General features: G+C 65.5%; 54 protein-coding genes and 2 pseudogenes (1 of these 56 running past the window's edge). 20 read left to right on the top strand and 36 right to left on the bottom strand.

What is annotated here, in order from left to right; translation table 11 throughout:
- Positions 1–65 precede the first annotated feature (65 nt).
- The 4 genes from AUL34_RS01545 to AUL34_RS01530 all read left to right on the top strand — a co-directional run bounded on the left by AUL34_RS01545 (position 66) and on the right by AUL34_RS01530 (position 2,392).
- On the top strand, positions 66–479 hold the full coding sequence (locus AUL34_RS01545) for a helix-turn-helix domain-containing protein (RefSeq protein ID WP_244492408.1): 414 nt from the start codon (positions 66–68) through the stop codon (positions 477–479).
- A gap of 195 nt (positions 480–674) precedes the next feature.
- On the top strand, positions 675–1,577 hold the full coding sequence (locus tag AUL34_RS01540) for a hypothetical protein (RefSeq protein ID WP_061930080.1): 903 nt from the start codon (positions 675–677) through the stop codon (positions 1,575–1,577).
- Complete coding sequence (locus AUL34_RS01535; protein WP_061930077.1) at positions 1,574–2,053, top strand: hypothetical protein; 480 nt, start codon at positions 1,574–1,576, stop codon at positions 2,051–2,053. Before AUL34_RS01540 ends, AUL34_RS01535 begins: the two co-directional genes overlap by 4 nt.
- A 6-nt stretch (positions 2,054–2,059) precedes the next feature.
- Positions 2,060–2,392 carry a hypothetical protein gene (locus tag AUL34_RS01530; protein WP_061930074.1) on the top strand — a complete coding sequence of 111 codons (333 nt, stop codon included), beginning with the start codon at positions 2,060–2,062 and terminating at the stop codon, positions 2,390–2,392.
- Between the two features lie 12 nt (positions 2,393–2,404).
- Here AUL34_RS01530 and AUL34_RS21755 read toward each other — a convergent pair whose 3' ends face one another.
- From AUL34_RS21755 to AUL34_RS01435, 20 genes and pseudogenes are all read right to left on the bottom strand, one after another.
- A complete protein-coding gene (locus AUL34_RS21755; protein WP_082653073.1) occupies positions 2,405–3,967 on the bottom strand; it encodes an ATP-binding protein in 1,563 nt (520 codons plus the stop codon).
- A gap of 190 nt (positions 3,968–4,157) precedes the next feature.
- Positions 4,158–5,465, bottom strand: a complete 1,308-nt coding sequence (locus tag AUL34_RS01525; protein WP_061930072.1) for a site-specific integrase — start codon at positions 5,463–5,465, stop codon at positions 4,158–4,160.
- Positions 5,466–6,164: 699 nt separating this feature from the next.
- Positions 6,165–7,010 (bottom strand): MurR/RpiR family transcriptional regulator, encoded by an 846-nt coding sequence (locus tag AUL34_RS01520; RefSeq protein WP_061930069.1) that lies wholly within the window; start codon positions 7,008–7,010, stop codon positions 6,165–6,167.
- Between the two features lie 16 nt (positions 7,011–7,026).
- Positions 7,027–7,701 (bottom strand): DUF1989 domain-containing protein, encoded by a 675-nt coding sequence (locus tag AUL34_RS01515; RefSeq protein ID WP_061930066.1) that lies wholly within the window; start codon positions 7,699–7,701, stop codon positions 7,027–7,029.
- 38 nt (positions 7,702–7,739) lie between these two features.
- Positions 7,740–8,534 (bottom strand): amino acid ABC transporter ATP-binding protein, encoded by a 795-nt coding sequence (locus AUL34_RS01510; protein WP_061930063.1) that lies wholly within the window; start codon positions 8,532–8,534, stop codon positions 7,740–7,742.
- On the bottom strand, positions 8,531–9,223 hold the full coding sequence (locus AUL34_RS01505) for an amino acid ABC transporter permease (RefSeq protein WP_061930060.1): 693 nt from the start codon (positions 9,221–9,223) through the stop codon (positions 8,531–8,533). The genes AUL34_RS01510 and AUL34_RS01505 overlap by 4 nt, the downstream gene beginning before the upstream one ends.
- Before the next feature lie 8 nt (positions 9,224–9,231).
- On the bottom strand, positions 9,232–9,882 hold the full coding sequence (locus AUL34_RS01500) for an amino acid ABC transporter permease (RefSeq protein ID WP_061930057.1): 651 nt from the start codon (positions 9,880–9,882) through the stop codon (positions 9,232–9,234).
- A gap of 2 nt (positions 9,883–9,884) precedes the next feature.
- Positions 9,885–10,520, bottom strand: coding sequence for an urea carboxylase-associated family protein (locus tag AUL34_RS01495; protein ID WP_061930056.1), 636 nt, complete (start codon positions 10,518–10,520; stop codon positions 9,885–9,887).
- The gene (locus AUL34_RS01490) at positions 10,511–11,173 is read right to left on the bottom strand and encodes a DUF1989 domain-containing protein (RefSeq protein WP_156420726.1); all 663 of its coding nucleotides are present in this window, start codon (positions 11,171–11,173) and stop codon (positions 10,511–10,513) included. The genes AUL34_RS01495 and AUL34_RS01490 overlap by 10 nt, the downstream gene beginning before the upstream one ends.
- A gap of 57 nt (positions 11,174–11,230) precedes the next feature.
- The gene (locus AUL34_RS01485) at positions 11,231–12,085 is read right to left on the bottom strand and encodes a transporter substrate-binding domain-containing protein (protein ID WP_061930621.1); all 855 of its coding nucleotides are present in this window, start codon (positions 12,083–12,085) and stop codon (positions 11,231–11,233) included.
- A gap of 351 nt (positions 12,086–12,436) precedes the next feature.
- Complete coding sequence (locus tag AUL34_RS01480; RefSeq protein ID WP_156420725.1) at positions 12,437–13,495, bottom strand: adenylate/guanylate cyclase domain-containing protein; 1,059 nt, start codon at positions 13,493–13,495, stop codon at positions 12,437–12,439.
- A 213-nt stretch (positions 13,496–13,708) separates the two neighbouring features.
- Entirely contained in the window at positions 13,709–14,374 is a 666-nt protein-coding gene (locus AUL34_RS01475) for an NrsF family protein (RefSeq protein WP_244492407.1), read from the bottom strand.
- Positions 14,371–14,928 (bottom strand): sigma-70 family RNA polymerase sigma factor, encoded by a 558-nt coding sequence (locus tag AUL34_RS01470; protein ID WP_156420724.1) that lies wholly within the window; start codon positions 14,926–14,928, stop codon positions 14,371–14,373. Before AUL34_RS01470 ends, AUL34_RS01475 begins: the two co-directional genes overlap by 4 nt.
- 43 nt (positions 14,929–14,971) lie before the next feature.
- Positions 14,972–15,676 (bottom strand): annotated as a pseudogene (msrA, locus tag AUL34_RS01465) (peptide-methionine (S)-S-oxide reductase MsrA).
- Positions 15,677–15,711: 35 nt separating this feature from the next.
- The gene (msrB, locus tag AUL34_RS01460; RefSeq protein WP_061930051.1) at positions 15,712–16,206 is read right to left on the bottom strand and encodes a peptide-methionine (R)-S-oxide reductase MsrB; all 495 of its coding nucleotides are present in this window, start codon (positions 16,204–16,206) and stop codon (positions 15,712–15,714) included.
- Between the two features lie 93 nt (positions 16,207–16,299).
- Complete coding sequence (locus AUL34_RS01455) at positions 16,300–17,067, bottom strand: molybdopterin-dependent oxidoreductase (RefSeq protein WP_061930048.1); 768 nt, start codon at positions 17,065–17,067, stop codon at positions 16,300–16,302.
- Between the two features lie 4 nt (positions 17,068–17,071).
- A complete protein-coding gene (locus AUL34_RS01450) occupies positions 17,072–17,923 on the bottom strand; it encodes a cytochrome b/b6 domain-containing protein (RefSeq protein WP_082653071.1) in 852 nt (283 codons plus the stop codon).
- Between the two features lie 64 nt (positions 17,924–17,987).
- Entirely contained in the window at positions 17,988–18,311 is a 324-nt protein-coding gene (locus AUL34_RS01445; protein WP_082653070.1) for a pentapeptide MXKDX repeat protein, read from the bottom strand.
- A gap of 147 nt (positions 18,312–18,458) precedes the next feature.
- Complete coding sequence (locus AUL34_RS01440) at positions 18,459–19,184, bottom strand: thioredoxin family protein (protein ID WP_082653069.1); 726 nt, start codon at positions 19,182–19,184, stop codon at positions 18,459–18,461.
- A gap of 183 nt (positions 19,185–19,367) precedes the next feature.
- Positions 19,368–19,823: a MarR family winged helix-turn-helix transcriptional regulator gene (locus AUL34_RS01435; protein ID WP_192845667.1), complete on the bottom strand. Its 456-nt coding sequence runs from the start codon at positions 19,821–19,823 to the stop codon at positions 19,368–19,370.
- A 233-nt stretch (positions 19,824–20,056) separates the two neighbouring features.
- Between AUL34_RS01435 and AUL34_RS01430 the strand changes: the two genes are divergently transcribed.
- A complete protein-coding gene (locus AUL34_RS01430) occupies positions 20,057–20,494 on the top strand; it encodes a DUF417 family protein (RefSeq protein ID WP_244492406.1) in 438 nt (145 codons plus the stop codon).
- Between the two features lie 210 nt (positions 20,495–20,704).
- Here AUL34_RS01430 and AUL34_RS01425 read toward each other — a convergent pair whose 3' ends face one another.
- The 7 genes from AUL34_RS01425 to AUL34_RS01395 all read right to left on the bottom strand — a co-directional run bounded on the left by AUL34_RS01425 (position 20,705) and on the right by AUL34_RS01395 (position 28,234).
- A complete protein-coding gene (locus AUL34_RS01425; RefSeq protein WP_061930036.1) occupies positions 20,705–21,703 on the bottom strand; it encodes an SIS domain-containing protein in 999 nt (332 codons plus the stop codon).
- 9 nt (positions 21,704–21,712) lie between these two features.
- Positions 21,713–22,678: an N-acetylglucosamine kinase gene (locus tag AUL34_RS01420; RefSeq protein WP_082653104.1), complete on the bottom strand. Its 966-nt coding sequence runs from the start codon at positions 22,676–22,678 to the stop codon at positions 21,713–21,715.
- 7 nt (positions 22,679–22,685) lie between these two features.
- Complete coding sequence (locus AUL34_RS01415) at positions 22,686–23,792, bottom strand: ABC transporter ATP-binding protein (RefSeq protein WP_061930033.1); 1,107 nt, start codon at positions 23,790–23,792, stop codon at positions 22,686–22,688.
- Between the two features lie 22 nt (positions 23,793–23,814).
- Complete coding sequence (locus AUL34_RS01410; RefSeq protein WP_061930030.1) at positions 23,815–24,690, bottom strand: carbohydrate ABC transporter permease; 876 nt, start codon at positions 24,688–24,690, stop codon at positions 23,815–23,817.
- The gene (locus AUL34_RS01405) at positions 24,687–25,574 is read right to left on the bottom strand and encodes a carbohydrate ABC transporter permease (protein ID WP_061930606.1); all 888 of its coding nucleotides are present in this window, start codon (positions 25,572–25,574) and stop codon (positions 24,687–24,689) included. Before AUL34_RS01405 ends, AUL34_RS01410 begins: the two co-directional genes overlap by 4 nt.
- A gap of 73 nt (positions 25,575–25,647) precedes the next feature.
- A complete protein-coding gene (locus AUL34_RS01400; protein ID WP_061930027.1) occupies positions 25,648–26,925 on the bottom strand; it encodes an ABC transporter substrate-binding protein in 1,278 nt (425 codons plus the stop codon).
- A gap of 127 nt (positions 26,926–27,052) precedes the next feature.
- Positions 27,053–28,234 (bottom strand): ROK family transcriptional regulator, encoded by a 1,182-nt coding sequence (locus AUL34_RS01395; RefSeq protein WP_244492405.1) that lies wholly within the window; start codon positions 28,232–28,234, stop codon positions 27,053–27,055.
- Between the two features lie 79 nt (positions 28,235–28,313).
- On the opposite strand from AUL34_RS01395, the gene AUL34_RS01390 reads away from it, so the two are divergent.
- Positions 28,314–29,459, top strand: coding sequence for a DSD1 family PLP-dependent enzyme (locus tag AUL34_RS01390; RefSeq protein WP_061930021.1), 1,146 nt, complete (start codon positions 28,314–28,316; stop codon positions 29,457–29,459).
- Between the two features lie 241 nt (positions 29,460–29,700).
- Here the strand turns inward: AUL34_RS01390 and AUL34_RS01385 are convergent, their stop codons facing one another.
- A complete protein-coding gene (locus AUL34_RS01385; protein ID WP_061930017.1) occupies positions 29,701–31,077 on the bottom strand; it encodes an FAD-containing oxidoreductase in 1,377 nt (458 codons plus the stop codon).
- 435 nt (positions 31,078–31,512) lie between these two features.
- Between AUL34_RS01385 and AUL34_RS01380 the strand changes: the two genes are divergently transcribed.
- The 5 genes from AUL34_RS01380 (at position 31,513) to AUL34_RS01360 (ending at position 36,228) form a co-directional block, all read left to right on the top strand.
- Positions 31,513–32,994 (top strand): TadE/TadG family type IV pilus assembly protein, encoded by a 1,482-nt coding sequence (locus tag AUL34_RS01380; protein WP_274532643.1) that lies wholly within the window; start codon positions 31,513–31,515, stop codon positions 32,992–32,994.
- A 1-nt stretch (position 32,995) separates the two neighbouring features.
- Complete coding sequence (locus tag AUL34_RS01375; protein ID WP_061930011.1) at positions 32,996–33,499, top strand: TadE/TadG family type IV pilus assembly protein; 504 nt, start codon at positions 32,996–32,998, stop codon at positions 33,497–33,499.
- On the top strand, positions 33,499–34,047 hold the full coding sequence (locus tag AUL34_RS01370; RefSeq protein ID WP_061930008.1) for a TadE/TadG family type IV pilus assembly protein: 549 nt from the start codon (positions 33,499–33,501) through the stop codon (positions 34,045–34,047). The genes AUL34_RS01375 and AUL34_RS01370 overlap by 1 nt, the downstream gene beginning before the upstream one ends.
- Before the next feature lie 237 nt (positions 34,048–34,284).
- The gene (locus AUL34_RS01365) at positions 34,285–34,935 is read left to right on the top strand and encodes a hydrolase (protein ID WP_061930005.1); all 651 of its coding nucleotides are present in this window, start codon (positions 34,285–34,287) and stop codon (positions 34,933–34,935) included.
- Positions 34,936–35,487: 552 nt separating this feature from the next.
- Entirely contained in the window at positions 35,488–36,228 is a 741-nt protein-coding gene (locus AUL34_RS01360; protein ID WP_061930002.1) for an SDR family NAD(P)-dependent oxidoreductase, read from the top strand.
- Positions 36,229–36,441: 213 nt separating this feature from the next.
- Here AUL34_RS01360 and AUL34_RS01350 read toward each other — a convergent pair whose 3' ends face one another.
- Positions 36,442–37,170: a GntR family transcriptional regulator gene (locus AUL34_RS01350; RefSeq protein ID WP_061929997.1), complete on the bottom strand. Its 729-nt coding sequence runs from the start codon at positions 37,168–37,170 to the stop codon at positions 36,442–36,444.
- Between the two features lie 131 nt (positions 37,171–37,301).
- On the opposite strand from AUL34_RS01350, the gene AUL34_RS01345 reads away from it, so the two are divergent.
- Genes AUL34_RS01345 through AUL34_RS01330 form a run of 4 tightly spaced genes read left to right on the top strand, consistent with a single transcriptional unit; the run spans position 37,302 to position 42,491 of the window.
- Positions 37,302–38,432: an ABC transporter substrate-binding protein gene (locus AUL34_RS01345; RefSeq protein ID WP_061929994.1), complete on the top strand. Its 1,131-nt coding sequence runs from the start codon at positions 37,302–37,304 to the stop codon at positions 38,430–38,432.
- A gap of 10 nt (positions 38,433–38,442) precedes the next feature.
- Positions 38,443–40,179 (top strand): iron ABC transporter permease, encoded by a 1,737-nt coding sequence (locus AUL34_RS01340; protein ID WP_061929991.1) that lies wholly within the window; start codon positions 38,443–38,445, stop codon positions 40,177–40,179.
- A gap of 30 nt (positions 40,180–40,209) precedes the next feature.
- Positions 40,210–41,295 carry an ABC transporter ATP-binding protein gene (locus AUL34_RS01335; protein ID WP_061929989.1) on the top strand — a complete coding sequence of 362 codons (1,086 nt, stop codon included), beginning with the start codon at positions 40,210–40,212 and terminating at the stop codon, positions 41,293–41,295.
- A 38-nt stretch (positions 41,296–41,333) separates the two neighbouring features.
- Positions 41,334–42,491 (top strand): mandelate racemase/muconate lactonizing enzyme family protein, encoded by a 1,158-nt coding sequence (locus AUL34_RS01330; protein WP_061930603.1) that lies wholly within the window; start codon positions 41,334–41,336, stop codon positions 42,489–42,491.
- Between the two features lie 424 nt (positions 42,492–42,915).
- Here the strand turns inward: AUL34_RS01330 and AUL34_RS01325 are convergent, their stop codons facing one another.
- Entirely contained in the window at positions 42,916–43,752 is an 837-nt protein-coding gene (locus tag AUL34_RS01325; protein ID WP_061930600.1) for an alpha/beta fold hydrolase, read from the bottom strand.
- A 364-nt stretch (positions 43,753–44,116) separates the two neighbouring features.
- On the opposite strand from AUL34_RS01325, the gene AUL34_RS01320 reads away from it, so the two are divergent.
- Both AUL34_RS01320 and solA read left to right on the top strand, forming a co-directional pair.
- Positions 44,117–45,739 (top strand): ABC-F family ATP-binding cassette domain-containing protein, encoded by a 1,623-nt coding sequence (locus AUL34_RS01320; RefSeq protein ID WP_061929986.1) that lies wholly within the window; start codon positions 44,117–44,119, stop codon positions 45,737–45,739.
- Positions 45,740–45,917: 178 nt separating this feature from the next.
- The gene (gene solA / locus AUL34_RS01315; RefSeq protein WP_061930598.1) at positions 45,918–47,069 is read left to right on the top strand and encodes an N-methyl-L-tryptophan oxidase; all 1,152 of its coding nucleotides are present in this window, start codon (positions 45,918–45,920) and stop codon (positions 47,067–47,069) included.
- A 426-nt stretch (positions 47,070–47,495) separates the two neighbouring features.
- On the opposite strand, the gene AUL34_RS01310 is transcribed toward solA, so the two are convergent.
- The 6 genes and pseudogenes from AUL34_RS01310 to AUL34_RS01290 all read right to left on the bottom strand — a co-directional run bounded on the left by AUL34_RS01310 (position 47,496) and on the right by AUL34_RS01290 (position 53,606).
- The gene (locus AUL34_RS01310; protein ID WP_061929983.1) at positions 47,496–47,741 is read right to left on the bottom strand and encodes a hypothetical protein; all 246 of its coding nucleotides are present in this window, start codon (positions 47,739–47,741) and stop codon (positions 47,496–47,498) included.
- Positions 47,742–47,852: 111 nt separating this feature from the next.
- Positions 47,853–48,225: pseudogene (locus AUL34_RS22780) on the bottom strand (inorganic phosphate transporter); the annotation flags it as partial.
- A gap of 273 nt (positions 48,226–48,498) precedes the next feature.
- On the bottom strand, positions 48,499–49,389 hold the full coding sequence (locus AUL34_RS01305; RefSeq protein ID WP_061929980.1) for an NAD(P)H-hydrate dehydratase: 891 nt from the start codon (positions 49,387–49,389) through the stop codon (positions 48,499–48,501).
- On the bottom strand, positions 49,386–50,150 hold the full coding sequence (locus tag AUL34_RS01300) for a histidine phosphatase family protein (protein WP_061929977.1): 765 nt from the start codon (positions 50,148–50,150) through the stop codon (positions 49,386–49,388). Before AUL34_RS01300 ends, AUL34_RS01305 begins: the two co-directional genes overlap by 4 nt.
- On the bottom strand, positions 50,147–50,341 hold the full coding sequence (locus AUL34_RS01295; RefSeq protein ID WP_061929974.1) for a hypothetical protein: 195 nt from the start codon (positions 50,339–50,341) through the stop codon (positions 50,147–50,149). The genes AUL34_RS01300 and AUL34_RS01295 overlap by 4 nt, the downstream gene beginning before the upstream one ends.
- Positions 50,342–50,459: 118 nt before the next feature.
- Positions 50,460–53,606: a bifunctional diguanylate cyclase/phosphodiesterase gene (locus AUL34_RS01290; RefSeq protein ID WP_061929971.1), complete on the bottom strand. Its 3,147-nt coding sequence runs from the start codon at positions 53,604–53,606 to the stop codon at positions 50,460–50,462.
- Positions 53,607–54,022: 416 nt separating this feature from the next.
- Here AUL34_RS01290 and AUL34_RS01285 point away from each other — a divergent pair, with 416 nt between their 5' ends.
- The 3 genes from AUL34_RS01285 to AUL34_RS01275 form a co-directional block, all read left to right on the top strand.
- Complete coding sequence (locus AUL34_RS01285; protein WP_370539014.1) at positions 54,023–54,958, top strand: D-ribose ABC transporter substrate-binding protein; 936 nt, start codon at positions 54,023–54,025, stop codon at positions 54,956–54,958.
- A 97-nt stretch (positions 54,959–55,055) separates the two neighbouring features.
- Positions 55,056–55,697, top strand: coding sequence for a DUF2291 family protein (locus tag AUL34_RS01280; protein WP_061929968.1), 642 nt, complete (start codon positions 55,056–55,058; stop codon positions 55,695–55,697).
- Positions 55,694–55,965, top strand: partial view of a sugar ABC transporter ATP-binding protein gene (locus AUL34_RS01275; RefSeq protein ID WP_061929965.1) — the start only. It continues 1,282 nt past the right edge of the window; the window shows 272 of its 1,554 coding nt (coding positions 1–272); it begins with the start codon at positions 55,694–55,696; the stop codon falls past the right edge of the window. Before AUL34_RS01280 ends, AUL34_RS01275 begins: the two co-directional genes overlap by 4 nt.

The following is a 55,965-nucleotide window of genomic DNA, read 5'->3' as shown; positions in this document are numbered from 1 at the left end:
ACACGCGGCGAATGGTGTAGGAAACGCGGTGACTTCCGGCCTTCGGTGAACCGGCAGACGAGCAGGTGAGCATCATTCCAGAAAAACAGCCTACGCGAGTGCGCCGGGATGAAGATATCGAGAGTAGGATAGGCGGGCGCATAAGAGAAGCTCGTAAGTATCGGAAAATGAGCCTGTCCACTTTAGGTGATGAGCTGGGGCTGACGTATCAGCAGGTCCAAAAGTACGAGACTGGGACCAATCGGATTAGTGCGAGCACGCTGTTGAAAATTGCCGACGTCCTTGAGGTGAAGATCACTTATTTCTTTGAAGGACACCCAACGACCGACCAAGGGGACGCCAGAACGATCGGATCCATACCTGTGAACACGGATACGCAACTAACACTCGAACGGGTGGAAGATGTCAGGATCCGAGCACGGCTACGTGACCTGGTGGATGCCATCGGAGACGTGAGCGTATCGAAGCGCAGGCGATAAAGCTTCAGGCTCTCATGTCCGCCCACGTGTAGATCATAGCATACGAGTTATACTGAGCCCGCCCGATCCGCCGCGGCGGGCCTTTCTGTGACCAGAGTCACCTGCGTATTCAAATGGCGGGGGCCTCCTGCCACCATCCATCGTCAAGGCCGTCCTTCGGGGCGGCCTTTTTCTTTGCCCGAAAGGATCATTCCCATGGACCGAACCGTCCCCGCCGGCGCGGCGCGCCTGCTCGACTTCATCCGAGATACCGAGGTTGGGACGGAGGCCCGATCCGGTTACGACATCATCTTCGGCCACAACCAGGACAAGCTACCGAAGCCCGTCACGTCCATGACCGTGGACGAGGTGTTGGGGCAGCAGCAGTCCTGGTCCTCGCGCTTCGGCTCTTCGGCGACCGGCGGCTACCAGTTCATGCGAGCGACGCTCTCGCAGCTCAAGAGCGAGTTGAAGCTGCGCGGCGCGCAGGTGATGGAGCCGAACCTGCAGGACCGGCTCGGCTACCACCTCCTGAAGCGCCGCGGATACGAGAAGTTCGTGTCCGGTCAGATGGACCGGACCGAGTTCGCCAAGCGCCTCGCGCAGGAGTGGGCGAGTTTCCCCGTCCTCATCGCCACGCGCGGCCAGCATCGGCAGATCTCGCGTGGCCAGAGCTTCTATGCCGGCGATGGGCTGAACAAGGCGCTGGTGAAGCCGGAGGCGATTGAAGGGATTCTCGCCGAAGTCCTGGACCTTGCCGCGGCCGATGCTGTCGCGCCGATCGCGCGGCCCGAACCGGAAGACGTGATCGTTGTGGAGGTGCCTTCGTCGCGCCCGGCCGAGAAGGAGACGCCTGCCATGACCGACAAGCCTCTGACGCCGATCGAGCAGATGAACAAGCCTGTGAAAGGCGCGCAGGCGGGCGTCGTATCGGGTGGAATTGGCGCCGCGCTTATCCTGCTCGTCCAGTCCGCTGGATGGCTCCCGGCCGCTTGGGAGAGCGGAGCGCCGGCAACGGCGTTGGGCCTGGTCGTCGGAGGTGCCTGCACCCTGATCGGCAACTTTCTCGGCGCGTATCTTGCGAGGGACAAGCGGTTTCAGTCGGAGCGTTCCGTATGACCGGGATCGAGAAGAGCGGAGACCGCTCGGTCGGCGCGTTCTTCGTCCATGTCAACCGGAGCTTTCGCAAGACGTTCGACACGCGCGTTTCGGAATGGGCGCTCGCAGCGATCCTGTTCCTGTGGTCGGTGGTCCTGCACCTCAACCCGAAGCTGTTCCAGGAAGGCCCGTCCTACGTGAAGATGGCGGACCTGATGCCGCAGCACTCCTGGGCAATTCTATGCCTGATGGCCGGAGGTGGGAGGCTGATCATCCTTCTGGTGAACGGGCTGCTTCGCCGATCGCCGCACCTGCGCTGCTTGGGCTCGTTCGTGTCCTGCTTCTTCTGGTTCCAGATCCTGATCGGCCTGATGCAGTCGGGGACTTACGCGACAGGGCTGGCGGTCTACCCGGTCCTGCTTGCCCTTGAATGTTATCACACCATCCGATGCGCCCGCCTGGCTCGCGCTGTCGACACCGATCCGCCAGCGGAGTGAAAGCGCATGCCCGAGAAGGACATTCTCTACAACGTCGCCTTCTTCCTCGGATCCATCATCGCCGTCGTCATCGCCTACTTCCGCAACTCGCCGAAGGATAAGAAGCCGGACGAGCAGGTGTCCAGCGTTGTGGCGGGCGTGGGTGTCGGCTTCGTCAGCAAGGAGGCAGAAGAGCGACGGGACGCCCTGGAGACCCGCCAGACGGTCGCGCTGGAAAGCATTGCCGGCTCGCTCGCTGTCCTGGCGGATAGGGAGCGGCACGAGATGCATGAGGCAATGGAAGACGGGTTCGCCCGCATCAACCAAGCGATGAAGGATCTCGGGAAGGTGACGGGTTAGTATCCAGTCAATTCATTTATCATTGCGAGGTTGCTTCTTGATCCTGTACCTTTTGGTTGCATCGTGTTTCTTTGACCGATTGTTCGCGGGTTCAATCAAGCCCCTTTCAACCAGTCCATTGATCACCTTGCTTGCATAGGGCCAGCTGCGCTTCAGGATCAACGCAGCAAGAGTTATATTGATGGTATCTGCTTCCGTCATCGCAGATATCAACCTGCGCTCATCATCGGTCAGAGACGTTAATAGTTCCTCGTTTAGGAAAACGTTAGGACTTATCTCCCGAATCTTTCTGCGTCGATCCGCATCGTTACTCAGGGTCACATGGACTTGGTGTCCATTAACTTCCTTCTGGATAAAGTTTGGAGCTGGTAGTCCAGCTCTCTGCATATCTTGGCGCATTCTTCGTGTTCCTTCGAAGCCGCAGAACGTAAGTTCGAACTGCATCATTGCTTCCATCAGGAACGGGTTTCTTGGATTATGGGCGTCATACACCGTCTCCGACGTTGTGGGGGGTACAAAGCCACCTGGACTTTCAACGACAAAACGGTCATCGAAAATTTTCACAAATATGTTCTGCGTCTTCAGATTGTATGATCTATGAGCAACGGCGTTGACGATTGCCTCAAACCATGCAGATTGTGGATATTCTGGAGAGAATGTTAGCTTGCCGTCTACTAGTCTCTGATAGACCTTGATTTGAGCCTCGATAATCTCCCGAGCCTCCGCAAGCATGGTCGGTATTGGGCCATCTACGAACCTGCTGAAAACTGAGTTCAGGCGGTCGCCGAATTGTTCTTCTGTTCCTTCATATCTAATGATCCTGATACGTGCCCCGGGAATTACCTCTCGTGGATCGCGGGCGAACAATAACGCGCAGGCTAGGTTGGGCCTCAAACGGCCACCAATCACCTTGCCGAGCTTCGCTAGACCAAGAATTTCATCGACCGTCTTTTTGCCCTTGAAGCCACGATTGGCGGCAAACGAAGTGCAGAACTTGGATACCTGATCTCGATCGAAGTCGTCAGGGAAGTTGAGGTTGACTTGCTCTAACTCGTAATGAATCTCATGCTTGGCAATCCTAACCTCACGTTTCAACGTCTCTGTCAGTTCCATCCGTTTATCGCCTTCGCGGATGAACGCTTTGCCGTTGCTTATTTCTACTAGCTTGTCATCCCTGTAGTTTACCCGGATCGCAATGACGAAATCATCGCCGCCCTTCGAGTTCGTGACTGCCACCTGCTTGACTGCATATCGGGCGTCTTCACAGTAGGCAGATAGCGAGTGGAGTTCGTTGATCTGGACTTGATTGAGTGAGGCGCACCCTGAGATGCTGCCGTCATCCTCGATGCCGATCAAAATTATGCCGCCGTAGGGGTGCGTGTTCGACCACATCGAAAGGTATTCGCCGAGCTGTTTAGGCTTGATCCGAGCGCTCTTTCGTTCCAGTCGGCGATCTTCGTTGAACAGGTGAATGTTCTCGGACGACAAGCGATCATAGATCTCGTCGGGAGTCCAAAGCTGGGACAGCTCAGGTGGCTCGGAGGCTTCAAAGACGAAACTGAGCTGGGTCGTCATTTCACGCACTCACGTCGTTTAGAGTCGTTGAGAGTCGTTGAGAGTTCCGCAAAAAACCTAGCAAAAACAATACACTAAGACGCGCACCCATGGGCGGTGGATTGCCTCTTGCGGGCCAGTGCGGGAGGGTCGGCTCACCGGGCGTCGGCTGCGGGTCGTGCAGAGGGTAGGTGATTTTTGACTGCATTCTTCAACGCTTCTCTCCGACGATCGTCTGAAGCAAAATGGCCCACGCGTCGAGTGCTGCCCGTTTCTCCCTAAGGTACGCATTCCGATCATAGACTGCCGTGACGGCGGCCGTCCCGCCAGCGTCGCTGGTGTGGTTCAGAACTTGGCTGACGACGAAGCGAGGTATACCGATCCGCTCGCTGGTGATGGCCGTTGCACCCGTCCGGCGCAGGTCGTGCGGGGTGATCCCGGCGAGAGGTTTCGTCCGCTTTGGATCTTTTTCGGTCGGGTCAGGGATCGTCAGGTGCGGCACAAGCCGCCGCCAGGCATGCGTCAGAGCCATGGCGCCGATCGCCGCGTTCGGATCGCGACGGGCGGCAAAGACGAACTGGCTCTCGCGTCCCATTCCGACACGCAACATTACCGCCTCGTCGATCAGGGAGAGGGCCAGATCGGATAGTGGTACTATGTGGGTCCGCCCGTTCTTCGTCCTGGTGCCCGGGATCGTCCATGTCCGGGCTGTGCGGTCAACCTCGTCGACGCGCAAGCCGATGACCTCTGAGCGTCGCTGCAGCGTCACGGCCGCTAGCTTAATTGCCGCGACGAGGTTGGGCGAAATGCTGACGCCCTCGATCGAGGGCACCATCCCCAGCCCCTTCCACATTGCTCGCAACTCGGGATCCGTAAGTACGCGCTCCCGCTCCGTCCAGGTCGGCGCGGATACGAAGCGCGTCGGATCGCTGACGACGATGTCCTGCCAGATCGCGTAGTTGTAGATCCGCTGAAGAACGTTGCGCCCGAACCGGGCGGCCGACTTCGACTTCTCGGTTTCGGCCTTATCTATTGCGGTCTGGATCTCTGCCCGCGTCAGGTCGGCGAGGGGTCGGCTGCCGAGGTATGGCCGAACGACGTTTTCGAAGTAGGCTGTATCTTGCGCAAGGGAGCTGGGCCGCATCGGCTTTCCGTTGAGCCGGTGGCGCCCGATTGCAGCCTTCTCCAGATATGCCTCGCCAATCGCGGCCACCGTGTTCACCCGGCGCTCCTGGCCCGCCTTCCGCTCGCTGTCGCGCTCTCCCGCGGGATCAGCACCGCGCGCGACGTCGCCCACGACCTTCGCTGCTTCGGAGCGCGCGACAGAAACGGGTAGGGCAGGGTACGCACCCAGGTTGACCCGCTTTCGATCGCCATTCTTGAGCCGATAGCGCACTGTCCAACTCTTGGCCCCAGCAGGTGTCACCCGGAGGGATAGACCAGGCTGCCGTTCGTCCTGATACTCGACGAGGGCGGTAGTCGGGTTGATTGCCGCCACGCGTGCGGCGGTGAAGTCCATCTTGGGCATCGTCTGGGACCACGAGCGTCCGTGGTCCCGCTGTGGTCCCACCGAGCCCGGACTGTAGCGAACATCCGCGAACGGCAACAGACGTCGGATTGCAGCGTTTGCAGGCGGTTCGGCCTATGGTGAACGTATGCGAAACTCGGCAAACATCATCGTGGAGGGCTTCCCAAGCTGGATGTCGTGGGTTCGATCCCCATCGCCCGCTCCAAACTCGGCCGACGACAGACCCCTTGAGACTGGACGACAGGTTTTGGGACGGGGGCTCGGCGACAGCGCTTTTCCAGTGGCCCTGCATCCGTTCCTGCACGTCGAGATTGCTCGCGTTCGAGGGACGGCACTCGCGCGGTCGCTCAACCTCCGGTGAATCCCTCTGGAGGAGCGCAAGAGCATGCCAACGCCGCCTGAAGGGGGAGGCCGCCGTCAGCCCGGACGAACCGGCCACGCGTTCCGCGACGCTCTGCGCCTTCTGTTCATCCTCGTCCGCGGCAGCGAACCCTTGCCAGAGGGCGCTCGCACCGAAGACTGGGACCGGGTGTTCGTCGGATAACAGCGAGCCCTGGCGATCGACTTCTGGCTCCGCTACCCCTCGACTAACTCGCCGACGAGCTCCTCGACATCCGTGCCGTAGCCACGACCCGGCCGTGCGCCGGATCTTCGACGAGGACGAGCTCTCGGTCCGGACGGTCTGGATGATTACTCGAAGTCGCCGAGTTCGCCGTGAAGCCGTTCCATGTCTTGCAGGCGAAGACGGCCAGCGGGCCCGGCGCGGCTGGCCAGTAAGCCGCAAACGAGGTGGACGAGGCTGTTGGCGGCGATGTCGCTGTCGAACAGGGTCGGACTGCGGCCCTCGATGCGGAACACCCAGCTTGCAAGCGACGCCGAGCGATGAGCGCTGGGATCGGTGACGTAGATTATGCGGGCGCCACGCTTTCCCGCGGCTCGCATCACGGACGAGAGGGCCGGCACGCGTCGCCGCAGCCCGATCGCGAACACGACGTCGCTCGAGTTCAGGCCGGCGACCTGCTCGGCCATGGTGTTCGCTCCGTTCGGGAGCACGACGACGTCGTCTCGCACCTGCCCGAGAAGCCACGCGGCATAGGCTGCGACCATCGCGCTCGTCCGGAAGCCCAGGCAGTAGACCCGCCGGGCGCCGGCCAGAGCCGCGACGGCCGCGTCGAGGTCTTCCCGGGACAGCTGGGCGAAGGTGGAATGGATGTTGGCGACCTCGCTTGCGACATGACCGTCGAACGTATCCGAAACGCCGCGCGCTTCGGCCTCGCGCGTATGTCGGTAGTAGGGCGACCCCCAGCGCTGGTTCGCCCGCATTTCCCGCCTGGCCTCTTCGAAATCCTCGTAGCCGATCCGCCGGAAGAAGCGGCTGGCCGTGGCCTTCGAGACATCGGCCAGCCCTGCCAGTTCGCTGGCGGCATAGCTCGCCAGTTCCCCGGGAAAGTTGAGGATCACGTCCGCCAGCCGCTGCTCGTGAGGCGGCAGGCGGTCGTAGTTCTCGCGAATCCGTGTTTCCAGGGGAACGGACATCGGCGCGCCGATTCGGTCAGGAGGTCATGGAGCGGTCGGGGACCCAGGTAGCGGAGGGAGGAAGATCGGGAAACCCCTCGTCGAGCACCATGAAGGCCGCGTCCTTCGGGGTGTTGTCGCCCTGTCCCTGGATCGGAACGATGTCCTGCGGGCATGCCGAGAAGGCGACGATGCAGTCCATCTCGGCCTTGAGGATTACGTGGTCACCGGGTCTCGTGACGGTCGGCTTCGTGGCGAGCGTGCGTCCGTCGGGCTGGACGGCGATGTTCATGAAGATGTTGAAGGAGGCGAGGATCGGCTGGGGCGCCTCCAGGCCGATGTCGCGCAGGGCTTCGTGCATGTTGTCCAGGCAGTTGCGATGATACTCGCGAACGCCGAGGCGCTGGTAGCGATGGCAGTCGCAGGCCGCCATGAACGTGTCGTGCACGCCGGGCGAGGTGTCCTCCACCAGGGTGAGGATCGGGTTGCGGCGGTTGGTGACGAAGCTGTCCCCGACAACGGGATTGAGGCGCTGGTTCCAGACGCGCGTCGCTTCCATGGACATGTGCTCGGCAAGATCGCGGGCGTTCCAGGCCCAGCAATCAACGACCTGCGTTCCGTGGATGTTGACGAGCTTCACCGCCTGGCCGGCGCGCAGGCGCGTGGCCTTGCCGTGTCGGGCTGGAACGAGGGTCGGTTGGGGATCGCGCATCGTGTGGTCCTGTGCTGGCGAATGGGTTGAGTTGTCGGTCACTGCGCCGTCGAGAGGGCGTGACGGCTCATCACCTTCTCGAGAAACCTGCGTGAGCGCTCCTCGCGCGGCCTCTCGACGAACTGGCGCGGCGATGCGTCCTCCACGATCTGCCCCTTGTCCATCAGCACGATGCGGTCCGCGACCTCCATCGCGAAGCCGATTTCGTGGGTGACGATGACCATCGTTGTGTGTTCGCGAGCGAGTTCCTGGATGACGGCGAGGACCTCTCCGACCAGTTCCGGGTCGAGGGCACTCGTCGGCTCGTCGAAGAGGATGAGCTCGGGTTGCATGGCCAAGGCGCGGGCGATGGCGACGCGCTGCTGCTGCCCGCCGGAAAGATGGGTGGGATAGTATTTCATCCGCTCCGACAGTCCGACGCGTTCGAGAAGCGTTTCGGCAAGCGAACGTGCGTCACGGGCCTTCATGCCCTTCACGACGCGCGGGCCCTCCATCACGTTCTCGATCGCCGTTCGGTGCGGCCAGAGGTTGAACGACTGGAATACCATGCCGATGCGCTGGCGCTGTTCCTGAAGCCGGCGATGTTCCAACGGCACGGCGCCGCCGCCGGCCGATTCCCGTTCGCCGAAGAGTTCGCCGCTGAGGTAGATGTGTCCGGAGGTGGCGGGCGAGAGGCGGTTGATGCAGCGCAGGAACGTCGACTTGCCGGAGCCCGAAGGGCCGAGAATGCACACGACTTCACCCGGCATGACCTTCAGGTCGATGCCGGACAGCACCTGATGGCCGTCGAAGGTCTTGGTGATGGCTTCGGCGTGCAGGGCGGGAATGGTCATCGGCTACGTCCTTCGGACAGTGCGGGCGTACCGCGGCGGAAGCGTGTGGCACGGTGCTCCAGGAGGCGGGCGAGGCTTTCGAGCGCGATGCTGATGGCCCAGTAGAGAAGGGCTGCGACGAGGTAGACCTCGAAGGGGGCGTAGGTTCGCGACACCGCCTGTTTGGTGGCGAAGGTCAGCTCTCCCACCGAGATCACCGACAGAAGCGCCGTCTCCTTCATCAGGCCGATCAGGAGTCCGCAAAGAACGGGAAGCGCGATGGGCAGCGCCTGCGGCAGGACGATCCTCACCAGGCGCTGAACCGGCGTCATGCCGACCACGAGCCCCGCTTCGGTCTGGCCGGGGGGAACGGCCGCCAGCGCGCCGGTCAGGGCGACGGCGACATAGGCCGAGAAATAGCCGGCCAGCGCCATGACGCCCGCGGCCTCCGGGGACAGGAGAAGGCCGAGATTGGGCAGGACATAGAAGGCGATCAGGATCAGGACGAGGGGTGGGATCCCACGCATTGCTCCGATGAACGCGTGGGCAAGGCCACGCAGGAGCGGAAGGCGCGCCGACGAGAGCAGCGCCAGAACCGCGCCGCCGGCCAGCGCCAGCAGGCCGGTGGCGATGCTGAGCCGCACCGTCATCCAGGCGCCACGTGCAAGAAGGGGAACCGTTGCAAGAACCAGCGACCAGTCGAGCGACATGGGGTTCCTCAACCGATCGCCGTGCGTCGCTCGATGGCGCGCGCGGTTTGGACCAGGGCCTGGCTGGCGACGAGATAGCCGACGGCGACCGCCAGCAGCACCTCGGTCGGTTCGAATGTCCGCGCGATGACGATCTGGCCGGCGAAGGTCAGCTCCGTCACGGCCACGACCGAGGCCAAGGGTGTCGTCTTGAGAAGCAGGGTCATCTCGTTGATCAGGGAGGGCAGGGCGATGCGCACGGCCTGCGGCAGCAGGACCCGTCGCCAGAGCGCGACGCTGCGCATGCCGATCGCGTCCGCAGCCTCCCGCTGGCCGGCCGGGATCGAAAGGAGCGCGCCCCGCATGATCTCGGCGACATAGGCGCCCGAGTTCAGCCCGAGCGTGAGGCTCGCAGCCAGGAACGGCGGCAGATGGACGCCAAGGAGCGGCAACGCGAAGAAGACAAGGAAGAGCTGAACCAGAGCCGGCGTGCCTCGCATGAAGCTTACATAGACCCGAGCCGTCCACCGCGAGGCGGTCGAACCCGAGAGCAGGGCACAGACGACGACACCCCCGACGACCCAGCTCAGCAGGGCCGAGCAGGCAGTCAGAGCCAGCGTCGTCGCCGCGCCCTGTGCGAGTTCCGGTAAGGCCGCGACAAGTCTCGCCGGCTCCAGCATCGTCAGCCCCTCCGGAGCTCGTTGTGCACCTCGACACGGATCGGGCCGTTGCCTTGCTCGGTGCCGAGATCGCTGCGACAGGCGCCGACGAAGACGGTGCAGTCGATCAGCACGCGAAAGGTGACGTGTCCGGACGCTGCGTGCGCTACGGGGTTGGGTCGAATTCCCCCGTCGGTTCCGATGCCGACATGGAGGAACAGGTTGACGGGGTCGGGCAACTTGATCGGGTCGAGCCCGCGCGTCGCGACAGCTGCCGAGAACGCCTCGCGCGCACCCGTATGGGGACCAAGGCCCGCCTCGCGGAGGCTTCGGTCTGTGGAAGCCGGGAGCAGGAGGTCGTGCGCGCGCACGGTGTCCTTGCCGAGCACCATGATTGGCCGCCGCCGGTTGGTGACGAGACGCATGCCGAGGCCAAGCAGATAGGAGTTGCTGAACACCCTCGTGTGATGGGGCGACAGGAATTCGCCGAGGTCGGCCTTCGTAAACGCGTAGAGCTGGGCGGTACGGCCGCCGAGTTCGTCGGTGACGGTGAGAAGCTGTCCCTGGAACGCGTCGCAGGCGACGACCTGTCCATCCGCGACCGTCCAGCGGCCCTCGGGCGGGGCGATGCCCGTTTCGGGCGACTTCATCAACAGCATTGCAGTGCCTCGATCTGGCTGGCGTCAGGGCGCGCTTCGGTCACGGCTACGCGCATGTCGGTGACCAGGAGCCCGTTTCCGGGGATGATGTCCTGCGGGCAGGGAGAGATCGCGCAGACGACGTCCATGAGCGCCTTGAGGATCAGGTGGTCGCCGGACCGGCTGACGGTGTCGGTGACGGCCATGCGCCCGTCGGGGCTCACCGGGCCGTTCTGGAAGAAGTTGAACGGTTCCGGCACTTGCAGGATGTCGATGCCGTAGGCCTGGAGCGGCTCGAACATGTTTTCGAGGCAGTTGCGGTGTCCGGGCACCCCGAAGTCGACGGCGTAGCGGGTCGGGTCGCAGGCCGGGACGTTGGCGTCGTGGATGCCGACCGTGTCCTTCACGACCTCGAACATCGGATTTCCCTCCGACGACATCAGGAAGTCCCCTTCCTTGAAGTAGATCGAGAGGTTGCGGCGACGGGTGTGGACCGGCGACAGCACCTCCCCGAGGTCGGCGCGATTCAACGCGACGAAATCTCCTGCCTGCTCCCCCTTCAGGTCGACGATGGTGATGAACTGGCCGGCCGTGGCTTCGAACCCGCGGCCGAAACCACCGGGAACGAGCATGCCGTCCGGGCCCATGCCGGAATGGCTATGGCGATTGCACATGGTGTCTTCTCTGCTTTCGGATGGAACGGGAGGAGGATGCGAGACCCCCTTTTCCCGTTACTTCGCGGTCGGGACGAAGTCGGCTTCGGGAAGGTCGAAGGCGATGCCGAGGAACTGCTCCTGGAGCGCCTTCATCTCGCCGGAAGCCTTCAGCTTGCGCAGTTCCGCGTTCAACGCGTCCGTCAGGGCGGTGTCGTCCTTTCGCGCTCCCCAGGCGATGTAGTCGGTGGCTCCGAGTTCGCCTGCGAGTTCGAACTGGCCGGGGCGCTCCTTCATGATCTGGGCGAGCACGCTCATGTCGTCGACGATGAAGTCGGCGCGACGGGTGCCGAGGGCCGTCACGGTCTGCTCCGTCGTTTCGACGCTGACGATGTTCAGCGGTGCGCTGCCCTTCGTCTCGAGTTCCTGGCTGGCTTCCTGAACGACCCGCTCCGGTGTGCTCGTCTGCTTCACGGCGACCGTCAGGCCTGCGAGGGCTCCGGGTTTATCGCCGTCGACCTTCGTGTCGCCGACCCGCCGCAGGATGCCGTTCACCGACTGGCTGACCGGGATCGTATAGGAGATGCGTTCGGCGCGTTCCGCCGTGACGTTCAGGGCCGTTGCCGTGAAGTCGAACGAACCGGCGACGAGACCGGGAATGATGCCGCTGAACGCCATCGTACGGTACTCGACCTCGACGCCCATGTTCGCCGCGATCTTCGACAGAAGAGACGGGTCGTAACCGGTGATCGCTCCGCTTGCGTCGGTGAACTCATACGGAGCGAAGGTGGGATCGAGGCCTACGATCATCTTGCCGCGCGCTTTTATGTCGTCGAGTGCATCGGCCGATGCAGGCGATGCGGCCAGGCAGAAGAGGGCGGCCGCAAGCGACGCTGTCGCCCAGCATTTTTTGCGAAGATTGTCCGTCATCATGATGCACATTCCCACAGCGTAAAGGAAACCCGAGTTTCAATCCGCGGAAAATGAAACTGGGGTTTCATCCTCGCGGAAAACGAAAGGGCCATGGGCCCTGAAACTGTTCAAGCAAGTGTCGTGCCAGAACCGAAGCCCATGTCGCCCGTCGTCTTGCGGCCGGTTGTGCCTCAATTGGCACCGTGCGGGGCAGCGCCTGCTGAAATTGCGGGCGGTTTCCCTTGTTCGGTGAGCGGAAGACCAGCAGCTTCCCGTCAGAGCGGCCTCAGTCGCGGAGCGGTGACGTCGATGCGAGCGTCAGCCGTCCGGTATCCGTGGGCGAAACCGGAAGCGCGCATCGCTTCCATGCCTTCATTCGCCAAGGGGTTTGACGTTTTCAGGTTCCCCGTTGCCGCTTCGTTCGAAAACGGCGACCACCGAGAGCGCTTCGTTGCGGCCGCGTACGGTGTGGGTGCCGAGATCGTGGACTTCGAGGCAGGCGGGAAGCCGATCGATCCGCTCTATAAGATTCGCGGACGCGATGACCGGAACATCGAGCGCCTTGGACAAGGCCTCCAGGCGGGCTGTCGTGTTCACGACGTCACCGAAATAGGTGATCTTGTGCGGTTCGAGGCCGATTTCGGCGGTCACCACCGGTCCGCAATGAAGAGCTGCGCGAAAGCGCGGCAGGGCGCCATGATCGGCCTCCCAGGACGCGGCGTCCTGCGCGAGCACGGATGCGAAGTCGAAGACGCACCGAAGGCAAGCGCCATCGTGCGTTCCGCGCCCGATCGTCCAGGTGACGAGCGCCATATCGCCGATATAGTCGTCGATCGCCCCCCCGGATCGCCGGACGGGGGCGGCAAGGGCGTCGAAGATCCGTCCGAGCCAGACCTGCGTGGCCAGATCGCCGTTCCTTTCGGCAAAGTTCGTGGACCCGACGATGTCGAGAAACAGGAAGACGCGCTCCTCCCGGATCGGACGGTGATAGAGGCCGAGCAGGAGGTTGGAGAAGACTTTCGGTCCGATGAGATCCCGGATCCGGAAGATGAGAATGACCACGAGCGACGCGACGATCGAATAGGCGAAGCCGGACTGCGTCATCACCATCGCGGCGCGCGCGCTTTCCATGACGCCCAGCCCATGATGCAGCGCCAATCCGGCCGCCATGTTGGCGGCGGCGATCATCGAGGCGTAGGTGACGAGTGTGGCCCCGGCGAAGAGCGGGGTCGCCAGACGGCGGATGCGGTTTCGCCAGGCCGGCAGCAGAAGCCCGCGTTCGTAGAAGAGGATCAGCGAACCCACGCAGGCACCCCGCACGAGGGATCCGACGAACGTTCCGGCCTGCTCGAAGACAGACCAGTAGATGAGCCCTGCCAGGGCCCCGATCGCTGGAGCGATCAGAAGGAACCATAGGTGATGTCGTCGCATCGACATGTCCCGAGCTGATCGCACCGGCGGCATCGACTGGCCGCGGCCCTCGCCCCGCCAGACGAGCGATCCGGCACCGCATGATGGCGCGGATGAGGCCACCCGTACCAGTGGCCTCGTGGCGGCGCCTCCGCGGTCGAGCGACGGCGTTCGCCGGTTCATACCAGGGTGATCGATGCGAGGGCCGTTTCCGACCCGACGACTCGCCCGGAATCATAGGAACCGACGCCCCGCGAGATAGCCGAAGGCTGCCGTGATCCCCATGGCGAGCGTGTACCAGGTGGCGACGAACAGCGGACTGTCGTCGGGGCAATGGGTGGCATAGAAGGCCGCCGCCATGGCTCCGGACGCGACGCCCGCCGCCGCGCCCGCCAGTCCGGGGCGCGACGGCATTCCCTGGCGAAGCGCCGCGATGAAGCAGACAAGCGGACCGATCGCGATCGCCGGGATGAAGAACAGGCAGTAGCGCGCGTTCGTGCCGACGAGGCGGCTCGCCCATTCCGCCGGAGGCGACATCGCCAGTTCGACGCCGACGCCGGTCGCCACCACGGCGGCGACGCCGCCCAGAAGCCATGGCCAGGCCCCGAGCGGGGCCGCCGGTCGGCCGATGCGGTCGAGCAGGCCGATCATGGCGACGGCCAGCGGGAGCGTGACGATGAACTTGAAGAGGACGCGGGCGGTGCGCAACACGGCTTCGAGGTCGGGCCGTGGATGCAGCATGGCGAAGTAGGAGATCGCAGCCGCCAGAATGCCGGCGGCGGCGGCCTGGACAATGACCCGGCCGAAACGGACCCGAACCTTCGCGTCCTTCGACAACATGCGGATGAGCCGGTCCGTCCCGATGGACGGCTTTTGACCGCGATCGTCGTCCGGCATCATGTCATTCCTCCGCGATAGAGCATCGCAAGGCTCTTCAACGCCCGGTGAAGCGCGACGCGCACCGCGCCTTCCGTCATCGACAGGCGCTCGGCCGTGTCGCGGACGCTGGTCCCGTCGAGCGAGACGGCCTGGACGATATCGCGCTGGACGGGTTTCAGGCTGCCGAGCATTCGATCGACGTCATGCTCGTCCATCGACGTCGTCTGGCGCTCGTCCGGGACGAGGTCGACCACGTCCTCGATCGGGACATGGATGCGATGTCCGCGCCGCCGCAGGGCGTCGACGAGCTTGTTGCGCGCGATCGCCGAGATCCACGGCCCGATCGGGCGCTGGGGATCCCACGTGCCGCGCTTCAGGTGGATGGCGAGGAGCGCCTCCTGGACGACGTCCTCCAGATCCTGGTTGCCTGCGCCGAAGGCGGACAGGCGCCCCCGCACGAGCATCCTGAGGTGCGGCGTCACGGCCTCGAGGAAGCGGCGGTAGGAAGGCTCGTCACCCTCCAGCGCCGCCGCCATCCAGGCCGACCAGTCCTCTTCGCGCGAGCGCATCGTCAAGGGATCGCGTCCCGTTCTTCCGGCCGACCCTGTGCGGGGGCTCTCAGTTGGATGCCGTCCCGGTCCCCGAGGTCAGCACGGGTTCACCGCGGAAGCGCTCGGGGAAGAGGCGTTCGAGATCGCCGATCTTCGGAAGGTCGTTCGCGACGATGTAGGGGGCGTCCGGGTGCCTCGCGAGGTAGTCCTGGTGGTAGCCCTCGGCGGCGTAGAAGGCCTTGCCCGTCTCGATCGTGGTGGCGATCGGCCGGCCGTAGATCTTCGCCTCGCCGAGCTGCTTCACGTAGGCCGCCGCGATCCGGCGCTACGCCGCATCGACGGGGAAGATCGCCGAGCGATACTGCGTGCCTCTGTCGGGGCCCTGACGGTTCAGCTCCGTCGGGTCGTGCGCGACGGAGAAGTAGATGCGAAGGATCTCGCCGTAGGTGATGACGGCGGGATCGAACGTAACCTCCACTGCCTCCGCGTGACCGGTCAGGCCACTGCCGACGGCTTCGTAACGCGCCGTCGACCGCTCGCCGCCGGCATATCCGGACACCGCGCTCGTGACCCCCTTCACATGCTGGAACACGCCCTGAACGCCCCAGAAGCAACCGCCGGCAAGGACCGCTCGATTCACCGCGGTTTCAGCTTTCAGGATCGGTGCCGGCGTGCGCCGGCTGGCCTCGATCGCGTCGGCCGAGCCGGCGGCGGCAAAGAGCGAGGCGGCAAGGCCGCCGAGGGCGACGAGCGCGAGGATGCAGCGGCTCATGGAGTGGATCCTTTCGGTGCAGGCGATGTCGCCGTTCAGGCGGAGGCCGGGCGGAAGTGCAGGGCGATGCCGTTCATGCAGTATCGAAGGCCCGTCGGCTTCGGGCCGTCGTCGAAGACATGACCGAGATGGCCACCGCAACGGCTGCATTCGACCGCGTCGCGCACCATGCCGAAGCTGGTGTCGCGCTGCGTGAGGACGCTGCCGGGCAAAGGTTGCCAGAAGCTCGGCCATCCCGTGCCGCTTTCGAACTTGGTATGCGAGGCGAAGAGGTCGCGCTCGCACCCGGCGCAGGTGAAGGTTCCCGTCCGCACCTCGTGAAGAAGATCGCTGGTGAAGGGGCGCTCCGTGCCGGACCGGCGCATCACCTCGTAGACGTCGCCGCGCAGGAGCTTGCGCCATTCGGCATCGGTGCGGGTGATCTCGAAGCGGCCGGCGCCAGCCGCGATCGCCGAGCCGAAGCGTCCGAGACCAGCTCCCGCCAGGAGCGCCGTCATTCCTGTTCGCAGAAGCGATCGCCGCGTCGTCATGATGGGGTTCCTTCCCGTTCCATCGAACGAGCTACGGAACGAGCCAGCGCTTCGTTACATGCCGATGCGGTTTTTTCGGGGAGTTTGCGCAGATCAGATCCCGGCATACCAGTCGTAGCCGATCGCATCCTCCCAGTAGCCCCCTTTGCCCCCACCGATGCCGGCAAGGCTGGCGACGATCTCGAGCCGCATCACGTACTTGGCCTGCTTGTATCCGAGCTGGCGCTCGACGCGAAGGCGCAACGGTGCGCCGTGGCCGATCGGCAGCGGGGCTCCGTTCATAGCGTAGGCAAGGATCGTCTGCGGATGATGCGCCTCGGCAAGGTCGATGCTCTCGTAGTAGGGGGAGCCGTCGAAATCGTCGGCGCAGTGGAAGACGACGTAGCGCGCGGCCGGCCGCAGCCCGGCCTCGCCGAGGAGCCGCCCGAGCGGCACGCCCGTCCACTGACCGATGGCGCTCCAGCCCTCGACGCAGTCATGCCGCGTGATCTGGGTTCGCGAGGGCATCGCCATGATCTCGGCGAGGCTGAAGCGCCTGGGTTGTTCGACCAGCCCGTCTATGGCGAGCGACCAGCCTTTGAAGCCGCCGTTCGCAAGCGCTCGATAGATCGGGCTCGAGGGCATGGTGTTGCCGTTGGTGCGGAAGACGGGCGACATCTCGGCCGCCTCGAACTCCGGGGCGAGGACGTCGCCGCCGAGCAGCCGATGCACGCGCCGAGCGAGGCCGTCGGCGGAGCCGAGCGCCTCGGAGACGGCCGGAGACTGCGCGAGGCCGAAGACGTCGCAGCCGGTCAGGACGAGCGGGGCGCCGCCGGCGAGGATGCCCGTCATGAAGCCGCGGCGCGTGGGTCTGAGAACCATCGGGCTATTCCTTCGGGAGACGGTAGCGCCCGGTGATCATCGAGCGCACCTCGTTGATCGGGCCCGCGAGGACGACCATCGCGACATGGACGAGGATGAAAGCGACGACGAATGCCGCCGCGATGAAATGGATGGAGCGCGCGGACTGCCGTCCGCCGAAGAGATCGAGAAGCCAGGGCCAGGTGGCGTTCATCGCGGGGGACATGGTCAGGCCCGTCAGCACGATCGCCGGCAGGAGGACCAGGAGAACGCCGCAATAGGCCAGCTTCTGCAGGACGTTGTAGCGCCGGGCGGCCTCGCCCTTGGGAAAGCGAAGTCGCGCATGCTGGCCGATGTCGCGAAGGATGTGCGCGGGAGCGAGTTCCGCTCGCGTCGGCAGGAGATCGCGTGTCAGGTGCCGGGCCGCGAGACTCCAGAGCCCGTAGAGCAGAAGACCGCCTGCGAAGATCCAGGCGAAGAAGAGGTGCCAGTGTCGCGCGACCGCGAGGTTGTAGCTCGACGGGATCGTCGCCCAGTAGGGAAAGGCGCGGGTGACCTCGCCGCCCGCGGCGTTCGTCCAGCGCCCGAGCACGCCGGTGGTCTCGACGGAGAGACTGCCGATGCGAAGATAGCCGCCGTCATCCGTCGCCCCGATCTGCAGCCACGCCTGGTCCGGGTTCGCCCCATAGGCGCCCCAGTAGAGGCGGGGATGGGCGTTGAAGATGGTGAGCCCGCTCATCAGCATGACGAGGAGCGTCACGACGTTGACCCAATGCCAGAGGCGGGTCGGCCAGCGGTGCCGCAAAACGATGGTCGGCGGCTCCTGCCGCGCTCTGGCGGCGGCTCCCTGCTCGATGTGCGATCCGGTGTCGGTCATGGCCCGCCCCTGTCTCGTGATGAAGCGCCCGGACGCAGCCGCCCGGGCGCTCGGATCGAAGCGCCTACTTCGTCTTCGGCTTCGCGGGGGCCGGGGCCATCGCATCGGGAGCCATGGCGTCGGCCTTCATGGCGTCCGGAGCCATGGCGTCGGGCTTCATCGCGTCGGCGTTCATGGCATCGGCGGGCTTCATCGCATCGGGGGCCATCGCATCGGGGGCCATGGCGTCGGCCTTCATCGCATCCGGCGTCATGGCATCGGGTTTCATGGTGTCTTCCGCATGCGGCTTCATGGCATCCTCAGCGAACGCCGCCGGCACGAGACCGGCCGTGACCGCGAACAGGACGGCGCCGAGCGGCAGAGCGCTGCGAACGAGGGAATGGATCATGCGTTTCTCCGGGGATGGGGAAGCGGACCCCGTGGGGCGCTTCCGGTTGAGCCGGCCATCGGACGCGGCATGGAAGGGGCGCACTTCGTCGAGGCCGCGCGGATCACGCCGCGCCGCTCGAGTGTTTCGATGCGCCCGATGAAAGGGTCAGTCCGTCACGGCCGAGAGGATCGGCCCGCCGGGCTTCTGGACGATGATGGCGGTCCGCAATCCGTCCTCGACGGGCGGGCCCGTGAAGGACATTTCGACGCCGAGCCAGCGGCCGACGTTGCGGATTTCGGTCACGACGTTCGGGACCGGCAAGGTGGTGCCGGCGTTCTCGCCCCGTTCGATCGCGACGGTCTGCACGCCGGGCTTGTAGCGGACGAACCAGACATCGGCGCCGGACGCCGGAGCCATGCCGCGGCCGATCCTGACGACGTTCATCGTAATGTCGATCGGCACCACGGCGGGTGGCTTGGCCTGGCCGATCATCGACCGCAACGGATCCAGCCTGTTGCCCACGGTGTCGCCGGCGCCGTTGACGACCACTTGCGGCGTGAACGGCCCGTCTCGCCCGAGGCCTGCCTCGTAGTCGCGCTGGCGCGCCGTGAAGGCCTCCGACCCGAACGTGTCCTTCCAGCCGAGGTGATCCCAGTAGGTGACGCTGAAGCTGAGGGGCAGGACGTCGGGCGCCTTCATCACCGCCATGACGTTGCGGTTCGCCGGCGGCACGGAACTGCATCCCTGACTGGTGAAGAGTTCCACGACGGTGACGGGACGGCTGGCAGCCATCGCGGGAAGAGCCATGAGACCCGCACCCAGAAGTGTCGCCAGCTTGACGAACGCTTGGCTCCCTGGCCACGGCCACGTCGTATGTGTGGATGACGTCATCGGACTCTCCCCGACGATCGCTGTGTCACCGGCGGTGACGGCGGCGTCTGGAGTGTCTACGCGGCGACACCGCCCGACGTTACAGCGGACCGTAAAAGATCGCAGCGTCCGCGGACCATGCTCGCGAGGTGCGGATGCCCAGACGCCGACGGGCCGCGACGGACGGGGACCCTCGAGCCTCGGTCAGGCCGTTGCGTTCACAGCCTTTTCCACGGGGCAGTCGACGCAGACGTCCGCGTCACACAGGCGGCATACGGCATAGGCGTGCCGAGCGTCCTCGACGAACGCCGCAAGCAGCTTCTCGGTGAGCCGGGAAAACGTCTCGAGCTCCGCCGGATCCAGAACCGCCAGCGCTCGTGCCAGGCGATCCCCGCGGGCTTCGAGGATACGCGTGCAGGTTCGTTCTCCCACATCGGTCAGATGCACGGCGACGGAGCGGCGATCGTGAACGCCGGGACGGCGCTCGACCAGTCCGCTGGCAACCAGTCGGTCGATGAGACGGACGGTTCCGGGATGCGATAGCCCCAGCGCCTGCCGCATTCGCTCGATCGGCATGCCGGGCTCATGGCGGAGCAGCGCGATTGCGGCAGCGGCCTGACCAGGCTCGGGGGCCTCTGCGGCGGTGCCGTGCAGAAGCATGTCGCTGAAGGCCAGAGCCAGGGCTCCGACGATGTTCTCGGTCCGTCGTTCGGTCATGACCTCAAAATATGTGCTTGACGCATAGAGATCAATTCGATCTGATTATATGCGTCACGCATACATCGGAGCGAGCCATGCAACCCCGTCCCCTTTCCGCCTTCGACAACGCGTTTCTCGCGCTCGAACGCCGAGCACCTGCGCCTCGGATTGTAGCCGTCGGGCGAGCGATTGGGTTGGCGGGGCTCGTTCTGCCACTCTTCCTGATCGGCATCGTGAAGTTCACCCCGTTCGAGGTCGAGGCGCTGCGCCCCCTCATCACCGCGACGCCCTGGCTTGCATGGCTTTACGTCGTCTTCGGCGCGACGGGCACGTCGGCGCTGCTGGGCTTGGTCGAGATCGCCACCGCCGGTCTCCTGGTTCTCTCGATCCGGTCGCCGCGGGCCGGGATCGTCGGCGGTGCGCTGGCCGCGCTGACCTTCGTCACGACCGTATCCATTCTCCTCACCGTTCCGATCTGGGAGGACACGGTCGGTGGCTTTCCCTGGATCAACGCGACCGGCCAGTTCCTGATCAAGGATATCGGGCTGCTCGGACTAAGTCTTGGGGTCTTCGGTGACAGCCTGGCGCGGCTTCAAACGAATGGCGTGGCGACGAACGCAGCCGATCTCTAGGCATCCGCTCTCGTGGGCCCGATCAGTTCGAAGAGGACCAAGACCCGGTCGCAGGCGCCGAAGGTTGCTGGTCGCCGTGCGAGCCAGCGCCGCTGATCGATTTTGCATCCTATGGACGGAAGCGCCGCGCACGGCGCTTCCGGATCGAGGCGAGCTGACCCGGACCCCCTCGCAAGACACGACACGGTCGGAAGCAGGGAGGCCTTCCGCTCAAGCGGCTTGAGCCGGGATTTTCGTGTCGTTCTGCCGATAGCGGAACTTGACGTCGGTCAAGCCGGCCGCGTCCGACAGGGTGGCCGCGAGGAGTTGCGGCGCGAAGATGTCGGCGAGGCCCTGCATGATACGATTCTCGAAGAACGGAACGCGCAGGACCGTCATCGAGCGCCCGTCGGCGACGGTCTCGTCCGAGGTCACGAGAAGCGAGGGGCAGCCGATGGTCTCCAAGTTGCGGGCGAGTTCGATTTCGCGACCGCGCCCGAACAGAACGACCCCCGTGGTCTCGTCCATCGATTCCATGGGGCCATGGAGATAGTGCCGCGTGTCGTAAGCGGAAGCAGGGATGCGTGCGGCCTCGCGGATGAGAAGCGAGGCGCCGTCGGCAGTGCCGAGGCTTGAGCCCGCGCCGACGCAGTCGATGGCGCGCCGCTCGGCGAAAAGCCGGCCAAGACGCTCCATCCGCTCGCCGGCCGACGCCAAAACCGAAGCAGCCAGATCAGGCACAGCCGACCAGTCGTCCGGCTGGCCGGTGATCGCGTCGCAGACGAGGCCTGCGGCCAGGAGCGTCGCCGTGTATCCGGTGCTGGACGGCGTTGCGTCCGACCCGTTGGCGAGGCGGACATGATGCGTCGCCGCCTTCGCCAGAGGGCTCTCGGAGTCGTTGGTGACGGCGATGCTGCGGGCGTTCGGCAGGCGGCGCAATGCCTCGACGGTCTCGACGCTGCGGCCGCGATGCGAAAGCGCGATCACCGTGTCGGCGAGATCGAGCCCGTCCATCATGTCGACCGAGCGGATGGCAAAGGCGCGCCGGCCGCGACGCTGGAGCTCGCCCGCGACCACCACGGCGGCTGCGAAGCTCGCTCCGATGCCGGTGACGGCGATCAGGCCGTCCCCGAGGGCGGACATGTCCTGCCCGGCGATCTCGGCCTCAGCGGCTTCGAGGCTGTCGCGCAGGGATTCCGTCTGACGGGCGATGGTGGATCTGTAGCTCATACCTGTGCCTTAAGCCTTTGCCATGTCGATGAGGGTCGCGGGCGGCTTACCGCCCAACTTCCCGAGGGCGGCCCGCTGTCGGGCCAGAAAGCAGGCGCCCTCGACGGGTGCCCCGGTGAAAAGGCGCGCGGCGACGCGGCCTTCGCAAGCAACTTCGAGCGCGCCGGAGAAAGCGTTCCAGAGGCTCGGTTGGGCTGCGATCACGCTGCCGCCGGCGACCGCGGTGTCGGCGCGAACGCCTCGCGCTTCGAGCGTCGCAACGAGGTCGGCGAGCGCCCGCCCGCCCTCCGCGACCACCTGGGCGGCCAGATCGGAGCCCTCGCGTTCGGCCTCGAAGACCAGTTGGGCGTGTGCGCCGACCGCGGAAGCCGGGCCGATCTGGCCGAGCCGGCTGCCGATCCGAGCGGGGGAGGGGATTTCCAGCGCCTCGAACAGGTGCGAGACGAGGGGATCGGCTGTCGAGCCTCCGCGGTCGAGATGGCGCGCGACGCTTCGCGCCGCCTCGCGCACGAGGCTGGCGGCGCTCCCTTCGTCGCCGATGATCCAGCCCCAGCCCCCGGCCACATGCATCCGCCCGGTGCCGTCTCGGCAGACAGCGATGGAACCGGTCCCCGCCACGAGGCCGATCGCGTGCTCCAGGCCAAGCGCCGCCGGCATCAGCTCGGCATCGTTCACCACCTGAACGGGGCAAGGGCTGACCGACGCCAAGGCCGCTTCGAACGCCTCGCATTCCGATCCGTCGTCGCAGCCGTGGGCGCCCACGGCGATCGCATCCGGCGAGGCGCCATCGGCAAGCGCCAGGGCAAGATCCACCACAGCGGCGGCGTCGTGGGCCCAATCGCGCCGGCGCCAGTCTCGGCTCGGCAGCACACGCTCGCGCACGCCTTCCGGGCCTTCCAGGCGAAGCTGCGTCTTGGTGCCGCCAATGTCGACGCCGACGACCCGGATCGGTCGTATCGGACCGGGAGCGGCCATCTGGTCCTCAATGCGCATGGATCGGCCGGATGCGGCGCCCCGTGGCGTCGAACAGGAGGAAGCGACCGGGATCCAGCCGGGCGCGGCAGGTCCTGCCGCCCCGGTATCGCAAGCCATCGCTGCGCACGATCAGGCGCTCGCCGCCCGGCATGTCGGCGTGGATGTAGGTGACGTCGCCCAGTTCCTCGACGAAGGCGACGTCCGCCTCCACGTCGTGTGGACCCGCAGCGCCCTCGGGCGCCAGGCGCACGTGTTCCGGCCGAATGCCGATCTCGATCTCGGACAATGCCGGGTCGAAGCCGGGGAAGGGCAGCTCGATCGCGGCGCCTGAGCCGCCGATGCCCGACACGGTCACGCGTCCGGGACCGGTCACGGCGATGCGTGCCTTGAGGAAGTTCATCTTCGGCGAGCCGATGAAGCCCGCGACGAAACGGTTGCCGGGATCGTCGTAGAGGTCGAGGGGGGCGCCGCATTGCTGGACGACGCCGCCGTTCATCACCACCATCTTGTCGGCGAGCGTCATGGCTTCGACCTGATCGTGGGTGACGTAGATCATGGTCGCGCCGAGGCGCCGGTGAAGGTCGATCAGTTCTGCCCGCATCCTGACACGCAGCTCGGCATCCAGGTTCGACAGCGGCTCGTCGAAGAGGAAGACCTTGGGCTGGCGCACGATCGCCCGGCCGATGGCAACGCGCTGCTTCTGGCCGCCCGACAACTGCGAGGGACGACGCTCCAGAAGCGCGTCGAGGCGCAGGATCGCCGCGGCCTTCATCACCTTGTCCAGGATCGTCGGCTTGGTCTCGCGGGCCATGCGCAGACTGAAGCCCATGTTCTCAGCCGCCGTCATATGCGGATAGAGCGCATAGGACTGGAAGACCATGGCGGTGCCGCGCTGCGCCGGGTCGACGTCGTTCATGAGGGTGCCGTCGATCCGCAACTGGCCGGAGGACATGGTCTCGAGCCCCGAGATGATCCGCAGCAGCGTGGACTTCCCGCATCCGGAGGGACCGACGAAGACGACGAACTCGCCCGATTCGATGTGAAGGTTGACGTCGCTGAGGACGTTCATGGGGCCGAAGGATTTGGCGAGATGAGTGATGTCGAGTCGTGCCATCGATGGTCCTCGATTGTTTCCGTCAGCCCTTGGTGCCGGACATGGCGATGCCCTCGACGATCTTTCGCTGGAAGATCAGGAAGAAGATCAGGGGGGGTACGGCAGCCAGGAGGTTCGCCGTCATCACGACGTCGACCGTCTGGTGGGAAAAGGGTGCGTTGAAGAGGCCGACGACCTGGCCGACCGTGTACATCCGCGAGTTGGGTGCGACGATCAGAGGCCACATGAAGTTGCCCCAGGTGCGCATGAAGGTGAGGATGGCGAGCGTGACGAGAGCGTTCTTCGCCAGCGGCATGACCACGTGCCAGTAGATCTGGAAGTGTCCGGCACCGTCGAGGCGTGCCGCCTCGATCATCTCACGCGGTATGCCTTTCATGAACTGGACGAGAAGGAACAGCCCGAAAGCCGATGCGACACCCGGCACGACGAGGCCCTGCATGGTGTTGAGCCAGCCGAGGTCGGCGACCAGAAGGTAGGTCGGAATGATCGTGACCGCCGTCGGCACCATCAGCGACAGCATGACGAGACCGAACAACAGTCGCTTGCCGGGAAACTCGAAGAGCGCGAATTCGAAGGCTGCCATCGAGCCGACGGCCAGTACCCCGACGATGGTGAGGAGCGCGTAGGCCATCGAGATGTAGTAGGCGCGCAGGTAGTCGGTCTCGCGCAGGATCATCGAGATCTTCGACCAGCCCGACTCGAAGGAGGTCGGCAGCAGCCGTGGATTGATCGAGACGGGGGTGCCGGGCTCGGAGAAGACGACGTTGATCATCCACCAGATGGGAAACAGGATGACGAGACTGACAGAAAGGGCGATCACCCACTTCAGGACGCTCCAATAGGTCAGCGTGGCCAGGCGTCGGCGACGCACGATCGCGGCGTCGAGGGCGAGGGTCATCGCGGGGCCTCCTTGCCGCGCAACGCGAACATGAGGCCCGTAAAGGCGACGATGATCGCGGTCAGGATGAAGCCGTAGGCGGCGGCCTGCCCGAAGCGCACGGAGCCGAAGGCCCGGCCCATCATGTCCATGACGGGGAAGAGGAGCGCGTTCTGACGCCCGCCATACTGGGTAAAGGACGAGCCGGTGAGGAGCCACGGCACGTCGAAGACCTGCAGCGCCGAGATAAAGCCGTATGTGGTCACGAAGAACAGCACCGGCGCGAGCATCGGGACCGTGACGTGGCGAACCTGCTGGAAGCGGTTCGCCCCGTCGAGGCGCGCAGCCTCGTAGAGGTCGGTCGGGATGTTCTTCAGGCCGGCCAGCAGGATCACCATGTTGAAGCCTGCCGATACCCATATGTCGACGGCGATCAGCGCGTAGAGCATCGTGCCGGTGTCGTTGAGGAAGTTGACGGAGGGGATGCCGAGCCAGCCGAGCACCATGTTGATGAGGCCGAAGCTCGGCGCGTACATCCAGCGCCAGATCGTGGCGGCGAGAAAGGCCGGCAGCACGACGGGCAGAAAGAAGACGCTGCGAAAGAGGTTGGACCAGAACCCGGTGAAGCTGTCGACGAGGAGCGCGAGGCCGAGTGCCACGAGGATGCCGAGCGGAACCGTGATGATGATGTAGGTGGCGAGATTCCACAGGGCGCGCTCGAAGTCGCGCGAGCCGAGGATGCGGGTATAGTTTGCGAACCCGACGAAGCGGGGATCGCTGGCCGCGTTCCAGTCGTGGAAGCTGTAGAAGAGGCCGCTGACGATCGGGTAGAGGAAGAAGGCCGCGAAGAGCAGCATGAACGGCAGTACCATCAGGTAATGCGGCAAGTATCTCGTGGCGGGCATGGACGACGACTCCGCGAGGGACTTCGAGAGGAACCCGGCGACCGAAGCGCCGCCGGGATCCGCTCCCAACCGGTCAGTTCGTGAGGCAGTCGTTCAGCTCTTCGACCAGCGCCCCGGCGCCCTCGTCGGGCGTCATGTCGCCGTCGGCGACGGCCGATGCGTTGTCGGTGACGATCGAGCGGTAGCAGTTGGGATAGGCGCCGACGAAGTAGGGCGGCATCACGTCGACCGCGTACTTCACGGCTTCCAGCGAAGTTGCGATCAGCGGAAGCTTGGCGACCTCCGGCTCCGCCATGGCCGCGGCGTTGGCGTTGTAGCGCGAGAGGAGCGTGGCCCAGCGCGCCATCTGGTTCTTCTCCGTGATGTAGGCGGCGAACTCGAAGGCGATATCCTGGTTCTCGCCCGGTGCCACGCCGACGATCTCGTAGCTCTTGATGCCGCCGTGGCGGCCGGCACCCATGGCGGGCACCAGCGTGTAGTCGTATTGGAGGCCGGAATCCGCCGCCGCCTGCTTGTAGGTCGGGTCCACCCACGGGCCGACCACATGGAAGGCGAGCTGGTTCGTGATGAAGAGGTCCTTGGTCGCCTGGTCGTTACGACTGGTTCCGCTGTTGAGCGGGGCCATGTCGACGAAGAGCTGCAGGACCTTGGCATAGGTCGCAGGATCGATCCGCGTCTTGTTCGTCTCGAAATCGACGCCCCAGCCGTTCACGTCGCCGACGATCGCGTAGGTGCTGGCGACGGAGTTGAAGACCTGGGTCTGGTCCGGCATGGCGAACTTGCCGGCCTCCTTCACCTTCTGCATCTGGGCGTACCATTCCGCCCAGTCCTTCGGTGGCTGCGTCGTGTCGATCCCCGCTTCCTTGAGGACCGTGAGGTTGCGGAACATGATCTCGCCGAAGCCCGTATAGGGCAGGCAGTAGAGGGTCTCCGGCTGCGGCATGCAACTCGCGAGCGCGTCCTTGTCGAACTGGCTGCGATACGCATCGGGCATCTTCATCCACTGCGGATAGATGTTGGAGAGGGCGCCGACCTCCACGAGTTGCGCGCCGACCGCCAAGCCGTTCATGAAGACGTCCGGTAGCGTGCCGCTCGCCGCGCCGGCGATCTGGCCGGCGGTCAGGTCGTCGTCGCCGCGACCGGAGATGTTGATCGTGACGTTGGGGTGCTTCTCGCGAAATTCCGAGATGAACGTCTGCTGGAGCGCGAGCGCGTCGCCCTGCGCGAAATCCGAATAGACCCAGTACTCGAGCGTCACCGGCTCCTCGGCAGCGGACGGTATGACGGCAATGGGATTCCCCACGAGGCAGAGAAGGGCGAGGGCAGACGTCAGGCTGACTGAAGGGCGCATGAAACGGCTCCGTTGCTCGTCGACACGATCACCAAGCCTCGCCCTCTTCGGTCCGGCTTATGTTAGGCATGTTAACAAACAAATCGAAGTGCGCAAGGGCGCATGGCCGGCGACTTTCGCTCCCGGCTTATCTGGCTCCGTCCGCGAGAAGGAGGACCAGCGCTTCCTCGATGGCGAGGCGTTCGATTCCCAGGACCGTTGCATCCGGGCCGAGGGAACTGCTGCGCACGGTGACGGGGTAACTCAGCCGTGCGGCCACCTCCGGAACCGTCGGCAGGAGCAGCGGGCTCGTGCCGACCCCGCCGCCCAGGACGACGAGGCCGGGATCCACGACCGCCACGCAGGTGGCGACGAGCCCGCCGATGTCGTCGGCATGCCGGCACACCGCCGCAAGCGCACCTCCATGACCGCTTTCGGCGAGCCGGAAGAGCTCGCTCGCATCGCTTGGCGGGGGCCCTTCGCTCGCGTCCCAGGCTCCACGCACACGCTCCATGAGCGCCTCGGTGCCGAGATAGGCTTCGATCTCCCCCGGTACGGGAACCATCCCAGCCGCCAAGGGGAAGGCGATATGCCCGATCTCGCCCGCCGCACCGTTGCGCCCCCGCACCAGCCGCCCGCCCAGCATCAGGCCCATGCCGAGCTTCAGGCCGATCTGAATGTAGGCAAAATCTTCCTCGCCCTGCGCCACCCCGTAGAAGCGCTCGGCGACAGCAGCGCAGTTGACGTTGTTCTCCAGGATCAGGGGCAAGCCTCCCGGCGGTTCGAAGCGAGTAAAGAGGCGGTCCTGACGGGTGGCCGCGGTATCGCCCGAGTCCGGGCGGACTACGCGGGAGGGGAGGGCAATGCCGATGGCCCGAAGTGGGCCCCAGGACGGCTCGCGCTCGGCAGTGGCGGCCTCGAACTCTTCGGCGACGGCGAGGCTGATCTCCTCGTCCATGACCTTGTGATTGGAAGGCAGGCGGTAGGTGCGGCTGTGCAGGAGCCGCCGATCGAGCGTGGAGACGCGCAGCCGAACATGCGTCGATCCGGCATCGACGGCGACGACATGGCCGGCGCCCCCGCCCGCACGGTAGAGTGCGGCCTTGCGCCCGAGGCTGCCTTGGGATTCGCCGACATTCTCCACGAAGCCGTGTCGTTCCAGTTCCCCCATGGCGGCGGACATGGTCGGACGGGAGAGGTCCAGCAGTGCGCCGATCTGCGGGCGCGTCGCCGGTCCCGAAGCGACAAGGGTTCGGAACACGGCCCGCGCGCTGGCCGTCAGGCTGACGAGCGGCATGGTCGGTGAAGCAGGCGACGGGGTAGATTTCATTTGTTAGGACGTTTAACCAATAGGGCGAGCCGCGCGTTCGGCATCTAGCTCATAGGCTGTTCCAGCCTGAAAGGACATAATGAACGCACTCACCACGTTCGACGTCGGTTACGACGTGCCCGCTCGCCCGGGCGACGCTCTCGACACCGTCCAGACGCCCGCGCTCGTGATCGACCTCGATGCGTTCGAGCGGAACCTCGAGCGGCTGCGGGCGGCAGCGGACGCCATGGGCGTGCGTCTGCGCCCGCATGCCAAAACCCACAAGTCCGCCGACATCGCCCGCATCCAGATGGAGCGGGGCGGGGCTTGCGGCATTTCATGCCAGAAGGTTTCGGAAGCGGAGGCTCTGGTGCGCGCGGGCATCGACGATATCCTCGTCGCCAACGAGGTGCGCGATCCCGCAAAGCTCGACCGCATTGGGCGACTGGCCCTTGAGGCGCGGATCATCCTGTGCGTCGACGACGCGGAGGCGTTGCCGGATCTGGCACGCGCCACGTCCCGCCACGGCTCGACCCTCGAGGTTCTCGTCGAGATCGATTGCGGCGCCGGCCGGTGCGGAATCTCGCCGGGAGAGCCGGCCCGCGATCTCGCCTTGCGCATCGCCGAGACACCCGGGCTCGTCTTCGCTGGCCTTCAGGCCTATCACGGACCGGCTCAGCATATCGCCGACCCGTCCGAACGGCGCGCCGCGATCGCCAAGGCCGTTGTGTCGACGGAGCGGACCGTGTCGCTTCTGGCCGAGGTGGGCCTGTCCTGCGCCATCGTTGGCGGGGCGGGCACCGGCAGCTTCCCGCTGGAAGGTGGCTCGGGCGTCTACAACGAGCTGCAATGCGGCTCCTACGTCTTCATGGACGCCGATTACGAGCGCGTCCGGACGGAGGACGGCGGACGCCCCGGCGGCTTCGAGAATGCCCTCTTCGTGCTGACGTCGGTGATGAGCCGACCGGCGCAGGGTCGTGCGGTTTGCGATGCAGGCCTGAAGTCGCTGTCGACCGACAGCGGCTTGCCCCGCGTCTTCGATCGTGAGGGTGTTGCCTATGTCGGGGTCTCCGACGAGCACGGGAGCTTGTCGGACCCAGGCGACACCTTGCGCGTCAACGACCGGATCCGGCTGGTACCCGGCCATTGCGACCCGACCTGCAACCTCCACGACTGGTACGTCTGCGTTCGCAACGGCCGCGTGGAGGCCTTGTGGCCGGTCACCGCGAGAGGCAAGTCCTGGTGATCGAGGACCAGTGAAGCGGAATGCCGGCGAGGGCGATCGTACTTCACACAATCAAGGGCTCTGTCGAAGCCGTCCATCCGGTCGACGCACCCGAGGTGCCGCTGTGGTCTGCCGGCAGAGTCCGGCGGACTTTCCGCGGCCCTCGTATTGAGCGATCACAAGGCTCGAAGGGGTGGAAAACGGTCCGTCGCCTATCCGTTAGGAAGCCAAGAATGCGCACGTTCCGCGCGATAGCGATGCGTCATCCGGGTCGGAGATCGCCGACGAGGGTTGGGATGAGTTCCGACACGGTCGGGTGTATGGGAACGGCCCGCTCGAAGATCGTGTAGGGCAGGTCGGCGTTCATGACGTCGAGAATGCCGTGAATCGCCTCGTCGCCCTCGACGCCGAGGATGGCGGCGCCAAGGATCCGGTGCGTCTGCGCGTCGGCGACGAGTTTCATGAAGCCCTGCGTCTCGCCCTTTTCGATCGCCCGACCGACACGGCTCATCGGCCGATTGGAGAACAGCAGCAGCCGGCCGCTCGCACGGGCCTGCGCGTCCGTCAGGCCGACGCGGCCGAGCGGAGGGTCGGTGTAGAGTGCGTAAGCCGGGATGCGCTGGTCGACGCTGCGCGCGTCCCCATCCAGGAGATTGGCCGCCAGGATCTCGTAGTCGTTGTAGGCGGTATGGGTGAAGGCGCCCCGACCGTTGCAGTCGCCGAGCGCGAAGATGCCGGGCACGCTGGTCTCCAGCCGCTCGTCCACCTCGATGTAGCCGCGCTTGTCCGTTCGGATGCCGGCGGCATCGAGGCCGAGGTCGTCCGTGTTCGGGCGCCGCCCGACCGCCATGAGGACGTGGCTCCCGACGACCTCCGGTTCTCCGGTCCGGCAATCGACGCGCACGGCGACGCCGTCCGCATTGGGCGCGAAGGCGATGCATTCCGCCGACGTGCGCACCGTGATGCCTTCGGTCTCCAGGATGGTGCGGATCGCCACCGAAACGTCCTCATCCTCGCGCGAGACGAGGCGCGGACCCCTTTCGATCACCGTCACAGCCGATCCGAAGCGGCGGTACATCTGCGCGAACTCCAGTCCGATATAACTGCCGCCGATCACCACGAGGTGGCGGGGTAGCGTATCCAGCGCGACGATATCGCTGTTGGTCATGACGGGCACATCGCCGATGCCCGGCATGTCCGGCACGAATGCGCGTCCCCCGACATTGAGGACGATCAACGGCGCCGTAAGTCTGTCGCCGCCAACGCCCAAGGTCTTCGCATCAAGGAACCGGGCGTGGCCGCGGATCAGCGTCAGCCCCTCCATTCCCTCCAGCCAGCGCTCGTTGTTCTCGCGCGCCGTGCGCGAGACGGCTGCGGCGCGGGTCTGTACCTGCGCCATGTCGACGGAGACCGGGCCGGGCAGAACGACGCCGTAGTCCGCTGCCCGGCGCGCCGTGGCGGCCACCTTGGCGCTGGCGACCAGGGTCTTGGTCGGCATGCAGCCGGTGTTGACGCAGGTTCCCCCGACGAGGTGGCGCTCGACGAGGGCGACCGTCCGTCCGGCTGCGGTGAGGCGCGCGGCGAGCGAGGGGCCGGCCTGGCCTGCGCCGACGATGACAGCGTCGAAGGAGCGGATCATAAGGAGCACCGTCACGATCAGGAGTTCACCGAGGATCGCGGCAGCGTCCTCGAAGATGGCAAGTCGCAGGCCTCATCCTGAGCTATCGTGGGCCGATGGCCTAGACCCCATCAGAGGGGACAATCGGAAACGGATGCCTGGCGCTTGTCGGCCATGGTTGGCTGCGCAAGATCCGTGAGGCCGAGATGTTCGTCGGCCTGTGGGCCTGCACACTGAGGGTGACGGCGGACGCCTTGCGACCGTGCCAGCCGATGCGAGAAGGCTGCGAGCTTCACGAACGTCTCCTGCCTCGCCGCGGCACTTGATCGATTCGAGCGTTAATCGGGCCTAAAGTAATCATTCGAAAAAACTCGCGACAGACTGTCGGAGGAACATGATTTTTTAAGGCGATATTGTTCTACGAATACCCGGAGATCCACAGCTGCGGGTATCAATTTGCTCTCGAGATTCATCCGAAACGAGCAAGGCAATTTTGCTATATTGACTGCACTGCTCATTCTTCCTCTGATTTTCGGTGTCGGCGCGGGTATCGACCTCAACCGTCTTCATACCGCCCGGGTCCACCTTCAGGATCTGGCCGATGCCGGTTCGCTGGCGATGGCGATCTCCAAGGAGCAGCAGGCGGGCAAGCTGCGCTCGATCGGCGAGGCGACCATCGACGGCAACCGGGCGGCCGGGGCGTTGAACGCCGTCGAGATCGCTGACCTCAAGACCAGCGACAAGCAGATAGAGCTGTCCCTGGTGTCGACCGTGAACATGACGTTCATGTCGATCGCGGGCTTCGACGCGTTCGATGTGCAGGCCGCCTCGATCGCCAAGCGCGAGGTGACGGGAACGGTCGAAGTCGCGTTGGTTCTCGACAACACCTATTCGATGATCGGTCCCAACACGAGTGGCCAGAAGCTCGCCTCGTTGAAGAGCGCCGCCTCGAAGCTGGTCGGCACCCTTCTGGACGGGGGCCAGGATCAGGTTCGTATCGCACTCGTCCCCTATGCTGATTACGTCAACGTCGGAACGCAATACCGCTCCGCGTCCTGGCTCAGCATCGAAGGCAAGCGCGCCCCCACGTGCCGCACCCAGACGACGGAGACGATCTGCCATCGCAGGAGCCCGACCTTCGCCTGCACGGTGACGCGAGACGGCATTCCGCAATCGTCCACCTGTGGCGGGGACTGCCTGGAATCGGAGGTCGTGCCTCTCGTTCCGCCGAAGGAAACCTGCGACGGTCCCGACAAGCGGGAATGGTTCGGCTGTGTGGGGTCCCGGTTTGCCCAGGCGACTCCGCCCTACAACGTGACCGACGCGAACCCTTCCGTTCCCTATCCCGGCATCATCGACAACGAGATCAAGTGCCCCAACCCCATCGTGCCTCTCACGACGGATCGGGCGAAGCTTCTGAGCGCCGTCAACGGCATGGTCGTCGAGAAGCCATACTACAAACCCCTCACGTACATACCGTCCGGACTGATGTGGGGTCAGAACGTTCTGTCGGCATCGGCACCGTTCCAGGAAGGGCTCGACTACGATCCCAAGAACCGGAAACCGAGGAAGATCGTCGTCCTGATGACCGATGGAGCGAATACGATGATGTTCCAGGACTGGTGGGGTCATCACGGTCCCGTCCGCGGTGGCGAGAAGCCGGATGCGGAACTGTCGTCGACCGATCAACGGGTTCGCAGGGAGGAGCGGGAGCGCACCGACAGCGACTCCCGCAAGCTCTGCGACTACATGAAGTCGAAGAAGATCGAGATCTACACGGTCGCGTTCATGGTCGACACGTCGGAGGGGCGTGCGCTCATGGCCTACTGCGCCAGCACCCCAGCCAACTATTTCGACGCGAATGATTCCGCGTCGCTGCAGACCGCGTTCGGAAACATCGGCGACTCGATCAGTCGCGTTCGCCTGTCCCGGGACTGACATGCCGTTCGCTCGAGAGATCAGGTCTTTCTACGCGCGAAAGGACGGGGTGACGGCGGTCGAGTTCGGATTGCTTGCCACGCCATTCTTCCTGGTCGTTTTCTTCATCCTCGAGACGTCGCTTGTCTTCATGGCGGAAACCTCGATCAACAACGCCGTGGAGCGCGTGGCGCGCGAGGTCCGCCTCGGAAGTCCGATCGCGACGACCGACGGGGAGTTGCGATCGTTGATCTGCGCGGAGGTCGGCTATCTCCTCGACTGCGAAAAACTGCACATCGATCTTCGCCGCTATCCGACCTTCGAGGGGATCAGCATCCCGCCCATCGTACAGGATGGTTCGATCGCAACGACGTTCGAGGCCGGAGAATCGAGCATCGTCATGAGCCTGCGCGTCGCCTACGAGTGGCCGATCATCACGAACTTCATGCAGAGATACCTGTCGACCCTCGAGAGCGGTAACCACCTGATCGTCGTCGGCACGTTCCTGAAGTCCGAGCCGTACTGATGACGCTCGCCGGACCCGGCCGCTGGAAGACGATGCTTCGCGATCGACGCGGCGTTGCCGCCGTCGAGTTCGCCATCGTCTTTCCGGTCCTGCTGATCCTTTGCTTCGGCGCCTTTCAGCTGACGATGGCTCTGACACTCTTCGGCAAGCTCAACAGCGTGGCGGGCGCTGTCGCGGATATCGCCAGCCGTGAACTGCACACCAGCGCCCGGGAACTGACCGGGCTCGAGAATGTCGCCCGGCAGTTCATCGAACCCTACGACGTCGAACAGTTGCGCATCGTCGTCTCGGGTGCCGAACTCGATCCGAATGGGGACTGGATCGTCAAATGGTCGCGCGCATTGGGTGGCAACGCGCGAGCAAAGGCCTCCCCCATCTCCCTGTCGGTCAGCACGGATCCCGCAAGCCCGAAGTTCGTCGTGGTCTCCGAACTGTCGTATCTCTACCGCCCGATTTCCAACCTCGTCCTGTCCGAGCCCTTCGCCATGGAGGCGCTGACATACCGGTATCCTCGTGTCGGGGGTCGGGTCGAATGTCCGGATTGTTAGGACTTGGAAGGTCACCCGCGCATCCGTCGGAGCCTCGTTGCGCAGTCGCCGTCACGCGGTTGGCGTCTGCGACAGCAACTCCTCGACGTCCATCCCACGTTCCGCGATGAGCGACACAGCAGTGCACCGGGCGACACTACCGTCTGGGAAATCGGAATGGCAATTCTCCCTCGGTCGACGAGGTCTCGGTGCCTTCATCGGCCGCGATGATGTTCGCGCAACCTCAGGAGGACTGCCATGACACTGCGAAACGGCCTTGATTCACTTCTGCGCCCGGAAGACTCGGTGCTTCTCCTGATCGACCACCAGCCCTACCAACTGGCCAACCTGAACAGCCACGATCCCCAGGCCGTGGTGAACAACACGACCGCGCTGGCGAAGGCCGCCAAAGCCTTCGGCGTTCCCACGATCCTGACCAGTGTCATCGCGGGGCGCGGCGGTCTGCTTTTCAAGCACCTGACCGACGTCTTTCCCGGCCAGGAGGTGATCGATCGGACCTTCATCAACACATGGGAGGACAAGACTGTGGTCAGCGCCGTCGAGGCGACCGGACGCAGGCAGCTCGTCATCGCGGGGCTCTGGACCGAGGTCTGCGTTGCGATGCCGGCGATCCAGGCGGCCGGTGAAGGTTGGGACGTGACGGTCATCACGGATGCGTCCGGAGGCACGTCGGTCGAGGCGCATCAGGTCGCCATCCAGCGCATGATCGCGGCCGGCATCAACATGATGACCTGGCTCGCCCTGGCCGCCGAATGGCAGCGTGACTGGGCACGGACGGATACGGCCGGTCCGCTCACCGAGGTCCTGATCGACCACGTCGGCGGCAGCGGCATCGCTTACATGTGGGAACAGCAGCTGCTCAATACGCCGGTCGAACGGGCCGGTTGATCCGGTCCACGTGCAACTGTCCCGGGCGGCGCGACGCTCCCGGGACGCCTTGCGGGGTGCGATGCCGGCCGGCCGACGTCGCCGACCCGAAGCGCCGTTCCGGGCGCCAAGGTCGGACCGCACTCGTTGCCGCTGCGACATGGGTTGGCGTCGCCGGGCGATGCGGCTGGCCCGGCTGGAAGCACGTATCATTCAGGACGCTCCGTCCAACACGATGCGTCATCCGTGATCGTTGGCAGCCAGCGGGGTGCGTCTGATAGCTCGTCGCTCCCTTCACGGGGAAATCTCGCCGACCGGGTTGATCAGACCGCTCAGCATCTCGGATGTTCCATCCGAAAGATGGGGCGTGGTTTCAAGACGCGCGTCCGTTGCCCCGGCGTTCCCCGACGGACAACTCAGTTGCGCGCCAGTCGCGTCTACTGTCCTCAGTCTCGTCGACTGAGTTGTCAGGCGTCTGAGCTTCCAGCTGGACTGAACTGCAGGGAAACGGCCGAAGGCATCGGCGGGTAATCCCAATGCGAAACACTTCACGAGACATCGAGGGATGGTGACATGATCGATCTGAAGGGAAAGCGAGCCCTCGTAACCGGCGGCTCGCGGGGCATCGGCGCGGCGATCGCGCTGGCTTTGGCGGAAAATGGCGCGGACGTCGCCTTCACCTATCAGCGCTCGGCCGAACGGGCGGAAAGCACGGCCGCGTCCATCGCAGCGACGGGGCGCCGCGCACGCGCCATCCAGGCCGACAGCGCCGACCCGCAGGCGATCACGCGCTCCATTCGCGAATGCGTCGAAACGCTCGGTGGCCTGGACATCCTCGTCAACAGCGCCGCCATCGGCCACGCTGGACCCATTGCGGATATCGACTTGAACGAGTTTCAGGCCTTGCTGGACGTCAACGTGCGCGCGCCGGTGCTGTTTGCCAAGGCGGCGGTTCCTCACCTCGGTGAAGGAGGGCGCATCATCACGATCGGTTCGAGCCTCGGCGAGCGTGTTCCGTTTCCGGGCGTAACCGCCTACGCCATGTCCAAGGCAGCCCTCAGCTCGTTCACGCGCGGTCTGTCACGGGAACTCGGGCCGCAGGGCATCACGGTGAACCTCGTGCAACCCGGTTCCGTCGACACCGATGCCAACCCGGCGGACGGTGCGGCCGCCGACTTCCAGCGGAGCCTCACGTCCCTGGGGCGGTTCGGCGAGCCGAGGGAGATCGCGAACGTCGTGGTTTTCCTTGCGAGTTCCGCGGCGAGCATCATCACGGGCGCCACCCTGACGGCCGACGGAGGCGCCATTGCATGATGCGAACGGCCCGTCTTCGGTCGTGATCATCCGCCCGCGGCAAGCCAGCGAACGGCTGCCGCTCCTCGATACGACGGCAATCTCGCCCCGTTACCCGCAGGGGAGGGCGAAGGCGGGGGACGCGTATCGCGTCATATCCTGCAAGGGCTTGGCCGCGCCGATGGTTCTGCGTGCCCTCGATGCCGTTCGCGGTGCGACGATCGACGCTGCACTCTAGCCGTTCGAAGCCTGAAACGGGGCAGCGTCGGCGTCCTTTGCGAAACCCTCGTGCGACGCCATGTTTGCCAATAGTCTGTCGCGGGCGGCCGTGACATGATCGAAGACGGCTTGTCCCGCGGCGGCGGGGTCACGTCGTTCAAAGGCCGCCACCATCGCTTCGTGCTCGCGGATGACATCTTCGACGATGTCCGGATGGTATCCCCCCAAACTGTCGGCGACCGTCCGTACGACGCGGGTTCGCCCTTCCAGGATCGTCTCGGCCTCCGGATTGTCCGCGATCGAATAGATGCGTTCGTGGAAGGCGATGTTCTCGCGCGAGGCGACCATGGGCTTGGCGGATCGGATCAGCACGTTGAGATCCTCGTGCATCGCCCGGATGTTCTCGATGTCGTCCTTCGAGGCGAGTTCGACGGCGCGCCGCGCGAGCATGGATTCGATCCCCACGCGGATATCGTAGATGTTGCGGATGTAGCCCTCGGTGATCGCTTCGATGCGAAAGCCGCGATGCGCGATCGAGATCAGGATGCCTTCGCCCTCCAGTTGCCGCAGCGCCTCGCGGATCGGCATATGGCTGACCTTGTATCGGGATGTCAGCGTCTCGATCGTCAGATGGGTGCCGGGGACGAAGCCGCCATCGGCAAGGTCGGCGATGATCGCCCGCTTTACCCGAAGGTATGTCGGTTCGTTCAGGGGAAGGTCTTCGGACGTTCGTCGGCGCTGCACGTGTGTCTCCCGATCGGCAGTTCATCCTAGCTACGCCAAGCCCGGTTGACGAGCAAATACATTTGCGCAAATGTACGAGGGTGAGCGAAGCGTCTCGGAACGTTCTGCCGCGAGGTCTGGGAGGGATCGTCATGAACAAGAACCGGCATCGGGTCTCGCGGACCCGCCGTGCATTACTCGGCACTTTGCTCGTCGGGGGGCTCGCGGTCATGCTGCCCGGCGCGCCGATGTCCGCACACGCGCAGGCAACGTCCGAAGGCGTGCCCGCCGACCTCGTTGCCGCGGCGAAGGCCGAGGGAACGTTAACTTACTACCACACGACCGCCATCGACCCGACGGCGGTGTGGACCGCCGAGTTCACCAAGAAATACGGCATCACCACGCAGAATGTGCGCGGGCCCAGCTATCCGTTGTTCGAACGTTGGCTGACCGAGGAGCGCGTCGGACAGCACATCGCCGACGTCGTGCAGATCACCGATACCGTTCTCATCGAATCGGCTGATGACGAGGGTCTCATCGCGGACTATGCCCCTCCGTCCGGCTCGGGGATCCGTCCGTCGATGAAGAAGGACGGGGTCTGGTACACCGTCTTCGTCAACGCCATGGGCATCGCCTGGAATTCGACCAAGGTCACGCCCGAAGAAGAGGCTTCGATCCGCGAGCAGGGCTGGAACGCCCTCACGGATCCGCGGTGGGCGGGCCGTATCGCGACCGGCACGCCAGCCTCGGGCGGCTCGAGCTATTCCTATGTCTACATGTTCCTCGGCGGCAAGCGCGATCAGTTCGGGCCGGCCTTCGAGGAGAAGATGGCGGCGCTCAAACCGCAGGTCTACGAGAGCAAGTCGCCGATGTACGACCGCATGGCGGCCGGCGAGCATGCGATCGTCGATCAGGCGTCGCAAAGCGATATGGGCGGGCTCTATCTGAAGGGTGCGCCGATCCGCTGGATCTTTCCCAGCCCGACGCCCGCCAATCTGACCGTCCAGGCAATTTCGGCGGGCGCGCCCCACCCCAACGCCGCCCGATTGTTCCAGGAATGGGCCGCAAGCGCCGAAGGGCAGGCCGCATGGTTCAAGGTGGCCGGGGTCGCATCCGCTCGCGACGATACGGTCGACCCGCGCAAGGCCGCCAAGGCCGACTGGTACAAGGAAGCCTGGTACGCCGATCCCACCGATCTCTACATCGACTACCTCAGCGATCCCGGCTACGTCGACCCGTCGAAACCCATCATCGCCGAGTGGAACCAGATCTTCGGACGGTGAGGGCGGTCCGATGACGATCTCCGTCGACGCCCCCGGCAGCGCAGCGAAGCCGATCGCCTACGAGGCGTTGAGAAGACAGCGCAAGGGCTACGTACTGCCGCTCGCGCTCGGGGCGATTTTGTTCGTCCTGGTGCTCGTCCCGATCGTCCTGATGTTCGTCGGATCGATCCGAACCGGGACATTCGTCGACCCTCGTGCGACCTTCTCGCTGCGCAGCCTCGCGACGGTCTACACGACGTGGCCCTTCATCCGGACACTCGGCATCACCGTCGGAGCCTCGCTCGTCGTCTCGTTCGTCGCCTGCTTCCTCGGCATCGCGCTCGCGTGGCTGCTCGCCCGCACGGATCTCCCGGCCAAGGGCATGATGGAGAACGCGGTCATCGCGCCCCTGTACCTGTCGCCCTTCGTCGGGGCGCTGGCGTGGCTGATCCTCGCCTCGCCCAATGCGGGTCTTCTCAACGTCCTTGCCCGGGACCTCTTCGGCGCGACGGGGCCGGTGATCAACGTCATGACATCCACGGGCGTGATCCTCGTCATGGCGCTCTACAACGTGCCCTACGCGTACATGACGGTGTCCTCGGCGCTGAAGGGCATGGACCCGTCCATGGAGGAGGCGTCCTATCTGAACGGGGCGGGCACGTTCGCGACGGCCGTGAAGGTCACGTTCCCCGTGGTGCGGCCGTCCATCGTTTCGGCTTTCTTCTTCGTCTTCGTCCTGACCTGCGGAACGTTCTCGATCCCTGCCGCGCTCGGCGGCACGCAGTCGATGCCCTTCCTTGCCGTCGATATCTACCGGGCCGTCGCCACCTTTCCGCTCGACTACGCCCGCGCCGCGGCCATCGGCACGCTCTTGTTCTGGATCTCCCTGATCGGTGTCGCCTTCTACCGTTTCGCGTCCCGCGTCGCGTCGCGGTTCGTCACCGTGACGGCCCGCGGCTATCGGATGCGCATGGTCAAGCTGCGAGGCTTGCGGTTCCCGGCGATCGCGCTGATCGGCGTCTATGTCGTGCTGGCGATCGTGCTGCCGTACCTCGCGCTCTTCTACGTCGCCTTCACCAGCTTCACATCGTCCACGATCCTCGATGCCACCTTCACGCTGGACAACATCCGCGCGGTCGCCGGATCGCTCGCCGTGCGCCAGTCGATCGTCAACACGCTCCTGATCGGAGCCATTGCGCCGACGCTGTGCGTCGCTCTCGGCGTGGCGATCGCATACGCCATTCGACGTCTTCGGGTTCGTGGCAGTGGATTCCTCGACTATGTCGCGATGTTCCCGATCGCGGTGCCCGGCATCGTCTTCGGCACGGGCATCTTCTGGACCTACCTGATGACCCCCGCCTACGGGACCATCTGGATCCTCGTGATCGCCTTCGTCGCCTCCTACATTCCCTTTGCCTATCGGATGATCGACACCTCGATCATCCAGATCGACAAGTCTCTCGAGGAAGCGTCGTCCGTCTGCGGCGCATCGCACTGGCGCACCGCCGGACAGATCACCTTCAAGCTCATTCGGCCGGGCATCCTGTCCGCCTGGATCCTCGTCTTCATCTTCTCGATCCGCGAGATCAGCGCCGCCATCCTCCTGGCCTCGCCGAGCAACAAGGTGCTGTCCGTGATGTCGTGGGACTATCTCGAATTCGGGAACGTCCAGAACGCGGCAATCATCGGCATTCTCCAGACGATCATCCTGATCCTCGGCATCCTCGTCGGCCGATACGTCCTGCGCGTGCGCCTTTCCCAGGCGTAAGCTGCATCCATCCCGCCATCGGAGTGCATCATGGCCAAGCTGAGCGTCGAGGATCTCGTCGTCGCCTATGGTTCCGTCGTCGCCGTCCGCAACGTGTCGTTCGAGGTCGAGGACGGCGAATTCGTCTCGCTGCTCGGTCCGAGCGGCTGCGGCAAGACCACGACGTTGCGCTGCATCGCCGGTCTCGAAGGCTCGTCGGGCGGAACGATCCGGATCGGCGGCGAGGTCGTGGCCGCCGACGGACGCGACGTGCCGCCGGAAAAGCGCGGCATCAACATGGTCTTCCAGTCCTACGCGGTCTGGCCTCACATGACGGTCTTCGAGAACGTCGCCTACGGTCTTCGGACGCGGCGCGAACCGGCCGCCGATATCAAACGCAAGGCTGACGAAGCGCTCGCGATCGTCGGGCTCGGCGGATATGCGGACCGATACGGCACGGAGCTCAGCGGCGGACAGCAGCAGCGCGTCGCGCTCGCCAGGGCGGTGGTCACCTCTCCGCGTCTCCTCCTGTTCGACGAACCTCTCTCCAATCTCGACGCGGGCCTGCGGGATCGGATGCGTTTCGAACTGGTGGATCTCCAGCGGCGGCTCGGCCAGACCTCGCTCTACGTCACGCACGACCAGTCCGAAGCCATGCTGATGAGCGACCGCATCATCCTCATGCGCAACGGCGAGATGGTCCAGGCAGGCAGTCCTCGCGACCTCTACGATCGTCCCATGAGCCGCTTCGCAGCAGAGTTCATCGGCAACGCCAACATTCTCGACACCGTCGTCGTCCGCGCCTCCGACGACGGCGGTGCGCTCGTGGCCCTGGCGGACGGTACGACGATCGAGGCGCGGTTCCCATGGCCCGATCGCCGGCGGACGTCGGGGCCCGTGTCGGCATGTATCCGGGCGGAAAACATCGAGCAGGTGTCGGCAGACGACGGCACCAACAACGTGTTCGACGCGGAGGTGATGTCGGTCGCCTTCCTAGGCTCGACCGTGACGTGCCAGCTGCGGGTGGGCGTCACGACCCTTCGCGCCGAACTGCCGGCCAGGCGGCCCCCGTCCGTCGGTGAGCGCATCCGCATCCGCATCGAGCCGGACGCCGTCGTCCTTGTCGCGGACCATTGAACGCGCCGCAGCCAAACGATCTCACAGGAATGGACACCATGCGCATCGAAAGCGTCGAAAGCATCTTCGTCGACAAGTACTTCTTCGTGGAGGTCCGGACCGAATGCGGCCTTGTCGGGCTCGGGGAAGGGGGCGCGTGGGGCTTCCACGAGGCGACCGCCGGCGCGGTCCTGAGGTTCAAGGACTATCTCATCGGGCAGGATCCGCTGCGGATCGAACATCACTGGCAATATATGTACCGCTGGGCTCATTTCCGCGGTTCGGCGGTCATGGCCGCGATCAGCGCCATCGACATCGCGCTGTGGGACATCATGGGCAAGCGTTACGATGCGCCCGTCCACCAGCTGCTCGGCGGCAAGGTCCGAGAAAAAGCGCGCGCCTACTACCACGTCTTCGGCGAGACTAAGGAAGAGCTGTGCGCCGGCATCGAGGACGCCAAGCGGCAGGGCTTCACGGCGGTCGGGCATCTCACGCCCTTCCTCGACGAGCGTCGTGAGGTCCCGTACTTCCAGACGCACGCCCAGAAGGTCGGCGACGCGGTGGAGACGGTGCGACAGTACCGCGACATCGCCGGGCGCGGGATGGATCTCTGCATCGAGATCCATAGGCAGATGACCCCGTACGAAGCGGTCCAGCTCGGCCGGGCGATCGAGCCCTTCTACCCGCTCTTCATCGAAGACCCGGTCACCCCCGACAATTTCGACGAGATGGCCTACGTCGCCGACAAAATCTCGATCCCCATCGCCACGGGAGAGCGGATGACGACGCTCTGGGAGTTCCAGATGCTGTTGGCTAGAAATGCTGTCCAGCTCTTCAGGCCGGACGTCTGCATCGTGGGCGGCATTTCCGGAGCCCGCAAGGTGGCCGCCCTTGCGGAGGCGTCGCATGCCGGCGTGGTTCCCCATAACCCCCTGAGCGCCGTCTCGACGGCGGCTTGCCTCCAGATCGCCGCGACGGCGCCGAACTTCGTGCTGCAGGAATTTCCGAACGACACGTGGGACGTCACGGACAAGAGACCGGATTCGGATGGCTTCCTGATCGGTGCGGCACGTCATGACGGAGAAGGCTTCCTGACCATCAGCGACGAACCGGGCATCGGCATCGCGCTGCGTCCCGACGCGGCACAGAAGTTCCCCTACCGGCCACGCACCATCCATACCCGCCTCCACAAGGACGGCTCGGTCGTCGACCAGTAGTCTCTCGAAGGCCTGCGGAGACCGTCCGCAGCCTTCCTCTCTCCGACGGAGCCGAAGGCGCGGCTCCTTACAGTTCCGTCTCGGCCTCGACCCGCACGGCTCCCCAAGACCAGCGACATCGTCGTCCTTGTGCTTGCGAGAGGAACGGCGATCGTGGCGGATTACCCGCCTTCCGTATCGGCCTGACGTGCGGCGTTCGAACGCTTGTACCGCCCCGGCCTGCCGACTTGTATCGGGCCCGAGGAGGTCCGATCCCGCTGCGGCGGGACCGTTGGAACGCACGAAGGGGATGCCCAGGAAGACGTTGGACAGTGCCCGCCGCCGGAATCATGGCGTCGGCGACGGGCGAGGCGGATGGGTCAGCGACGAGCCGGGAGCCGGCGACGCCTCCGGCGCCGAAGGCCGTCGCGGCCCGAAGGACGCGTCAGCCTTTCACGAAGGCGAGGATGTCGGCGTTGAGCGTCTCGGCGTTCACGGTCAGCATGCCGTGGCTGAAGCCGGGATAGGTCTTCAGCGTGCCGTTCTGAACGAGTTCGGCGCTGAGCCGACCCGCGTTGTCGATGGGCACGATCTGGTCGTCCTCGCCGTGAAGCACGAGGGTGGGCACCGAGATCGCCTTCAGGTCCTCCGTCTGGTCGGTCTCCGAGAACGCCTTGATGCCGTCGTGATGCGCCTTGGCGCTGCCCATCATGCCTTGACGCCACCAGTTGGTGATGACGCCCTGATGGACGGTCGCGCCGTCCCGGTTGAAGCCGTAGAACGGCCCTGTCGGCAGATCGAGGAAGAACTGCGCGCGGTTGGCCGCCAGAGCGCTGCGCAGACCATCGAACACCTCGATCGGAAGACCGCCGGGATAGGCCTCGGTCTTCAGCATGATCGGCGGCACGGCGCTGACGAGCACCGCCTTGGCCGTGCGCCCGCTCGGCTGGCCGTGCCGGGCGACATAGCGCGCGACTTCGCCGCCGCCCGTCGAATGGCCGATATGGATCGCATTGCGCAGGTCGAGCGCCTCCGCCACCGCGAAGGCGTCGGCGGCGTAGTGGTCCATGTCGTGACCCTCGCTCACCTGTGTCGAACGGCCATGACCGCGGCGGTCGTGGGCGACCACGCGGAAGCCGTGCTGCAGGAAGAACAGCATCTGCGCGTCCCAGTCGTCCGACGACAGCGGCCAGCCGTGGTGGAACATGATCGGCTGGGCGTCCTTCGGCCCCCAGTCCTTGTAGAAGATCTCGACGTCGTCTGAGGTCGTGACGAAGGGCATGGTCATGTCTCCAGAGATCAAGGGTTCGGTTGCGGATGCGGCGGCCTTGGTGAAGTCGGGCACCATCGTTGCCGCGACGAGGGCGGCGCTGCCGGTCAGGGGCTCGCGCCGCGTGATGATGCCGTTTCAACGCTCGCGTGTCATGCCGGCGTCCGACGCTTCTTCATGTGCGGGTCCTCCGCGCCGGTTGGCATCGGTCCCGTCGCCCTGCAGCGAACCGTGCGCAATCGAGGGGGGCGAAGACCAGGGGATGGCGAAACGGCGACGGCAAAACCGAAGGTCCGACACCGCAGCCCCTTGCGCGAGGAGAAGCGGGATGATTTGAGGCGGCCTCCTCCTCAAGCCCATCCCATCTGGAATTCCCATGATCCGCTTCGAGAGCATCGGCAAGCAGAACGGCAAGCAGATCGTCTTCATCGAGGCGTCGGCGGCGCTTCAGCGTGGCGAGAAGATCGGCCTTGTCGGTCCGAACGGTGCGGGCAAGACGACGCTGTTCCGGATGATCACCGGCGCCGAACTGCCGGACGAGGGGCAGGTCTCGGTCGATCGTGGCGTCAGGATCGGCTATTTCAGCCAGGATGTCGGCGACATGGCAGGCCGCAGCGCGGTGGTCGAGGTGATGGACGGCGTCGGGCCGGTCAGTGCGCTGGCGGCCGAGATGGCGGAACTGGAAGCGGCGATGGCCGATCCGGACCGGGCCGACGAGATGGACGAGATCATCGCCCGCTACGGCGAGGTTCAGGGTCGCTACGACGAGCTCGACGGCTATGCGCTGGACGGGCGAGCCCGCGAAGTCCTGGACGGCCTCGGCTTCAGCCAGTCGATGATGGACGGCGACGTGGCCAAGCTCTCGGGCGGCTGGAAGATGCGCGTGGCGCTAGCGAAGATCCTCCTGATGCGCCCCGACATCATGCTCCTCGACGAGCCGTCGAACCATCTCGACATCGAAAGCCTGATCTGGCTCGAAGGATTTCTCAAGGGCTTCGACGGCGCCGTCCTGATGACGTCGCACGATCGCGAGTTCATGAACCGCATCGTCGGCAAGATCATCGAGATCGATGGCGGCGCGCTCACGTCCTATTCCGGCGATTACGAGTTCTACCGGCAGCAGCGCGCCATCGCCGAGGTGCAGCAGCAGGCGCAGTTCGAGCGCCAGCAGGCGATGCTGGCCAAGGAAGTCGCCTTCATCGAGCGCTTCAAGGCGCGCGCCAGCCATGCCGCGCAGGTGCAGAGCCGCGTGAAGAAGCTCGACAAGATCGAGCGCGTCGAGCCGCCCAAGCGCCAGCAGACGGTGCGCTTCGAGTTCCAGCCGGCGCCGCGCTCGGGCGAGGACGTCGCCACGATCAAGGGCGTGCACAAGCGCTACGGGACCCGCACCATCTACGACGCGCTCGACTTCCAGGTGCGCCGGCGCGAACGCTGGTGCGTGATGGGCGTCAACGGCGCGGGCAAGTCGACCTTGCTCAAGCTGATCGCCGGCGCGTCCGAGCCCGATTCCGGGACGGTGACCCGGGGGCCGAGCGTCAAGATGGGCTACTTCGCCCAGCACGCGATGGAGTTGCTCGACGGCGAGCGCACGGTGCTGCAGTCGCTGGAAGACAGCTTTCCCCAGGCCGGCCAGGCACCCCTGCGCGCGCTCGCCGGCTGCTTCGGCTTCCACGGCGACGAGGTGGAGAAGAAGTGCCGCGTCCTGTCGGGCGGCGAGAAGGCACGCCTCGTCATGGCCCGGATGCTGTTCGATCCACCGAACTTCCTCGTGCTCGACGAGCCGACCAACCACCTCGACATCGCCACCAAACAGATGCTGGTCGAGGCGCTGTCGCGCTTCGAAGGCGCCATGCTGTTCGTCAGCCACGATCGCCATTTCCTGGCGGCGCTGTCCAATCGCGTGCTGGAGCTGACGCCGGAAGGCCCGCATCTCTACGGCGGCGGATACACCGAATATGTCGAGCGCACCGGCCAGGAAGCGCCGGGACTGCGGAACTAGGCGCTTCGCGCACCAAGCATGGCTCGGCCGGAGGACGTCCTCCGCCATGCCGCAGGTGACAGCCGAAAGGCTACGTAGGAACGGCGCCAAAGCAGGCTTCGGTTGCGGTTGGTCTGCTCGATTATGACGGAACGAGCCGGTCGGCTTCGCTGCCCGGAGAGAACGCGGGATGGAACGCATGGACGGGACGTTCGATGTCGCGGTCGTCGGGCTCGGAGCCATGGGAAGCGCCGTCGCCGATCAACTCGCGCGACGCGGTTGCAAGGTCCTCGGGCTCGATCGCTTCGTGCCGCCTCATTCGTTGGGGTCGAGCCACGGCGAGACGCGCATCACGCGTCGCGCGGTGGGAGAGGGCGAGGCCTATGTCCCGCTGGTGACGGCCTCCCACCGGATCTGGCGCGAGATCGAAGCGGAAACGGGCCGCCCGCTGTTCACCGAATGCGGCACGCTCGTCGTCGGGCCTGCGTCGATCGAGAGCGGCTTCGTTCAAAGGACCCTGGCCGTCGCCGAACAGTTCGGCATTCCGCACGAGCGCCTGGACGGGGCGGGGATCGCCTCGCGGTTCCCCTTCATGACGGGTCTCGACGGCGCGCTGGCCTGCTTCGAGCCGGGCGGCGGCTATGTCCGGCCGGAGCATTGCATCGACGCCCAACTGACGCGCGCTCGGGCCTCGGGCGCAACCCTCTGCACGGGAGAGGCCGTCGTCGGCATCCGCCAGGAGGCGGCCGGAGTGCTGGTCGAAACCGACAAGCAGACGTGGCGCGCCGATCGCATCGTGATGACCGCCGGGGCTTGGAACGCACGGATTCTGGGAGCGTCGTTCGATCGGCTGCTGATGGTCGACAGGCAGGTGCTGCACTGGTTCGCGCTGGAGGAGCGCGCACCGTTCACCGAGGCATCCCCCGTTTACATCCGGATGCATGGGCCCGAGGCGATCCAACACTTCTACGGCTTTCCACCGCTGCCGGGCGAACGGCGGGTGAAGGTCGCGACCGAGCAGTTCGCGACATCGACCGATCCCGACGCGGTGCGCCGCGACGTGGATCCCGCCGAGTCCGATGCGCTGTTCAAGGACCATCTGCGGGGACGCCTTGCAGGGGTGCGGAAGGACGCCGTCGAGACCGCCGTCTGCCTCTACACCGTGACGCCAGATGGCGGGTTCATCGTCGACCGCCAACCCGACATGGACCGCGTCACGGTCGTCTCCGCCTGCTCCGGTCACGGGTTCAAGCATTCGGCGGGTCTTGGCGAAGCGCTGGCAAGGAGGCTTTGCGGCGAGACGCAAGACATCGACCTCACGCCGTTCGCGCTGGCGCGGTTCCGCGCTTGACGGCGACAGGCGGCTTGGAGGGGCGAAGGCGCCGGAAAGCGACACGTCTGCCGAGCCTTGGACGCCATGCATGAGCCGCCGGCCTGACCCCGTCACTCGAAGATCATCGCCGACATCGGTCGGCAGGCATCAAGGGACCTTCACACGCTCGCGCAAGCCCCGTCGGACGATCGCGGGCCTGCCGGCGAGCGAGCCAACCGAGAACGGGTCGCCGCCGTGCTGACGCTGGCGGACCTCGCCAAGCCATTGAACTTGTCGGGGAACGGTCGACCCCATGGCGGTGCGGCCGGCGACTTCGCGGGCCTCACGGGCCTTCGGCAACGGGTAAAGGCCTGCGCTTGGGCATGTCGACATCCGGCGAAGCGGGATGACGACGGAGCCGGTGGGCCTTTCCTTCGATGATCCCCTCGGAGCCGAACGCCGCCGCTAGCCGGGATCGAACTCGGCAGGCAGTTCACCGTGCCGTGCCAGGACTACGGGATCCTCGACGACTTCTCCGGTGTCGGTGTCGATCGTCTGCTTGAGAGCCACGACCCCGGCGGTGCGCGTGGCATCCCGGTCGGCGCGACCCTGAGCTTCCGCCGCGGTCTTGAACTCCATCAGTCGCCCGGCGACCAGGCGCTTGCCCATCCGCTCGAACTGCTGGACCACGAACAGCGTCTTCTCGGGCATCTCGTTCTCCTGCCGTGGCGTTCGGTCGCCGCCACCTCTACCAGTTCGGGACCTGGTTTGCGCCCCTTCGGTTGTCCGGTCGCGCCAGAACGGCTGGCGTTCACACATGGATGCGATGATGCCGAAGGCGACGGCGCCGCTCGACTGGAGCGCGCCGAGGAAGTTGAAGAAGCCCGACCACAGGACCGCCAACTCGGCAGGCATGGAACGGGTGCGGATGACGGCCGCTACCGCGTTGCCACGTATCGTGGAACCCGTTGACGAACTCGGAGTCGAGGGCGATCACCAGCGTGCTCCCGAGCAGCACCCAGGGCACGGCACGCGCTCCCTTAAGATCCTAGCCGAGCGAATGGATGATGTAGATCAGACCGGCAGCGAGAACGAGACCGAAGACGGGGAGGAGCCATCGCCCCGTCGTGCTGGGACGTCCGAGCGGATGATCGGGGTGTCGCGGCTGAACATCGGCGGAGGTGATGTCGGCCATGGTCAAGTCCCCGAATGGCTACGGGATCATGGGAACGTCATCCTTGATCCATATTGGCTTCACGACATGCCGGAGCCGACGTCGGGCGCTGTTCGTATCGCCCGTGCGACGACTGCTGCGAGGCCAGTGGCGGTCCTCTTCGCTCCGGTCCGCAACGGCGATGTCGCCGCGCAGGCCGGCATGCGCCACCACTGCGCATCGGTTTCGGAGGGCATGTCACCGGCGCTGCGACACGGTCCGTCCCGGCTGCCGAACGGCGTTGCCGCCGCTACGTCATAGAAGGGTCGGCAGGACGTCGGTGAGTTCGCGGGCGAGGAAGCCCAAGCGCCCTCGCGTGCGAGCGAGCTGGCGTCCGGCTTCGGCGTGGAGGTGCGTGCCCCACCGCGCCGCCATGAGCGGAGGCGCGCCGCGGGCCAGAAGGCCTCCGATGACGCCTGCCAGGACATCGCCGGAGCCCGACGTCGCCAATCCGACGCCGCCGCCTTCGCATTGCGAGGCCGTTCCGTCGGCCAGGCAGATATGCGTGTCGCCCCCCTTCATCACCACGACGGCGTCGCATGTCGAGGCCGCTCGATGGCCCGCCGCTCGCGGATCGGCGGTGACCTCATCCTTCGAGATGCCGAGAAACGTCGCCATTTCGCCGGCATGCGGGGTGATCACGAGCCGTCCGCGCAGCGCCTGCAAGGCCTCCCGCTGGTTCCGCAACCCGGTGAGCGCTCCGGCATCGACGAGGAAACGGGCGTCCGGGGCCGCGTCGAACAGGGCGCAGGCGAGCTTGGCGGCCCCGTCTTCGTCGAGGAAACCGGGACCCACCACGATCGCATGAGCGGATGCGGCAAGCGACGTCAGTTGCGCGGCGTCGCCGGGGTCGATCTCGCCGTCCGCTGTTTCGGCCAGCCCGACGACGAGCGCCTCGGGCATGGCTGTGGCAACATGGGGCGCCGTGGAGCGCGCCGTTGCGATCTGCAGCTTTCCCGCGCCGACCCGCAGCGCCGCCGTGCCCGCCAGGAGCGCCGTGCCGGGCGTGCGCGCATTGCCGGCAACGATCAGGATCGTGCCGCGCTCGCCCTTGTCGGTCGCCTCGCCGGGATCGGGAAGCGGATGGCCGCGCAGGAACGAGGCGGTCACCGCGATGGGCGGCTCGAAAGGAACTTCGATCGTCATCGCGAGGCCACGTTCGCGTCGGGCGACCTCGTCACCGCGGCGCCTTCCTCCACGAGCGGCGCGACGAAGTTGTATCGCGCGAGGACGGGGGAGGTCCCGGCTGGCGCGCCGGCATCCATCGTGTATTCGGTGAGCGAGCAGTTGGCCACGTCACTCTCCCTGTCGATCGCGAGGATCATCGCCTCGTCCATCTCCTCGATGATGTAGCGCAGGCACAGGACCGCCACCTGATGGCACACGATCATGACCCGCTGCCCGCGATGGTGGAGCGCGATCGTGTCGAGGGCGCTGCGCAGCCGCAGGATGACGTCGCTCCAGCTCTCGCCCCCGGGCGGCCGGTGATAGAACTTGCCCAACAGCCGCCGGAACTCGGCCTGATCTGGAAAGCTTTCGGCAATGCCTTCGGTCGTCAGGCGATCGAGGATGCCGAACTCCTTTTCGCGCAAGCGCTCGTCGAGGACGATCTTGCGGACATCGAGCCCCGCCGCGTTGCGGATGATCTCGGCCGTCTGGCTCGCACGCACATAGGGCGAAGCCAGGATCACCTGGGGCTGCTCGTCCTCGGGCAGTCGACCGAGCCACTGGCCGACGCTCCAGGCCTGTCGCTCGCCGAGCGGGCTCAGGGGCACGTCCATGTCGCGGTCCGCGATGTCGATCCGCTTCCGGTTTTCCGCCATCGCCGCGTCGCGCGCCACGTTGCCGAGGCTCTGACCATGACGGACGATAAGGAGCCGAGAGGGCCAGGTCGGCTCGCCCGTCATCCTTCGCTCCGCACGTCGCCGGTCACATTCGGATTTCCGTCGTTCTTGAGATCGGTTCTGCCCCGCGTCTCCTCGGGCACGCGCGCTCCGCCATGGGGCGGAACCTCGCCTCCGAGGCCGCCGTCCTTCAGCAGGGTGGGCGGCTTCGTGGTGGCCGTTTCCGGGTCGCGCTGATCGTTCGTCTTCGACATCGCCGCAGTCCTTCTCGTCGTAGACGAAGACGCCGGGCTCGTACCGATGTTCCCGCCAACTTCGTTGCGCGGCTTCGTTTGCGGGACGGGCCGTTCGGGCCGCGCCGAGGCCCGGTGCCTATCGCGAGCCCGGGCGACCGAGACCCACGACCAGGCTGCCGATCGCGTTCGCATCGCGCGGCTCCGCCGAAAGATACGCTTCGAGCCGCGCGTTCCGGTCGAGCCTCAAGGTCAGGATGTCGGCGACGGCATGGCGCGCGGGGGCATCGTCGCCTGAGATTCCGAGGCTCTCCTCCAGCATCTGGATATCGGCGACGCTGGCATGCCCCTGTCGTTCGAGATCGGACCGCGTCTTCGGGTCGATCAGGATGTGATCCACGGGCCAGCCATGCCGGCCCCCCGTCATGTCTTCGCCAACGACGCGGCCTTCCACCACGACCTTGACACCCAGCATGCAAAGACCGGCGAGGTCGTCGCGTATGCGCTCGGCATCCACCGGCACGAGACCCTCCAGGACGCGCAGTTCCAGGCGCTCGGGCTGCAGTCCGGTCTCGCGCAGGGCGAGCTTGACGGCGCCGGGAACATCGCCGCTGAGGAACTGCACGGGCGAGATGGCGACCGAGACCACCAGCATCGGCCAACCGGCTCCGGCCCGGCAGGCCGCCCGCAGGGCCCAGTCGCCGAGGGGCACGATCAGGCCGCTTTCCTCGGCGAGCGACAGGAAGGCGTCCGCCGTGAGGCGACCGCGTTCGGGATGGTTCCACTCGATCTGCGTCTCGACCGCCTCGAGGACCCTGTGTTCGGCCGTGAATCTCGGCCGGTAGATCAGTTCGAACTGATCGGCTTTGATGCCGAACTGCATCTCGTGCGCCAGATGGCGTCCCGCTTCCGATTGCGCTTCCGTCCCATCGGAGAAGAAACTGTAGATGCCGCGTTGTCCGCCCTTGGACCGGTAGAGCGCCACGTCGGCATGGCGCAGAAGCTCGCTCTCGCTGCGGGAATCGCCCGGAGATTGGGCGATGCCGATCGACAGGCCCACCGTCAGGCTGTTCTTCTCGTAGCGGATCGGATCCTTCACGACCGAGATCAGGTAATCCGCCAACGCCGCGGCGCCCTCGCGCGTGAGATCGGGCGCGGCCACGACGAACTCGTCGCCGCCGACCCGCGCGACGATCTGGTCGTCCTCGACCGCGAGGCGCAGCCGCGCGGCCAGCTCGCGCAGGACATGGTCACCGACATGGTGCCCGAACGTGTCGTTGATCGGTTTGAAGTGGTCGAGATCGAGATAGAGAACCGAGAGTTTCGCGTCGGGGGCTTCCAGAGCGTCGCGCATGAAGTTCGCCAGGCCGGTCCGGTTGGGCAGTCCGGTCAGCCCGTCGTGAAGGACCTCGCGCCGCGCTCTGGTGAGGTCCGCCGCCAGCGCGACGTCGGCCGTGATGTCCGTTGCGATCTTGACGACCTTGAACGGCTGTCCGTTGAGATCCAGGATCGGGTTGTAGGATGCCTGGATCCAGACCTCGCGCCCGTCCTTGCCGACCCTTCGGAACTTGGCGGACAGGAACTGGCCGTCGCGCAGTTGCTGCCAGAACTGACGATACTGGTCGCTCTGCGCGAAACTCGGCTCGAGCAGCATGCGATGGTGACGGCCGACCAACTCGCAGGCCTCGTAGCCCATCGCGTCGAGGAAGTTCCGGTTGGCCTCGAGGATGATGCCGTCCATGTCGAAGGCGACGACGCACTGCGACTTCCGGATGGCCCGGATCTGACCTTCGTAGTCGCCCTGCCGCAGCTTCTCGGCCGTCACGTCCACCGCATTGTTGACGACCTTGAAGGGGCGCCCGTTCATGTCGAAGATCGGATTGTAGGACGCCTGCAGCCAGACTTCGCGTCCGTCCCGGCAGATGCGCTTGAACTCGCCGCCGCGCAGCTCGCCCCCGGCCAGCTCCTGCCAGAAGGTGCGATAACCCTGGCTCTCGCGCTCTTCCGCGGAGACGAACATGCGGTGATGCTGGCCGCGCACCTCGGACAGGCGGTATCCGGTGATCTCCAGGAAGTTGTCGTTGGCGTCGAGGATCGTGCCGTCGAGCGCGAAGGAGACGACCGCCTGCGACTTGTGGATGGCCGCGATCTGCCCCTGGTGATCGGCCTGCCGAAGCTTCTCCCGGGTGATCGCGGTTGCGTATTTGACGACCTTGAAGGGTTTTCCTTCGTGATCGAACACCGGATTGTAGGTTGCCTGGAGCCACAGCTCGCTTCCGCTCTTCCCCCGGCGCTTGAACTCGCCGCTGCGGTGACGTCCCTCGGCAAGGTCGCTCCAGAAGATCTCGTATTCCAGCGAGTGCGCGTGGGATGGATCGACGAACATGCGGTGATGGCGCCCGGCGATCTCTTCCAGCCGGTAGCCGACAGCGCCGAGGAAGTTGGCGTTGGCATCCAGGATCGTGCCGTCGAGCGCGAACGAGACGACGCATTGCGACTTGTGGATCGCCTCGATCTGCCCTTCGTGATCGGCTTGCCGCAACTTTTCGGCCGTGACGTCCACCGCGTATTCGACGATCTTGAAGGGGCGACCGTTGGTGTCGAGGATGGCGTTGTAGGTGGCGCGGAGCCAGACGACGCGGCCGTTCCGGCCGTGGCGTCGATATTCGCCGGACCGATGCGCACCCTTCGCCAGGTCGGCCCAGAAGGTCTGGTATTCCGGGGCCGCCGCTTCCGCGGCATCCACGAAGATCCGGTGGTGTCGGCCGGCGATCTCCGCACGGGTGTAGCCCATCGCCTCCAGAAAGAGCGTGTTGGCGTCTAGGATCGTGCCGTCCAGAGCGAAATGGACCACGGGATGGGACGTGTTGAGCGCGGCGATCTGCCCGCCTTCATCGGCGGTCCGGATCCGGCGCTCGGTCACGTCGCACATCAGGACGACGATCTCGCTGACGCGACCGCTGGCGTCGCGAAGCGGAGCATAGCTCGCCTCGACCCAGATCACCGTGCCGTCACGTCTCAGCCGGCGGACCTCGCCCCGGAAGGGCGTCCCGTCCTGGAGGGCAAGGCGAACGCCTTCTTCCTCGGTGGCGTCGAGGTCGTCGGGCAGCAGAATGGCTCGGTTGCGCCCGGCGAGGTCCCAGGCGCGGTAGTCGAACATCTCGAGGAACCGGGCGTTGGTGCGCAGGATGGTTCCGTCGGGCGATACGGCGATGCGGGCCAGGAACAGATCCAGCGCCTCCAGGTCCCCGATCGTAGCCGATCCATCCGTCACCTGCTGAAGCATGGTCGCACCTCCTGTCGCGCCGGTCCACAATCGCTGGCGGCTTCGGCCGGCGTCGGAGCAGGAGAGGTGCTTCATCGCATGACGGGACGCGCCACCCTGTATGGGGGCGAACCTTAACGCTACGTCATTTAACATTCCGTCATGCTTGATGGCCACGACTTGAAGAGGTCCGGCGGGTCGAAAACGCGCAAACGCCGGACCGTCGTCTCGACAGGCCCGATGCCGGAGTGGAGCGATCCGATGCCGGCGCCCGGCCTTCCCGATGCGGAATGCAGCGCTAACGAAAGTTCGCACGTCATTATACCAGTTGACGACCCGCGCTTTGGTATGGATAGTCCGCCAACCCTTTTGGAGGAGGGAGCGGAGATGGAGCGCGGATCGCTGGGATCCTGCCTCTTCGCATGAGGAGGATCGCCATGCTCAAGAGGTTCGTTCTGTCAGCGCTTTCGGCCGCGGCCTTCGCGCTGACGCCCCTGCCGGCGTCGGCCGCCGATCTCATGGCCATCATCACGCCGAGCCATGACAACCCGTTCTTCAAGGCGGAGGCGGAGGGTGCTGCGGCCAAGGCCAAGGAACTCGGCTTCGAGCCGCTGGTCCTCGTTCACGACGACGACGCCAACAAGCAGAACCAGCTGATCGACACGGCGATCGCGCGCGGCGCGAAGGCCATCGTGCTCGACAACGCGGGTGCCGCCGCCACGACGGCCGCGGTGCAGAAGGCGAAGGACGCCGGCATCCCCTCCTTCCTGATCGACCGCGAGATCAACGAAACCGGCATCGCCGTTTCGCAGATCGTCTCCAACAACTACCAGGGCGCACAGCTCGGCGCGGAGGAGTTCGTCAAGCTGATGGGCGAGGAGGGCCCCTACGCCGAGCTTCTCGGTCGCGAGGCGGACACCAACGCCGGCATCCGCTCGGGCGGCTACCACGAGGTGATCGACCAGTATCCCGACATGAAGATGGTGGCGCAGCAGTCGGCCAACTGGAGCCAGACCGAAGCCTTCGAGAAGATGCAGACGATCCTCCAGGCCAATCCGGAGATCAAGGGCGTCATCTCCGGCAACGACACGATGGCCATGGGCGCCTGGGCGGCGCTGGAACAGGCCGGCCGCACCGACGTGATCGTGGTGGGCTTCGACGGCTCGAACGACGTGCGCGACTCGATCAAGGCGGGCGGCATCAAGGCGACCGTGCTGCAGCCGGCCTATCGCCAGGCTCAGCTCGCGGTGGAGCAGGCCAAGCAGTATCTCGACACCGGCAAGACCGGCGTCGAGGAGAAGCAGCTGATGGACTGCGTCCTGATCAACGCGGACAACGCCGCCAAGCTCGAAACCTTCGCCATGAAGGACTGAACGGAAACCGGGCGACGGCGATGGCCGTCGCCCGTCGCCGTTCGGGGGCCGGTTCGCCGGCCCCGTTCCCGTTCGCCCTTCCGCGTCGAGGCTGCCGATGAACCGCCTGTCCCTTTTGACTGCCGTCGCGCTGCTTCTGGCTCTGCCGGGGTGCAAGTTCGTCGAAACGGCCGAGCTGGCCGCGCGGGCCGAGGCGTCAGCCAAGCCGGCCGCCGGGTCGGACGTCGCGGGCCGCTGGGACGCGGAGATCGTGCCCTACATCGTCGAGAAGGCGAAGCCGTTGGCCGAAATCCGCGCAGCGCTCGGCGGCGGGCTCGATGCCACGGGCAAGACGTTCGGCTACCGCGAAGTGCCCGAAGGCGCGCCGTGGAACTTCCCCGTCGCCATCACGGGCACGATCGTCGAAGCCAACACCAAGTCGCGTGCCGCCACCGCCGACGTCGACACGGACGGCGACGGCAAGGCGGACGTCACGCTGCAGCTCGGACCGGTGATCAAGGGCACGTCGATCCGCGACGTCCTGCCCTTCGTTTCCTTCACGAGCTACTCCAACCAGATCGAATATGCCGACGTCGCCAAGGCCTTCAACACGCAGGCCTTCGAGCGCGTCCTGAAGGACTTGCCGCGCGATGCGCTGATCGGATCGCGCGTCGAGGCGACCGGCGTCTTCACCCTGCGCACGGCCGCCGACAAGGTTCTCGTCACCCCGGTCCTCGTGAAGCTCGGGGCGGGCGCGTGAGCCACGAGATCGTTCTGTCCGTCCGGGCGGCGACCAAGGTCTATCCCGGAACGCAGGCCCTCAAGGGGGTCGACTTCGACGTCCGGCGCGGCGCGGTCAACGTGCTCGTCGGCGAGAACGGCGCCGGCAAGTCGACGCTGATGAAGATCATCGCGGGCGTCGAGCAGCCGACGGATGGCGAGATCCTCCTCGACGGCAAGCCGGTCTCGCTGCCCGACACGGCAGCCGCCTCACGGCTCGGTATCGGCATCGTGTTTCAGGAACTCAA

This window comes from Aureimonas sp. AU22 (assembly GCF_001463745.1).
Lineage (GTDB): Bacteria > Pseudomonadota > Alphaproteobacteria > Rhizobiales > Rhizobiaceae > Aureimonas.
Note: the sequence above shows the minus strand (reverse complement) of the source record. Positions and strands in the feature narration are given on the sequence as shown.

Bases quoted from the DNA above. Each gene is read 5' to 3' on its own strand.
- AUL34_RS01540 (WP_061930080.1), top strand. From the start codon at position 675: ATGGACCGAACCGTCCCCGCCGGCGCGGCGCGCCTGCTCGACTTCATC.
- AUL34_RS01535 (WP_061930077.1), top strand. From the start codon at position 1,574: ATGACCGGGATCGAGAAGAGCGGAGACCGCTCGGTCGGCGCGTTCTTC.
- AUL34_RS01530 (WP_061930074.1), top strand. From the start codon at position 2,060: ATGCCCGAGAAGGACATTCTCTACAACGTCGCCTTCTTCCTCGGATCC.
- AUL34_RS21755 (WP_082653073.1), bottom strand. From the start codon at position 3,967: ATGACGACCCAGCTCAGTTTCGTCTTTGAAGCCTCCGAGCCACCTGAG.
- AUL34_RS01525 (WP_061930072.1), bottom strand. From the start codon at position 5,465: ATGGACTTCACCGCCGCACGCGTGGCGGCAATCAACCCGACTACCGCC.
- AUL34_RS01520 (WP_061930069.1), bottom strand. From the start codon at position 7,010: ATGTCCGTTCCCCTGGAAACACGGATTCGCGAGAACTACGACCGCCTG.
- AUL34_RS01515 (WP_061930066.1), bottom strand. From the start codon at position 7,701: ATGCGCGATCCCCAACCGACCCTCGTTCCAGCCCGACACGGCAAGGCC.
- AUL34_RS01510 (WP_061930063.1), bottom strand. From the start codon at position 8,534: ATGACCATTCCCGCCCTGCACGCCGAAGCCATCACCAAGACCTTCGAC.
- AUL34_RS01505 (WP_061930060.1), bottom strand. From the start codon at position 9,223: ATGTCGCTCGACTGGTCGCTGGTTCTTGCAACGGTTCCCCTTCTTGCA.
- AUL34_RS01500 (WP_061930057.1), bottom strand. From the start codon at position 9,882: ATGCTGGAGCCGGCGAGACTTGTCGCGGCCTTACCGGAACTCGCACAG.
- AUL34_RS01495 (WP_061930056.1), bottom strand. From the start codon at position 10,520: ATGCTGTTGATGAAGTCGCCCGAAACGGGCATCGCCCCGCCCGAGGGC.
- AUL34_RS01490 (WP_156420726.1), bottom strand. From the start codon at position 11,173: ATGTGCAATCGCCATAGCCATTCCGGCATGGGCCCGGACGGCATGCTC.
- AUL34_RS01485 (WP_061930621.1), bottom strand. From the start codon at position 12,085: ATGATGACGGACAATCTTCGCAAAAAATGCTGGGCGACAGCGTCGCTT.
- AUL34_RS01480 (WP_156420725.1), bottom strand. From the start codon at position 13,495: ATGCGACGACATCACCTATGGTTCCTTCTGATCGCTCCAGCGATCGGG.
- AUL34_RS01475 (WP_244492407.1), bottom strand. From the start codon at position 14,374: ATGATGCCGGACGACGATCGCGGTCAAAAGCCGTCCATCGGGACGGAC.
- msrB (WP_061930051.1), bottom strand. From the start codon at position 16,206: ATGACGACGCGGCGATCGCTTCTGCGAACAGGAATGACGGCGCTCCTG.
- AUL34_RS01455 (WP_061930048.1), bottom strand. From the start codon at position 17,067: ATGGTTCTCAGACCCACGCGCCGCGGCTTCATGACGGGCATCCTCGCC.
- AUL34_RS01450 (WP_082653071.1), bottom strand. From the start codon at position 17,923: ATGACCGACACCGGATCGCACATCGAGCAGGGAGCCGCCGCCAGAGCG.
- AUL34_RS01445 (WP_082653070.1), bottom strand. From the start codon at position 18,311: ATGATCCATTCCCTCGTTCGCAGCGCTCTGCCGCTCGGCGCCGTCCTG.
- AUL34_RS01440 (WP_082653069.1), bottom strand. From the start codon at position 19,184: ATGACGTCATCCACACATACGACGTGGCCGTGGCCAGGGAGCCAAGCG.
- AUL34_RS01435 (WP_192845667.1), bottom strand. From the start codon at position 19,823: ATGCTTCTGCACGGCACCGCCGCAGAGGCCCCCGAGCCTGGTCAGGCC.
- AUL34_RS01425 (WP_061930036.1), bottom strand. From the start codon at position 21,703: ATGAGCTACAGATCCACCATCGCCCGTCAGACGGAATCCCTGCGCGAC.
- AUL34_RS01420 (WP_082653104.1), bottom strand. From the start codon at position 22,678: ATGGCCGCTCCCGGTCCGATACGACCGATCCGGGTCGTCGGCGTCGAC.
- AUL34_RS01415 (WP_061930033.1), bottom strand. From the start codon at position 23,792: ATGGCACGACTCGACATCACTCATCTCGCCAAATCCTTCGGCCCCATG.
- AUL34_RS01410 (WP_061930030.1), bottom strand. From the start codon at position 24,690: ATGACCCTCGCCCTCGACGCCGCGATCGTGCGTCGCCGACGCCTGGCC.
- AUL34_RS01405 (WP_061930606.1), bottom strand. From the start codon at position 25,574: ATGCCCGCCACGAGATACTTGCCGCATTACCTGATGGTACTGCCGTTC.
- AUL34_RS01400 (WP_061930027.1), bottom strand. From the start codon at position 26,925: ATGCGCCCTTCAGTCAGCCTGACGTCTGCCCTCGCCCTTCTCTGCCTC.
- AUL34_RS01395 (WP_244492405.1), bottom strand. From the start codon at position 28,234: ATGAAATCTACCCCGTCGCCTGCTTCACCGACCATGCCGCTCGTCAGC.
- AUL34_RS01390 (WP_061930021.1), top strand. From the start codon at position 28,314: ATGAACGCACTCACCACGTTCGACGTCGGTTACGACGTGCCCGCTCGC.
- AUL34_RS01385 (WP_061930017.1), bottom strand. From the start codon at position 31,077: ATGATCCGCTCCTTCGACGCTGTCATCGTCGGCGCAGGCCAGGCCGGC.
- AUL34_RS01375 (WP_061930011.1), top strand. From the start codon at position 32,996: ATGCCGTTCGCTCGAGAGATCAGGTCTTTCTACGCGCGAAAGGACGGG.
- AUL34_RS01370 (WP_061930008.1), top strand. From the start codon at position 33,499: ATGACGCTCGCCGGACCCGGCCGCTGGAAGACGATGCTTCGCGATCGA.
- AUL34_RS01365 (WP_061930005.1), top strand. From the start codon at position 34,285: ATGACACTGCGAAACGGCCTTGATTCACTTCTGCGCCCGGAAGACTCG.
- AUL34_RS01360 (WP_061930002.1), top strand. From the start codon at position 35,488: ATGATCGATCTGAAGGGAAAGCGAGCCCTCGTAACCGGCGGCTCGCGG.
- AUL34_RS01345 (WP_061929994.1), top strand. From the start codon at position 37,302: ATGAACAAGAACCGGCATCGGGTCTCGCGGACCCGCCGTGCATTACTC.
- AUL34_RS01340 (WP_061929991.1), top strand. From the start codon at position 38,443: ATGACGATCTCCGTCGACGCCCCCGGCAGCGCAGCGAAGCCGATCGCC.
- AUL34_RS01335 (WP_061929989.1), top strand. From the start codon at position 40,210: ATGGCCAAGCTGAGCGTCGAGGATCTCGTCGTCGCCTATGGTTCCGTC.
- AUL34_RS01330 (WP_061930603.1), top strand. From the start codon at position 41,334: ATGCGCATCGAAAGCGTCGAAAGCATCTTCGTCGACAAGTACTTCTTC.
- AUL34_RS01325 (WP_061930600.1), bottom strand. From the start codon at position 43,752: ATGCCCTTCGTCACGACCTCAGACGACGTCGAGATCTTCTACAAGGAC.
- AUL34_RS01320 (WP_061929986.1), top strand. From the start codon at position 44,117: ATGATCCGCTTCGAGAGCATCGGCAAGCAGAACGGCAAGCAGATCGTC.
- solA (WP_061930598.1), top strand. From the start codon at position 45,918: ATGGACGGGACGTTCGATGTCGCGGTCGTCGGGCTCGGAGCCATGGGA.
- AUL34_RS01310 (WP_061929983.1), bottom strand. From the start codon at position 47,741: ATGCCCGAGAAGACGCTGTTCGTGGTCCAGCAGTTCGAGCGGATGGGC.
- AUL34_RS01305 (WP_061929980.1), bottom strand. From the start codon at position 49,389: ATGACGATCGAAGTTCCTTTCGAGCCGCCCATCGCGGTGACCGCCTCG.
- AUL34_RS01300 (WP_061929977.1), bottom strand. From the start codon at position 50,150: ATGACGGGCGAGCCGACCTGGCCCTCTCGGCTCCTTATCGTCCGTCAT.
- AUL34_RS01295 (WP_061929974.1), bottom strand. From the start codon at position 50,341: ATGTCGAAGACGAACGATCAGCGCGACCCGGAAACGGCCACCACGAAG.
- AUL34_RS01290 (WP_061929971.1), bottom strand. From the start codon at position 53,606: ATGCTTCAGCAGGTGACGGATGGATCGGCTACGATCGGGGACCTGGAG.
- AUL34_RS01285 (WP_370539014.1), top strand. From the start codon at position 54,023: ATGCTCAAGAGGTTCGTTCTGTCAGCGCTTTCGGCCGCGGCCTTCGCG.
- AUL34_RS01280 (WP_061929968.1), top strand. From the start codon at position 55,056: ATGAACCGCCTGTCCCTTTTGACTGCCGTCGCGCTGCTTCTGGCTCTG.